Annotated in this window: 43 protein-coding genes and 2 tRNA genes (1 of these 45 running past the window's edge); 27 read left to right on the top strand and 18 right to left on the bottom strand. The window is 45.9% G+C overall.

The genetic code is table 11. The features are described from left to right. The 9 genes from mraY to JUB15_RS20130 form a co-directional block, all read left to right on the top strand. A protein-coding gene (mraY, locus tag JUB15_RS20170; protein ID WP_207514455.1) for a phospho-N-acetylmuramoyl-pentapeptide-transferase crosses the window boundary here: on the top strand, nucleotides 1-860 show its 3' portion. The gene continues 421 nt to the left of window position 1, outside the view; only the last 860 of its 1281 coding nucleotides appear in the window; its start codon lies beyond the left edge, outside the window; its stop codon occupies nucleotides 858-860. 218 nt (nucleotides 861-1078) lie between these two features. Further along, the gene (gene murD, locus JUB15_RS20165) at nucleotides 1079-2419 is read left to right on the top strand and encodes a UDP-N-acetylmuramoyl-L-alanine--D-glutamate ligase (RefSeq protein ID WP_207514454.1); all 1341 of its coding nucleotides are present in this window, start codon (nucleotides 1079-1081) and stop codon (nucleotides 2417-2419) included. 41 nt (nucleotides 2420-2460) lie between these two features. Next, complete coding sequence (locus JUB15_RS20160; RefSeq protein WP_207514453.1) at nucleotides 2461-3879, top strand: FtsW/RodA/SpoVE family cell cycle protein; 1419 nt, start codon at nucleotides 2461-2463, stop codon at nucleotides 3877-3879. Nucleotides 3880-3931: 52 nt separating this feature from the next. Continuing rightward, a complete protein-coding gene (murG, locus tag JUB15_RS20155) occupies nucleotides 3932-5077 on the top strand; it encodes an undecaprenyldiphospho-muramoylpentapeptide beta-N-acetylglucosaminyltransferase (RefSeq protein ID WP_207514452.1) in 1146 nt (381 codons plus the stop codon). 179 nt (nucleotides 5078-5256) lie between these two features. Further along, nucleotides 5257-6645 carry a UDP-N-acetylmuramate--L-alanine ligase gene (gene murC, locus JUB15_RS20150; RefSeq protein ID WP_207514451.1) on the top strand — a complete coding sequence of 463 codons (1389 nt, stop codon included), beginning with the start codon at nucleotides 5257-5259 and terminating at the stop codon, nucleotides 6643-6645. Between the two features lie 14 nt (nucleotides 6646-6659). Further along, the gene (locus JUB15_RS20145; protein WP_207514450.1) at nucleotides 6660-7433 is read left to right on the top strand and encodes a cell division protein FtsQ/DivIB; all 774 of its coding nucleotides are present in this window, start codon (nucleotides 6660-6662) and stop codon (nucleotides 7431-7433) included. Nucleotides 7434-7571: 138 nt separating this feature from the next. Continuing rightward, on the top strand, nucleotides 7572-8948 hold the full coding sequence (gene ftsA / locus JUB15_RS20140; protein ID WP_207514449.1) for a cell division protein FtsA: 1377 nt from the start codon (nucleotides 7572-7574) through the stop codon (nucleotides 8946-8948). 252 nt (nucleotides 8949-9200) lie between these two features. Beyond that, the gene (gene ftsZ, locus JUB15_RS20135; protein ID WP_207514448.1) at nucleotides 9201-11066 is read left to right on the top strand and encodes a cell division protein FtsZ; all 1866 of its coding nucleotides are present in this window, start codon (nucleotides 9201-9203) and stop codon (nucleotides 11064-11066) included. A 377-nt stretch (nucleotides 11067-11443) separates the two neighbouring features. Further along, nucleotides 11444-12370, top strand: coding sequence for a TIGR01777 family oxidoreductase (locus JUB15_RS20130; protein ID WP_207514447.1), 927 nt, complete (start codon nucleotides 11444-11446; stop codon nucleotides 12368-12370). A gap of 59 nt (nucleotides 12371-12429) precedes the next feature. Here JUB15_RS20130 and JUB15_RS20125 read toward each other — a convergent pair whose 3' ends face one another. Beyond that, nucleotides 12430-13086 carry a peptidase M10 gene (locus tag JUB15_RS20125; protein ID WP_207514446.1) on the bottom strand — a complete coding sequence of 219 codons (657 nt, stop codon included), beginning with the start codon at nucleotides 13084-13086 and terminating at the stop codon, nucleotides 12430-12432. A gap of 274 nt (nucleotides 13087-13360) precedes the next feature. Then, complete coding sequence (locus tag JUB15_RS20120) at nucleotides 13361-15742, bottom strand: 3-hydroxyacyl-CoA dehydrogenase/enoyl-CoA hydratase family protein (protein ID WP_207514445.1); 2382 nt, start codon at nucleotides 15740-15742, stop codon at nucleotides 13361-13363. Between the two features lie 151 nt (nucleotides 15743-15893). Here JUB15_RS20120 and JUB15_RS20115 point away from each other — a divergent pair, with 151 nt between their 5' ends. Beyond that, on the top strand, nucleotides 15894-17210 hold the full coding sequence (locus tag JUB15_RS20115; RefSeq protein ID WP_207514444.1) for a glycerate kinase type-2 family protein: 1317 nt from the start codon (nucleotides 15894-15896) through the stop codon (nucleotides 17208-17210). A gap of 80 nt (nucleotides 17211-17290) precedes the next feature. Here JUB15_RS20115 and JUB15_RS20110 read toward each other — a convergent pair whose 3' ends face one another. From JUB15_RS20110 to JUB15_RS28645, 3 genes are all read right to left on the bottom strand, one after another. Then, complete coding sequence (locus JUB15_RS20110; protein ID WP_207514443.1) at nucleotides 17291-18157, bottom strand: NAD(P)-dependent oxidoreductase; 867 nt, start codon at nucleotides 18155-18157, stop codon at nucleotides 17291-17293. Nucleotides 18158-18233: 76 nt separating this feature from the next. Beyond that, nucleotides 18234-20324 (bottom strand): methionine--tRNA ligase, encoded by a 2091-nt coding sequence (metG, locus tag JUB15_RS20105; protein ID WP_207514442.1) that lies wholly within the window; start codon nucleotides 20322-20324, stop codon nucleotides 18234-18236. Between the two features lie 163 nt (nucleotides 20325-20487). Beyond that, entirely contained in the window at nucleotides 20488-20613 is a 126-nt protein-coding gene (locus JUB15_RS28645; protein ID WP_255539656.1) for a hypothetical protein, read from the bottom strand. Between the two features lie 70 nt (nucleotides 20614-20683). Between JUB15_RS28645 and JUB15_RS20100 the strand changes: the two genes are divergently transcribed. The 4 genes from JUB15_RS20100 (at nucleotide 20684) to JUB15_RS20085 (ending at nucleotide 25834) form a co-directional block, all read left to right on the top strand. Beyond that, nucleotides 20684-21706, top strand: coding sequence for a S66 peptidase family protein (locus tag JUB15_RS20100; RefSeq protein WP_207514441.1), 1023 nt, complete (start codon nucleotides 20684-20686; stop codon nucleotides 21704-21706). Between the two features lie 61 nt (nucleotides 21707-21767). Continuing rightward, nucleotides 21768-22694, top strand: a complete 927-nt coding sequence (locus tag JUB15_RS20095; protein WP_207514440.1) for a S66 peptidase family protein — start codon at nucleotides 21768-21770, stop codon at nucleotides 22692-22694. A 365-nt stretch (nucleotides 22695-23059) separates the two neighbouring features. Continuing rightward, nucleotides 23060-24490 carry a UCP032817 domain-containing protein gene (locus JUB15_RS20090; protein ID WP_207514439.1) on the top strand — a complete coding sequence of 477 codons (1431 nt, stop codon included), beginning with the start codon at nucleotides 23060-23062 and terminating at the stop codon, nucleotides 24488-24490. Between the two features lie 408 nt (nucleotides 24491-24898). Further along, the gene (locus tag JUB15_RS20085; protein WP_207514438.1) at nucleotides 24899-25834 is read left to right on the top strand and encodes a hydrogen peroxide-inducible genes activator; all 936 of its coding nucleotides are present in this window, start codon (nucleotides 24899-24901) and stop codon (nucleotides 25832-25834) included. Between the two features lie 115 nt (nucleotides 25835-25949). Here JUB15_RS20085 and JUB15_RS20080 read toward each other — a convergent pair whose 3' ends face one another. The 3 genes from JUB15_RS20080 to JUB15_RS20070 all read right to left on the bottom strand — a co-directional run bounded on the left by JUB15_RS20080 (nucleotide 25950) and on the right by JUB15_RS20070 (nucleotide 30011). Next, on the bottom strand, nucleotides 25950-26756 hold the full coding sequence (locus JUB15_RS20080) for an alpha/beta hydrolase (RefSeq protein ID WP_207514437.1): 807 nt from the start codon (nucleotides 26754-26756) through the stop codon (nucleotides 25950-25952). A gap of 189 nt (nucleotides 26757-26945) precedes the next feature. Then, complete coding sequence (locus JUB15_RS20075) at nucleotides 26946-27734, bottom strand: alpha/beta hydrolase (RefSeq protein ID WP_207514436.1); 789 nt, start codon at nucleotides 27732-27734, stop codon at nucleotides 26946-26948. Nucleotides 27735-28019: 285 nt separating this feature from the next. Next, nucleotides 28020-30011 (bottom strand): KUP/HAK/KT family potassium transporter, encoded by a 1992-nt coding sequence (locus JUB15_RS20070; protein ID WP_207514435.1) that lies wholly within the window; start codon nucleotides 30009-30011, stop codon nucleotides 28020-28022. A 265-nt stretch (nucleotides 30012-30276) separates the two neighbouring features. Between JUB15_RS20070 and JUB15_RS20065 the strand changes: the two genes are divergently transcribed. From JUB15_RS20065 to JUB15_RS20045, 5 genes are all read left to right on the top strand, one after another. Then, on the top strand, nucleotides 30277-31827 hold the full coding sequence (locus JUB15_RS20065) for a hypothetical protein (protein ID WP_207514434.1): 1551 nt from the start codon (nucleotides 30277-30279) through the stop codon (nucleotides 31825-31827). 10 nt (nucleotides 31828-31837) lie between these two features. Further along, on the top strand, nucleotides 31838-32818 hold the full coding sequence (locus JUB15_RS20060; protein WP_207514433.1) for a hypothetical protein: 981 nt from the start codon (nucleotides 31838-31840) through the stop codon (nucleotides 32816-32818). Nucleotides 32819-32966: 148 nt separating this feature from the next. Then, the gene (purQ, locus tag JUB15_RS20055) at nucleotides 32967-33671 is read left to right on the top strand and encodes a phosphoribosylformylglycinamidine synthase subunit PurQ (RefSeq protein ID WP_207514432.1); all 705 of its coding nucleotides are present in this window, start codon (nucleotides 32967-32969) and stop codon (nucleotides 33669-33671) included. A gap of 69 nt (nucleotides 33672-33740) precedes the next feature. Next, the gene (locus JUB15_RS20050) at nucleotides 33741-34196 is read left to right on the top strand and encodes a protein-disulfide reductase DsbD domain-containing protein (RefSeq protein ID WP_207514431.1); all 456 of its coding nucleotides are present in this window, start codon (nucleotides 33741-33743) and stop codon (nucleotides 34194-34196) included. An 88-nt stretch (nucleotides 34197-34284) separates the two neighbouring features. After that, the gene (locus JUB15_RS20045; protein WP_207514430.1) at nucleotides 34285-36249 is read left to right on the top strand and encodes a protein-disulfide reductase DsbD family protein; all 1965 of its coding nucleotides are present in this window, start codon (nucleotides 34285-34287) and stop codon (nucleotides 36247-36249) included. A 21-nt stretch (nucleotides 36250-36270) separates the two neighbouring features. Here JUB15_RS20045 and JUB15_RS20040 read toward each other — a convergent pair whose 3' ends face one another. After that, the gene (locus JUB15_RS20040) at nucleotides 36271-36480 is read right to left on the bottom strand and encodes a hypothetical protein (protein WP_207514429.1); all 210 of its coding nucleotides are present in this window, start codon (nucleotides 36478-36480) and stop codon (nucleotides 36271-36273) included. Between the two features lie 745 nt (nucleotides 36481-37225). After that, complete coding sequence (locus JUB15_RS20035; protein ID WP_014223477.1) at nucleotides 37226-37807, bottom strand: RNA polymerase sigma factor; 582 nt, start codon at nucleotides 37805-37807, stop codon at nucleotides 37226-37228. A 263-nt stretch (nucleotides 37808-38070) separates the two neighbouring features. Between JUB15_RS20035 and uvrA the strand changes: the two genes are divergently transcribed. Further along, entirely contained in the window at nucleotides 38071-40884 is a 2814-nt protein-coding gene (uvrA, locus tag JUB15_RS20030) for an excinuclease ABC subunit UvrA (RefSeq protein ID WP_207514428.1), read from the top strand. Nucleotides 40885-41034: 150 nt separating this feature from the next. Here the strand turns inward: uvrA and JUB15_RS20025 are convergent, their stop codons facing one another. Continuing rightward, a complete protein-coding gene (locus JUB15_RS20025; RefSeq protein WP_207514427.1) occupies nucleotides 41035-41949 on the bottom strand; it encodes a T9SS type A sorting domain-containing protein in 915 nt (304 codons plus the stop codon). A gap of 496 nt (nucleotides 41950-42445) precedes the next feature. Here JUB15_RS20025 and JUB15_RS20020 point away from each other — a divergent pair, with 496 nt between their 5' ends. Beyond that, nucleotides 42446-42937: a hypothetical protein gene (locus JUB15_RS20020; RefSeq protein WP_207514426.1), complete on the top strand. Its 492-nt coding sequence runs from the start codon at nucleotides 42446-42448 to the stop codon at nucleotides 42935-42937. 107 nt (nucleotides 42938-43044) lie between these two features. On the opposite strand, the gene JUB15_RS20015 is transcribed toward JUB15_RS20020, so the two are convergent. Together JUB15_RS20015 and glyA are read right to left on the bottom strand one after the other, a co-directional pair. Then, nucleotides 43045-43470, bottom strand: coding sequence for a DUF4293 domain-containing protein (locus tag JUB15_RS20015; RefSeq protein ID WP_207514425.1), 426 nt, complete (start codon nucleotides 43468-43470; stop codon nucleotides 43045-43047). Nucleotides 43471-43695: 225 nt separating this feature from the next. Continuing rightward, the gene (glyA, locus tag JUB15_RS20010) at nucleotides 43696-44976 is read right to left on the bottom strand and encodes a serine hydroxymethyltransferase (RefSeq protein ID WP_207514424.1); all 1281 of its coding nucleotides are present in this window, start codon (nucleotides 44974-44976) and stop codon (nucleotides 43696-43698) included. 462 nt (nucleotides 44977-45438) lie between these two features. Between glyA and JUB15_RS20005 the strand changes: the two genes are divergently transcribed. Both JUB15_RS20005 and JUB15_RS20000 read left to right on the top strand, forming a co-directional pair. Then, nucleotides 45439-46437 (top strand): sugar phosphate nucleotidyltransferase, encoded by a 999-nt coding sequence (locus JUB15_RS20005; RefSeq protein ID WP_207514423.1) that lies wholly within the window; start codon nucleotides 45439-45441, stop codon nucleotides 46435-46437. Nucleotides 46438-46612: 175 nt separating this feature from the next. Further along, a complete protein-coding gene (locus tag JUB15_RS20000; protein ID WP_207514422.1) occupies nucleotides 46613-47026 on the top strand; it encodes a carboxypeptidase-like regulatory domain-containing protein in 414 nt (137 codons plus the stop codon). A gap of 424 nt (nucleotides 47027-47450) precedes the next feature. Here JUB15_RS20000 and JUB15_RS19995 read toward each other — a convergent pair whose 3' ends face one another. The 4 genes from JUB15_RS19995 to JUB15_RS19980 all read right to left on the bottom strand — a co-directional run bounded on the left by JUB15_RS19995 (nucleotide 47451) and on the right by JUB15_RS19980 (nucleotide 51400). Continuing rightward, nucleotides 47451-48347 carry a hypothetical protein gene (locus JUB15_RS19995; RefSeq protein WP_207514421.1) on the bottom strand — a complete coding sequence of 299 codons (897 nt, stop codon included), beginning with the start codon at nucleotides 48345-48347 and terminating at the stop codon, nucleotides 47451-47453. A gap of 106 nt (nucleotides 48348-48453) precedes the next feature. Then, a complete protein-coding gene (gene thpR / locus JUB15_RS19990; RefSeq protein ID WP_207514420.1) occupies nucleotides 48454-49047 on the bottom strand; it encodes an RNA 2',3'-cyclic phosphodiesterase in 594 nt (197 codons plus the stop codon). 94 nt (nucleotides 49048-49141) lie between these two features. Then, on the bottom strand, nucleotides 49142-50455 hold the full coding sequence (locus tag JUB15_RS19985) for an ABC transporter permease (protein WP_207514419.1): 1314 nt from the start codon (nucleotides 50453-50455) through the stop codon (nucleotides 49142-49144). A 12-nt stretch (nucleotides 50456-50467) separates the two neighbouring features. Next, nucleotides 50468-51400 carry an ABC transporter ATP-binding protein gene (locus tag JUB15_RS19980; protein ID WP_207514418.1) on the bottom strand — a complete coding sequence of 311 codons (933 nt, stop codon included), beginning with the start codon at nucleotides 51398-51400 and terminating at the stop codon, nucleotides 50468-50470. Between the two features lie 181 nt (nucleotides 51401-51581). Here JUB15_RS19980 and JUB15_RS19975 point away from each other — a divergent pair, with 181 nt between their 5' ends. Further along, nucleotides 51582-52577, top strand: a complete 996-nt coding sequence (locus tag JUB15_RS19975) for a zinc dependent phospholipase C family protein (protein ID WP_207514417.1) — start codon at nucleotides 51582-51584, stop codon at nucleotides 52575-52577. A gap of 239 nt (nucleotides 52578-52816) precedes the next feature. Here JUB15_RS19975 and JUB15_RS19970 read toward each other — a convergent pair whose 3' ends face one another. Further along, a complete protein-coding gene (locus tag JUB15_RS19970; RefSeq protein ID WP_207514416.1) occupies nucleotides 52817-54394 on the bottom strand; it encodes an NAD(P)/FAD-dependent oxidoreductase in 1578 nt (525 codons plus the stop codon). A 1057-nt stretch (nucleotides 54395-55451) separates the two neighbouring features. Here JUB15_RS19970 and dnaA point away from each other — a divergent pair. The 3 genes from dnaA to JUB15_RS19955 all read left to right on the top strand — a co-directional run bounded on the left by dnaA (nucleotide 55452) and on the right by JUB15_RS19955 (nucleotide 57446). Further along, nucleotides 55452-56885 carry a chromosomal replication initiator protein DnaA gene (gene dnaA, locus JUB15_RS19965; protein ID WP_207514415.1) on the top strand — a complete coding sequence of 478 codons (1434 nt, stop codon included), beginning with the start codon at nucleotides 55452-55454 and terminating at the stop codon, nucleotides 56883-56885. 315 nt (nucleotides 56886-57200) lie between these two features. After that, nucleotides 57201-57291: transfer RNA gene (locus JUB15_RS19960), tRNA-Ser, on the top strand. Nucleotides 57292-57372: 81 nt separating this feature from the next. After that, a tRNA-Pro gene (locus JUB15_RS19955) sits at nucleotides 57373-57446 on the top strand. Nucleotides 57447-57671: the final 225 nt, after the last annotated feature.

The raw sequence follows: 57671 nt of genomic DNA, 5'->3' as shown, positions 1-57671 counted from the left end.
AAGATGGCCTGGCCGGATGGTTTAAAATATTGGGACAGGTAGTACTGGGTTTTGTGGTAGCAGCAACGCTGTTGTTTAATAATAATACAAAAGTGTGGCGGGAATTTACGGGTGCTACGGCTCCAACTGAGACCAGTAACTACCGGGAAATAAATTTCGATGGTAAGGTGAAGAAGTTTGTGGTAGCAGATGAGCCTATTACTACCATTCCGTTCGTGAAATCGCATGAGTTCAACTATTCGAAGCTGTTGCCCGAAGGGCTGCGTTCATTGACATGGATCCTGTATGTGATCATTGTGATCCTGATCGTTACCGCAGTGTCGAACGGCGCCAATATCACCGATGGTATCGATGGGCTGGCCACGGGAACCAGTGCGCTCATTGGAGCGTGTTTGGGCATCTTTGCCTATGCGAGTGGTAATCTGCGCTTCGCAGAATATCTGAACATCATGTACATTCCTAACCTGGGTGAGTTGTCGATCTTCATAGGGGCGCTCATCGGGGCCTGTGTAGGATTTCTCTGGTACAATGCCTATCCCGCACAGGTGTTTATGGGAGACACGGGAAGTTTAACGCTGGGCGGTATCATAGCGGCACTGGCCATTATTGTGAGAAAAGAATTGCTGATACCTATATTCTGTGGTGTGTTCCTCGTTGAAAATCTTAGTGTGATATTACAGGTATCCTACTTTAAATACACGAAACGGAAATATGGGGAAGGAAAAAGGATCTTCCTGATGAGCCCGCTGCACCACCACTACCAGAAGCTGGGCTATCATGAGTCGAAGATCGTAACGAGGTTCTGGATCGTAACTATTCTGTGTGTAGTGTTTGCGATCGTAACACTGAAAATAAGATAAAGTGTAACCGGTTAGCCGGACCTTAACAATATTGTAAGCGGATTACTGAAAAACCACCACTCTGAATTTCCACTTAAGGAAAACCATCATAGTAGTAGGTTGAGTGTGGTACGACAGTAAGAATCTAAACTAGAGAAGAACCCCCTTAGTCCGAATATCCGAAAGTAAAAATATAACCGATCCCGATCGTATCGGGGCGTAATGGAGTTAGTAATTACATGAGTAAGCGATTGGTAATACTGGGAGCCGGCGAAAGCGGAGTGGGCACTGCCATCCTTGGCGTGCAAAAAGGGTATGATGTATTTGTATCGGACGGTGGAGCAATTAAGGAAAAATATCAGGAAGAGCTGAACAGGCATGGCATAACATGGGAAGCAAATCAGCATACCGAAGAAAAGATACTGAACGCCGATGAAGTGATGAAAAGTCCGGGTATACCTGAAAAGAATGAGCTGGTGAAAAAGATCAGGAAAAAAGGAATACCGGTGATCAGTGAAATAGAATTTGCATACCGCTACAAAGGCAACAGTAAGATCATTGGCATTACGGGCAGTAACGGAAAAACGACAACGACGTCGTTGATGTATCACATCTGTAAAACCGCGGGACTGGATTGTGCGCTGGTTGGCAATATCGGGTATTCATTTGCCAAACAAATAGCGGAAGATCCCAGGGAATTGTATGTGGCAGAGATCAGCAGTTTTCAGTTGGATGACATTCAAACGTTCAGGCCGGATATAGCTATACTCACCAATATCTCGGAAGACCATTTGGATCGATATGATTACCGGTTCGAAAATTATATACACAGTAAGTTCAGAATAGCTGAGAACCAAACAGCGCAGGACTATTTTATTTACTGTGCCGATGATCCGGTGACCATGCAGTATTTAGAGAAATATTCCATCAAATCTAACCCATTACCATTCAGTATGAGCAAAGAATTACCCCAGGGCGGTTTTATCAGGAACGGACAAATGACTGTAACTGTAGATGATGAGAAAATGCAGATGAATGTGAGTGACTTTACTTTAAAGGGCAAACACAACCAGAATAACACGATGGCAGCAGCATTAGGAGGCGTAACGATGGGCATCCGCAAGGAGAAGATCCGCGTAGCCGTTCAAACGTTTGAATCGCTGGCACACAGAATGGAGCCGGTGGCCACTGTACGCGGCGTTGAGTTCATCAACGACAGCAAAGCTACGAATGTGAACAGCACCTGGTTTGCGCTGGAAAGCATGGAGCGCCCTACCATTTTGATCCTGGGCGGTGTAGATAAAGGAAATGATTATTCTATCCTTTCTGAGCTGGTTCGTGAAAAAGTAAAAGCGATCGTTTGCCTGGGGGTTGATAATCGCAAGATCCATGATGCCTTTAAGAACGACGTACAATTGATCGTGAATACCAATAGTGCCGATGAGGCCGTAAAAGCTGCATTTCATTTTGCCACTCCGGGCGATACGGTATTGTTAAGTCCGGCCTGCGCCAGCTTCGATCTGTTCAAGAATTACGAAGATCGTGGCGACCAGTTCAAGCAGGCAGTGCGTGAGTTGTAAGCAGTTGGCAGTCGGACTCCAAGCGTGTTAATGAAACAAGAATGACGAACGCAAACAATATAGGTTTGTTAAGCAAGACCCGTGGCGACAAGGTCATCTGGGCTATCGTAGTGGTGTTGGCGCTGGTGTCGATGCTTGCGGTATATAGTTCCACCGGGTTACTGGCATATAAGTATAACCGCGGCAACACGGAAGTGTATCTGTTTAAACAGGTGATCTTTACGGCTGCCGGCCTGGCGATCATTTATTTTTCGCACCGGGTGAATTATACGCTGTATTCACGGGTCGCCCGCATTTTGTTCATGCTGTCGATCCCGTTATTGATCTACACCCTGTTCTTTGGATTGAAATTAAATGAAGGTAGCCGGTGGATACGGTTACCTATCATCAATTTAACATTCCAGACCTCCGACCTTGCCAAGCTGGCGCTCTTCATGTTCCTGAGCCGCCTGCTGAGTAAGAAACAGGAAGTGATCAAGGATTTCAAAAAAGGGTTTATTCCCGTGATCATGCCCGTGGCTATCATTTGCATCCTGATTGCCCCGGCTAACCTGTCCACTGCATTGCTGGTAGCTGCTACCAGCATGTTATTATTATTTATAGGAAGGGCAAGCGCCAAACATTTGCTGCTGACAGTAGGCGTGGCTGCCATACCGGTAGCTATACTGGTCATGATAGCGGTTGCCTTTTATGATAAAAAAGAAGAGAAGTGCTCAGAATTGCCATTCTTTCTGCAAGCCGGCCGTATACCTACCTGGGTAAGCCGCGTGCAGAACTTCATATATGATAGCAAACAGGTTGACAAAGATGAGAACTACCAGATAAACCAGGCGAAGATCGCCATTGCCAAAGGCGGTTTGCTGGGATTGGGACCCGGTAATAGTGAAACGCGGAATTTTTTGCCGCATCCGTATTCAGATTTCATTTTTGCGATCATCATTGAAGAGTATGGGCTGGCAGGAGGCGGTTTTATCTTATTTGTATACCTGGTCTTCCTGTTCAGGAGTATCAGAATATTTAAAAAATGCCCTTATGCTTTTGGGGCATTTCTGGCGTTGGGTTTAAGCTTTACACTGGTGATCCAGGCATTGATCAATATGGCCGTAACAGTGAACCTGTTCCCGGTAACCGGGGTTACGCTGCCGTTGGTAAGTATGGGAGGAAGTTCATTCCTGTTCACCTGTCTGGCAATTGGTATCATTCTGAGCGTAGCCCGGAACGTAGAACAACTGGAAGCACCGGCAGAAGCCAAAGCACCGGCTGCAGAAGGAAAAGAGAAGAAGAAAGCAGCCGACAAGCAGGAAGAGGAAGAAGAAGAGGAAGCAGAGGCAGAAAAACCCGTAAAAGCAAAAAAAGATAAAGCAGCAAAGAAGAAAGAAGCAGTAGAAACCACTGAGGAAAAAGCAGCAAAACTAGCTGCATTAAAACCGCTGCTGAGCGAAGGGAATCGAGAGAATTAATGTAGCGGACAGTGATGAAGAAGTAATAAAAGGTGCTAAAACAAAACGCACGATGAGCGACTCGCAAAATCAAATATCAGGTTCACAGCGCCCGTCCACCGGAGGGGTTAGAGGCCGCCGGATAATCATAGCGGGTGGAGGTACGGGCGGACATATTTTCCCCGCTGTGGCCATAGCAAATGCCCTGCGGAAGTTTGAACCAACCATTGAAATATTATTCGTTGGTGCCAAGGGAAAAATGGAAATGGAAAAAGTACCGCAGGCCGGGTACAAAATAGAAGGATTGGATATCGCAGGCTTTAACAGAAGTTCTTTGATCAAAAATATCGGGCTGCCACTCAAACTCCTCAAAAGTTTCTGGCAGGTGCGAAAGATTATCGGCACATTCAAACCCGATGCAGTGATTGGCGTGGGTGGTTATTCCAGTTTCCCGGTATTGCGGTATGCGCAAACCCAGGGCATTGCCACCTTTATTCATGAAGCCAATTCCTTCGCCGGTAAGGCGAACATGATGCTGGGCAAAAATGCCACTAAGATCTTTGTCGCCAGCGATGGTATGGAAAAATTCTTTCCGGCCAACAAGATCCTGGTCACCGGTAACCCGGTTCGGCAGAGCATTGTAAACAATACGATCAGCCGCAAGGAAGGGATCGAGTTCTTTGAATTGGATCCGGCAAAGAAAACGGTCTTTGTTACCGGTGGAAGTTTAGGCGCCAAAGGCATCAACGAAGCGATCGATGCCGGCATTGACCAGTTCACCAGGAATAACGTGCAGCTCATCTGGCAAACCGGTAAGCTGTATGCAGAAAAAGCCAGTGCGCGGGCGGTGGAGAACAGGAACATCTGGGCCAACAGTTTCATTATGCAGATGGAATATGCTTATGCTGCAGCAGATGTGGTGGTATCGAGGGCCGGCGCCATGTCGGTAGCAGAATTATGTGTGGCCAGAAAGCCGGTGGTATTTGTGCCATTCCCTTTTGCGGCAGAAGATCACCAGACCGCCAATGCGCAGAACCTGGTGAACAAACAAGCCGGTTTAATGATCAAAGACAGTGAGGCAAAAGAGAAATTGGTTCCAACAGTGATAGCCCTGGCAAGGGACGAACAGCAGCAGGATATGTTGAGGGAAAATATTGGGAAGCTGGCGATAACCGATGCAGATAATATTGTAGCTAAGGAGATACTTAGGTTGATATAATTGACGAGTTGACCAGTTGACGAGTTGACCAGTTGACGAGATGACAAGTTAACAAGTTGATAAGGTTGATATCGGTGATATAGGTAAGAGCAGTACGAGGCATGAGGTAAGAGAATTGAAGCGAGCCTGGGAATTGGAACCCATTCACCATTATCCATTGACCATTCACCATTCAAACAATGACTGACATAAAAGACATAAAGAAAGTTTATTTCATAGGTATTGGCGGGATCGGGATGAGTGCTTTAGCCCGGTATTTCAGGTTCCATGGAAAAGAGGTAAGTGGATACGATAAGACCGAAACACCCCTCACTAAACAATTGGTCAATGAAGGGATTCCGGTACACTATGATGATAACCTGGAGCTGGCGCCTAAAGATGCCGAACTGATCGTGTATACGCCGGCGGTGCCGAAAGGACATAGCGAATTAACGTATTACCAGCAGCATGACTACCCGTTGATGAAACGCAGTGAAGTGCTGGGCGCTATAACAAGAAGTTCTTTTAATATCTGTGTGGCCGGAACGCATGGCAAAACGACCATTACTACCATGGTAGCGCATATCCTGCGGCATAGCGAATATGGCTGCAATGCCTTCCTCGGTGGTATTGCCGTGAACTATAACAGCAATTACTGGAGTCATGAACGCGATACCTGTGTGGTGGAAGCTGATGAATACGATCGCAGTTTTTTGCGGTTAAGTCCCGATGTGGCTGTGATCAGTGCGATGGACCCTGATCACCTGGACATTTACGGTACCACCGCTGCCATGGAAGAAGCGTTCATTGAGTTTGCCGGGAAAATAAAACCGGGCGGTTTGCTGATCAGCAAATATGGTTTACCAAGAGGTAAAGACCTTAAAGCGCCGAACCATTTTACGTATCATTTGCAAAATACCCAGGCTGATATTTATGCCTGTAATATTCAAATGCAGCATGGTACTTATGTATTCGATGTGCAGGTGAAAGATGGGCGGTTAACCAATGTAGTGCTGAATATGGGCGGGTTACATAATATAGAGAACGTAATAGCAGCAATTGCTATTGCCCACCGCCTGGGAATAAGCGATGAGAAGATCAAAGCAGCCGTGGAGGCTTTCCGTGGGGTCAGGCGCCGGTTTGAATATGTGATCAAGGACAGGGCATTGACCTTTGTGGATGATTACGCGCATCATCCTGAAGAGTTACGGGCGTTGATTACCGGTGCGAAAGGCTTGTTTGGGAACATGAAGTGCACGGTGATCTTTCAACCGCACCTGTTCACCCGCACAAGAGACCTGGCCACCGAGTTTGCCGGGGTGCTTGACATGGCCGATGAAGTAGTGTTGTTGCCCATTTATCCGGCAAGGGAATTACCCATAGAAGGCGTCACAAGCTATACGATACTGGATAAAATGAAAAATGCGCATAAGCAGGTGTTGAGCAAGGAGCAATTATTGCAGTGGGTGAAAGGCAAAGCGGCCAGCGCATCAACAAAAGAAGATAAAGGTTGGTTATTGATCACAGCCGGCGCCGGGGATATAGATACGCTCGTGCTGCCGGTCAAACAGATCATTGAAACGAAATAAGCAGGTTTGAGTACATGAAAAAGAAACGCTCTATCAGGAAATTATTATTAGTGGGTTTCTGGCTGTGTGTAGCAGCCGGCACTATGGTATTGCTGGTAGCTGCAATGAATGCGCAGAACAACAAGACCTGCAAGGGCTATGCGATAAGCCTGAAAGGGAAGTCAGACCAATGGTTCCTTGACAAAAAAGATGTAACCGCCATACTGGTGAGCCAGGGCGGTGTCAAAGGAAAACCGATCAAAGAGTTTGACCTGCGTAAGATGGAGAACCAGTTGAAGAATAATGTGTGGGTTAAAGATGCAGAATTGTTCTTTGATAATAGCCGGGTATTGCAGGTGCGCATAGAAGAGCGCGTACCCGTAGCCAGGTTATTTACGGCTACAGGTAATAGCTTTTACATAGACAGCAGCGGCGAACGACTGCCGTTGTCAGACAAGTTTTCGGCCCGGTTGCCGGTATTCACCGGTTTCCCTTCGGAAAAGGATAAACTAAAAGGGGCCGATAGTGTATTGATCCGTGACATCGTTAACATTAGCAATTATTTATTGCATGATGATTTCTGGATGGCACAGGTTTCGCAAATCGATGTGCAGGCTGATCGCACATTTGAATTCATACCCGTGGTAGGCAACCATATCATTCAATTTGGTGATGGTACCGATTACGAGAAAAAGTTTAGGCGGTTGCTGTTGTTTTATCAGCAGGTGTTGAGCAAAACAGGCATGGACGTGTACCAGAAGCTGAACGTACGATACGCACGACAGGTGATAGGGGTGAAGCGAACGTAGGTATGTTATAATTAATAAGTATTAGAAAGATAATAAAGAGCGTGACGGGTTAGGAGATTGAAAGAGTTAACTGGTTAACTCGTTAACTGGTAAACTGGTCAACGACATCCCTATACAACAACTAAAAACAGGATAAGTATGCAACACGAACAACAACCCATTATTGTCGGACTGGATATCGGTACGACAAAAATTGCCGCGATTGCCGGCCGAAAGAACGAGTTCGGCAAACTGGAGATCATCGGTTTTGGCCGGGCGAACTCCAACGGTGTTAAGCACGGACAGGTGCTTAATATCGACGAAACCATCAAGGCCATTAGCATGGCGCTTGAAAACTGTTACGCTTCAAACCCCGGTCTGGAAATAAATGAAGTATATGTTGGTATTGCAGGACATCATATAAAAAGCCTGCAAACCCGTGGTGATATCGTTCGTCAGCAAACCGATGATGAAATATCACAGCGCGAGATCGATCAGCTGATCTCTGATCAGTATAAAACCTACATTCCGGCAGGTGATCAGATCATCGATGTAATACCCCAGGAGTTTACAGTTGATAATTTTCAAAATATTCCTAACCCAATTGGCTATGGTGGCGTGAAAATTGGTGCTAATTTCCACATCATCACCGGAGACAAGAATGCCATTCGCAATATCAACCGCGCAGTAGAGAAAAGTGGTTTAAAGACAAAGGACCTGGTGTTGCAACCGCTGGCATCTGCAGCAGCTGTAATGGGCACTGAAGATCTGGAAGCAGGCGTAGCGATTGTAGATATAGGTGGTGGTACAACCGACCTGGCCGTTTTCTATGAAGGTATTCTGAAACATACAGCGGTTATTCCTTTTGGTGGCGAGAATATCACCAATGATATCAAAACCGGTTTGGGTGTATTGAAGACCCAGGCTGAACAAATGAAAGTGCAGTTTGGCAGCGCCCTGGCCAATGAAGCGCGCAGCAATGCCTTCATTACCATTCCGGGTTTGCGTGGGATGCCGGCAAAAGAGATCAGTGTGAAGAACCTGGCCAACATCATCCAGGCCCGCATGAGCGAGATCATGGATTTTGTTACCTATCACCTGAAGCAGGTGGGTCTGGACAGCCGCATGCTCAATGGCGGAATCGTATTGACCGGTGGTGGTTCTCAATTGAAACACCTGATCCAGTTAACAGAATATGTTACCGGACTGAATGCGCGCATTGGTTTTCCCACCGAGCACCTGGCTGCCGGTCACATTGAAGAGCTGGCCCGCCCAACTTATTCAACCTGTATCGGTCTTATTTTGAAAGGCTACAGCGATTATGAAAATCATCGCAAGCAGTTCGAGAACCAGTTCCGGAAAATAGAGATCCCCGACAATCTGCGCAAGACAGCGCTGGTGGAAGAAGAGTTTATCGATGATGATGAACTGCATGCCGGAAAAGTAAGGAACCGTAAGGGCATTAAAGATTTCTGGGGCAAGTTCAAGGATGGGATTATCGAATTGTTCAAAGAAGAAGAGGATCACGCATTATAAAGGCACAAGGCTGAAGGCATAAGGCTCAAGGCCAACAATTAAGTAACAAGTAACAGGAATTGATAACAGACCACGTACATTCAACCTTTTGAAAAAGAAAATCCGGGGAATATGAAAAGAACCAGCATGGCATTGTCCGGTTGCGCGCGCAACACGAGGCATTGCAATGCAAATTGAAAACTAACCCGTTATTCTTAATCTGGTCTCAGCAGCGAGTGAGGGTAGGCTGGTGGGGCTGTTAAACAGTAAGCTATGATTCATTTTGATTTGCCAAAGGAAAAATCATCCATCATCAAAGTGATTGGTGTAGGTGGTGGCGGTAGCAATGCGGTTAACCACATGTACAGTCAGAATATTGAAGGTGTAAATTTTATTATCGCTAATACCGATGCACAGGCTATTTCGCAAAGCAACGTACCTAATAAAGTGCAGTTGGGTCCCCATCTCACGCAGGGATTGGGAGCCGGCGCAAACCCTGAGATCGGTAAACAGGCTACAGTAGAAAGCCTGGAAGAGATCAAGCGCATTCTGGAAGTAAATACCAAGATGGCGTTTATTACTGCCGGTATGGGTGGTGGTACCGGAACAGGTGGCGCGCCCATAATCGCCAAGATCTGTAAAGAGCTCGACATACTTACTGTTGGAATAGTCACTACACCTTTTTCATATGAGGGAAAGAAACGGCAATTGCAGGCGGAGTATGGTATCAAGGAATTAAAACAATCTGTTGATACATTGCTGGTGATCAGCAACGATAAGCTGCGTCACCAGTTCGGCAACCTGAAAATGAAAGAAGCGTTTGCCAAAGCAGATAATGTGTTGGCCACCGCTGCCAAATGTATTACCGATGTAATTAACAGTACCGGCCAGATCAACGTTGACTTTGCCGATGTATGCACCGTAATGCGTAACGGTGGTGTAGCCATCCTGGGTAGTGCGGCCTGCAGCGGCGAAGACCGTGCATTGCGTACTATTGAAGAAGCATTGAATTCACCATTGCTGAACGATAATGATATCCGTGGCGCGAAATGGATCCTTATCAATATCAATTCAGCCGAAGGCGATCATGAGTTCACGATGGATGAAGTAGAGATCATTCAAAACTATTTATTGAACCAGGCCGGGGAAGGTACCGATGTCATTCTCGGTATGGGCTACGATGAGTCCCTGGGCGATAAGCTGGGTATCACCCTTATTGCCACCGGCTTTGAACATAAAGACCCTTTTAAAAAGGAAGCCAAAAAGGTTGAACCGAAGAAAGACGAGAAGATCCTTTTGTCATTGACGCAGCAACAGGAGAAGCCTAAAAATGAGCAGCCGGTTGTTGAAAAGAAAGAGGAAACCGTTGAGCCTGTCATAAAACCCGAACTGGCGCCCAAGCTGGTAGACGCCGACACACCGCCGGTTAGCATGGAGTTTTATACGAAGGAGGAAACTGGTAAATCTCCTGTGGACAATACCGTGGATAAAAATGGCACGCCGGGAAAAATTGAATGGGTACTTTCGCAACCATCCAACCCCGGTGAGAATTCTGCTTCTGCCATGAAGCAGCAGCAACAACAGCAACAGCCCCAAAAGGCGCAACATAATTCTTCGGTGTCTGCAGCATCCGGAGGATACTTGGCCAAGCCCTCCAATATTTATGCAGAACCAAAAAAAGAGGAATCCAAACCAGAACACACCCCTGTGAAGGAACCTGTCAGAAATACCAGTGCAAACCCAATCCAGGAAGATGATCCTTCCAATGAACTGCACCTGGTATTCAAAGATGATATTCCAGCGGCGGATGCGCCTGGGGCCTACCATTCTCAACCCCCTGTTAGTAGCGGCCATATTTCTGCTGAGGACCTGGCAATGCTAGACGAAGCAGAAGAACAAAAACGCCGTGCAGCTGAACGAATACAGAAATTGCGCAACCTTTCGTTCAATATTAACGGAGCTGACCCTAACAACGAGTTTGAAACTGTGCCGGCATACATCCGCCGCAATTTGGAACTGTATAACACCATTTCAAGCGTAGAGAACTTTTACAGCAAGTATGAGGTAAAAGCCGACGAAAATAATAATGGCCAGATCTCTACGCTAAACACATTTTTAGACGGAAAGAAACCAGATTAATAATAGTTGTTTAGTATCCTGTCCCGCCCAGGTCCTACCTGTTTGTATTGAGAGTAAAGGTTCATTGAACAGGGGTACCGGGTTTTAAATCGATTGTTTTAACACAGCGATTGTTGTTTTTAGTTGTAATCCCCCCGACTAATCGGGGGGATTTGTTTTAGGCCGAACGCCAAAACCGCTTAACGCTAAACGCTAAAAGCTGAACACTTGCCTTTCATAAAGTGTGTGTGCTGCTTTAAATAGCAGTGATTGCCTTCAGCCTTCAGCTTTCAGCCTTGCGCCTTCAGCCCTCAGCCTTCAGCTTTCAGCCTTGCGCCTTCAGCCTTCAGCCTGGTAACCGGCAACCGGAAACCGGTAACAAACCCTAACTTTGCGCCATGGCAACCATTTTGATCACCGGTGGCACCGGTACCATAGGTAAATCCCTGACCAGGTTCTTAACCAATAAACAACATCAGGTAATAATACTCAGCCGCCACCACCGGACAGGCACAGGGGCTGTTTCCTATGCAGCCTGGGATCCCGCCAAACAAACCATTGATCTCGATGCCTTGCAAAAAGCCGATTATATCATTAACCTCGCCGGCGCCGGTGTGGCCGATAAACGCTGGTCAAAAAAACGTAAGGCCGAGATCGTAGACAGCCGCGTACAAAGCGCCGGCTTACTGGTAAAAGCTTTACAGGAGAATCCCAACAAAGTAAAAGCCGTGATCAGTATGGCTGGCATTGGCTGGTATGGCGATGATAAGAACAGAGCTCCCGGCCAGTCTTTCTTTCGGGAAGGTGACCCGGCCGATGAAGGATTTTTGGGCGACACCTGTGTTAAATGGGAAAATGCCATTAAACCGGTAACAGCCCTGAACAAACGCCTGGTGATCTTCCGTTGCGGTATGGTCTTAAGCAATGAGGGTGGCGCCCTCACCGAATTGAAAAAGCCCGTAAAAGCCGGCATTGCCCCCATCTTTGGCAGCGGCGACCAGGTGGTGAGCTGGATCCATATCGATGACCTTTGCCGCTTAATGTTATATGTTATGACCGATGAGCGGAAGCACGGGGAGTACAATTCGGTTGCACCCAATCCCGTAACCAACAAACAACTAATGCTTACACTGGCCCGCAAAATGAAAGGCAGCTTTTATATTCCCATTTATGTTCCTTCTTTTGTTTTGAAAATGATGATCGGGGAAGTAAGTATTGAACTATTGAAAAGTACGAAAGTGAGTGCTGAAAAGATCAGTAACAGTGGCTTCCAGTTCCAGTTTCCAACACTCGATGTGGCGCTCGATGACCTGATCAAAAAATAAATGGCAGATCGCCTCTCGGGAGTTTTCGTCACGGCCAACGGCCGAACCTTTTATATTGATCAGGTACGGGGTCTGTGCTTCTCATGATACAGGCTGGAAAAATCTCCCACTATCGCCTTTCCATTGGTAAAAAACAGTTTATGCAGTTTCAGGGCTTCCACATCACTTTGTAACACCCGCCGGTGGATCGGGTTCAGCGTGCCGCCATGACCAGGACCGGGCGCTGCATGCGGATCATACTGAAAAGGCGGATCCACTATTGTACCACGGGGATACATTATGCCGGGTGTTGACTGCCCCCTGATGTCGAGGTTCTCGGGATGGATCAATCCAAGGGTATGCCCATATTCATGGGCTGCGGTGGTAGAAGTTTGTAAGACGTTAGCCAGTTTGAAGTAACCGGTATTGCTGCCAATACCATCTACAAAAGAAATGTCGTCGCCGGGCGCAAACTCTTCAATACGAAAGAAATTAAAGCGGGGATTATCGTTGTACCAGACTTTTTCAGGATCAAGATCCGGTTCGTATATACCGTCAATGTCGAACAGTACCCTGTACCAGTTGCTGCCGATCCGGATGCTGGCCTGCGGTTCGTTCCAGTGTTGTTCAATATCATTGGCAATTTGCCACGACAGTTCTTTCGTGGCTGCTTCTCCGTAAAAGAAGAATACAGAGTGGATCACTAATTGGTTCGTATGTAATTCGGCTTCACCCATACAATCAAAAGGCAATAAACAATCGACAATCGACAATCGACAATCGGCAGTCGACAATCGTCAATCGTCAATCGTCAGTTGTGAATCGACAACCTTGATTACTCAAATATCAAATTATCCACTATCCTCACTTATTATCGTTAACGCTGTCAACTTAGAACTTAAAACTTTGAACTTAAAACTTTGAACTTAAAACTTAGAACTAAGAATAAATTTAAATAAAAAGGCGCAGCAGGAATGCTACGCCCCTATTTTCTCATGTGACTCCTTGTTATCAATTGCGGACAGGCTTTCCGCCTTTTAAAACACTTTGTATTCTTTCCAGGGTCTTCTTTTCACCACAGAGAGATAAGAAGGCTTCCCTTTCAAGATCGAGTACATATTGTTCTGAAACCAAAGTAGGTTCGCTTAGATCGCCGCCACACATTACATAGGCCAGTTTTTTGGCTACCACTACATCGTGATCGGTTGCATAGCCTGCGCGCCACATACCATTGATGCCGGCATATAAAGCGCCCAAAGCCGAACGGCCCAATACTTTGATGTCGTTACGTTGTATGGGTGTAACATAACCGCTGTCGAAAAGTTCGATCACGCTTTTTTTAGCTTCAGCGATCCGGCGGCCCTGGTTCAGCACCACTTCATCTTTTCCTTTGCGTAAGATGCCCAGTTCGAAACCTTCTGCTGCTGAAGTAGCCACTTTAGCTGTTGCTATAGTAAGAAAGCGGTTCTTGAGGGTGATGGTTTCCGGTTCGTCTTCGTGCATTTCATCTGCGGCGCGTAATACAAATTCTTTGGTGCCGCCACCGCCGGGTATCAGTCCAACCCCCAGTTCAACCAAACCAATATAGGTTTCGGCGGCTGCGCATATTTTATCGGAATGCAGGCTCAGTTCACAGGCGCCACCCAGCGTGAGCGCATGCGGCGCTACCACTACCGGAACGGAACTATAACGGGCCCGCATCATGGTGTTCTGAAAAAGGCGAACAGCCATGTCGAGCTCATCATATTCCTGCTCGATGGCCAGCATAAAGATCATGCCCACATTGGCGCCGGCACTGAAGTTGGCGCTGTCATTGGCAATGACCAGTCCCTTATATTTTTCTTCTGCTTTTGCAATTGATCGTTGAATGGCTTCCAGCACTTCGCCACCTATGCTTCCCATCTTGGTGTTCCACTCAAGGCCCAGCACGTCATCACCCAAATGGTACAACCGGCAGGCGCTGTTTTTCCATACGGTCTGGTTCTCAAAGTTTTTCATCACGATAAATGCATCACCACCCGGCAATGATCTATACGTCTTTGAGTTAACATCATAGTACAGCCGCTTGCCATTTTCAACTTTGTAAAAACTTTTTACGCCGGCTTCCAGCATTTCGGTTATCCATGGAGCTACTGAGTAACCGGCAGCTTTCATTTTTTGAACGGTGCTTTCCACCCCTAATACATCCCAGCTTTCGAAGGCGCCGATCTCCCAGCCAAAGCCGGCCATCATCGCGTCGTCGACCCGGTAGAGCTCGTCTGAAATTTTAGGAATGCGGTGTGAGATATAGGAGAACAGCCCGTAATGGAACTGGCGGTAGAACTCACCGGCTTTATCGGTGCCGGCACATAAAGCCTTTAGTCTTGTTGCAAGATCATCGATCGGTTTGGCCGTTTCTACCGTGGCAAATTTTGCTTTGGTACGGGGTTTATATTCAAAAGTTTTCAGGTCGAGTGAAAAGATCTCCTTTTCGCCTCCGGTTCCTTTTTTCTTTACAAAGAAGCCCTGCCCAGTTTTATCGCCCAACTGGTTATTGGTTACCATTTTTTCGAGCCAGGCGGGTATAACGAATGTATCGCGGTGCTCGTCGTTGGGACAGTTGTCATAAACGCCTTTGGCTACTTTCACCAGCGTATCGATGCCTACGACATCTGCGGTCCTGAAAGTGGCTGATTTAGGCCGGCCAATGATGGGACCGGTCAACGCATCTATTTCATCAACCGTCAATCCCATTTTTTCCACCAGGCCAAAGATGGCCATGATGCCATATACACCAATACGGTTGGCAATGAATGCCGGAGTGTCTTTACACAACACAGTGGTCTTACCCAGGTACAGGTCACCATACTGCATTAAGAAATCAACTACCGTTTGATCTGTATGTGGTGTGGGAATTATTTCAAGTAAGCGTAAATATCGCGGTGGGTTGAAAAAGTGAGTGCCGCAGAAATGTTTCCTGAAGTCTTCGCTTCTGCCTTCGGCCATCAGGTGAATTGGAATGCCTGAGGTGTTGGAAGTAATGAGACTGCCAGGTGTGCGGTACTTTTCTACTTCGGTAAATATCTGTTGTTTGATATCGAGCCGTTCTACAACCACTTCTATGATCCAGTCATAGCCGGCGATATCTTTCATATTATCAGTAAAGTTGCCGGTAGTGATCTTCTTCACCACATCCTTCGTATAAACAGGCGAAGGATTGCTTTTCAGCGCAGCCTGGAGGGCATCGTTTACCAGTTTATTGCGGGCGGCTTTGTTATCACTCTCAACAGCTTCTTTCGGAACCATGTCTAATAACAACACCTGTACCCCAATACCTGCAAAGTGGCAAGCAATACGGGAACCCATAACTCCACTTCCCAGTACAGCTACTTTTTTAATGATTCGTTTACTCATAAAAAAATAGTTAGCTAAACAACTATTTTCAAAGATAGGATAAAATCCGCACGTGCCAAGAGCTTTTTATAAATTAGCAGGTTAGCCGGTGGCAGGGGTGTATAGGAATTTAATATAAGTAACTGGCTATCCGCAAAAATTGACTAAAAAAATGCGTAACGATGCGCTCAAAATATTTTCTGCAGCTGTTCGGGCGGTACAACCCCGGTACCTATTGGCCAGGCATATACGATGGCAGCAGGACAAGCTGTTGTTAGGTGAACAGCTTTTTGCACAGGGTGATATAAATAAGGTATTTATTATAGGTGCCGGCAAAGCCAGTGCGGCCATGGCGCGCGAAGCAGAAATAGTGCTGGGCAGCCGGACCGATGACGGCGTTGTTGTCACAAAATATGGCCATGGGTTCACCTTAAACACCATTCGTTGTATAGAAGCGGGGCACCCGGTTCCGGATGAAAACAGTTTACTGGGCGGGCGGGAAATGATCCGCCTGGTAAAAAACGCTGGTGAAAAAGATGTGGTGATCGCCCTGATCAGCGGAGGCGCTTCGGCGCTGGTGGTCGATTGTCCGCCTGGTGTTTTATTACCGGAGCTGCAAATTGTATTTAAGCGTTTGCTGCAATGCGGGGCAACGATCGAGGAAATGAATACGGTTCGAAAACATTTGTCGGCCGGCATTAAGGGCGGACAACTCATGCGAACTGCCTGGCCTGCCACGGTGATCAATTTCATTTTAAGCGACGTAATCGGCGATCCGCTCGATAGTATTGCCAGCGGTCCCACCGTTGCCGACCGCAGTACGTTCGCCGATGCCTGGGATATTATTCGAAAATACCAGCTGGCGGAAAAGCTACCGGTAAGTATTATCCGCTGGTTACATTTGGGCCTGAACAAACAAATTCCGGAAACACCCAAACCCGGCGATCCCATATTTACCAAAAGCTTTAATTACCTCATTGGCACGAATCGCATTGCACTGGAAGCGGCGGCGGAAACCGCGCGGTCATTGCGCTACACGCCCGTTATTGTTACCGACGCCCTGAAAGGTGAGGCCCGCGAAAAAGCACAGGAACTGGTAGCGCAGGTACGGCAGTACGATGGCCCGCGCCCTGCCTGTTTGTTATTGGGCGGCGAAACCACGGTGACCGTTAACCACCCCGGAAAAGGCGGCCGTAACCAGGAGTTTGCGCTGGCTGCATTGATAGCATTGCAGCAGGCTTTTCCCGATAGTGAAAAATTGCCGGTGTTGCTCAGTGCGGGTACCGATGGTACGGATGGCCCCACCGATGCCGCCGGCGCAGTAGTAGATGCCGCCGTTATAAAGCAGGCCGCCCAACGGGTACTGACAGCTGAAGATTATCTAACGCGAAACGATTCCTGGAACTTCTTTCACCAGGCAGGCGGACATATCATTACAGGGCCTACTTTCACCAACGTGATGGATATTGTTGTGGTGTTGATCCCTTAAATCGAGGTGTGCCACATTTACTTTCGACGCTGCAGGGAAATGTGGCACACCTATTTTGTCTATTGCCTATTGTCTATTGCCTATTGATTCGCCGCCAGCGACACGGCGCTCCAGTCGAGCTCGGGATCTTTTTCTATGAGCTGTTGCATATGGTGCTTCAGCAGCAGGGCAAACGGCATGTTATTGTCAACTGCCGCAGCCTGTGAAAGTACCAGGTTAATATCTTTTAACCCCAATGGCATGTTGAAAGCCGCCGGTTTAAATTGCTGGTTTACGATAAAGTTACCGTAGTTCACATATATAGGTGAGTTGAAGAGCGTTTGGGTAAAGAATGACCACATCTTCTGCGTATCGATATTGCTTTTGGCAGCGAGTGAAACGCTTTCACCAATGGCTTCCAGGGCAGCAGCGATCATAAAATTACCGCAAAGCTTCACAGTATTGGCAGCCGTGATGGCATCGCCAAAATCCCATACACCTGCGCCGCCCGCATCTTTAAATAGTTGTTCGTATTGCTGGCGAACGGTGGCTTCGCCCGATACCACAAAGTTCAGCTTGCGGGCGCGGGCTGCTTCTGGACGGCCAAAGACCGGTGCTGCCAGGTAGTGTGAACCATGTTGTTGGTGTTGTTCTGACAATTCCGCAGCGGTAAGCGGCAGTATGGTGCTCATAGCGATGTGAACGCCTCCCGGCTGCATATTTTCTATCAGGCCATCGTCACCTTCGCAGATGCTTTTAAGGGCTTTGTCATCTGCGACCATGGTGATGATAACCGCACACTCCACCGCCAGCTCTTTCACCGTTGCCAGGGCTGTGGCGCCTTTGTCGGTCAATGCTTTTGTTTTGGAAGCAGTGCGATTGTAAACAAACAGCTGATGTCCTTTTTCCTGCAGGTTTTCGGCAATGGGTGTGCCCAGGTTGCCTAACCCGATAAATCCGATTTTCATGTTATACTATTAAAAGAAGTGCCCCACTGCTTTGCCATTGCGCAAAACAAGTGGGGCACAATGGTGAATAATCTATTTAACTCACTGAAGAGCCATTGTCAATAGCATCAACAGAATTAATGAAATGCAGTTTGCCTGCTTTATCTTCAGCCATCAGGATCATGCCATTACTTTCAATACCGCGCATTTTGCGGGGCGCCAGGTTGGCTACCACCACTACCTGTTTGCCGGTAATGTCTTCGGGTTTAAAATGTTCAGCAATGCCCGAAACAATGGTGCGCGTTTCAAAACCCAGATCAACCTGCAGCTTTAACAGCTTGTCGGCCTTGGGCACTTTCTCGGCTGCAACAATGGTGCCTACCCGAAGATCGAGTTTGGCAAAATCGTCGTATACGATCTGAGGCTTGATGTCTGACGTTTGAGGTTCGCCGCCTGTGTTTCCCGGCTTCAGACTTCCGGCTTCCGGCTTCACCAGTCCGGCTTTTAGTTTCGCGATCTGCGCATCGATCTCCTCATTCTCAATTTTTCTGAACAGCAATTCAGGGGCCCGTAAGCTATAACCAACACTCAGTAATTTTGTTTTACCCGCATTCTCCCATTCCAGCATTTTTTCCACCACTTTCATCAGGTGCAGCATTTTTTTGGCTGTATTGGGCAGGAATGGATTGATCATGATCGCCAGATTGGCGGTCAGCTGCAAACAAATGTGCAGACAGTTATCGATCAGTTTCTGGTTATCCGGATTTTCGGCCAGTGTTTTGGCAACGATCCAGGGCTCCTGTTCCTGCATATACTTGTTGCCTTTTCTCGACAGGTCGATCACTTCGAACAATGCATCGCGGAACTTGAAGTTGTCCAGGTGCTCTTCTACTTTTGTTTTGGTGATCGCAAATTCGGCCAGCAGGTTTTTGCCCGATTCATCGAGCACATCTGCATGTAAAGCCGGCACTTTGCCACCACACAGCTTGTGCATGAGCACAAAGGCGCGGTTCACAAAGTTTCCAAAGATGGAAACCAGCTCGCTGTTATTGCGGTCCTGAAAATCTTTCCAGGTAAAATCATTGTCCTTGGTTTCCGGCGCATTGCTGCACAGCACATACCGTAATACATCTTCGCAGCCCGGAAAATCTTTTATGTATTCATGCACCCATACGGCCCAGTTGCGGCTGGTAGATACTTTGTCTCCTTCAATGTTCAGGAATTCGTTGGCCGGCACATTATCGGGCAATACAAATCCACCATGCGCTTTCAACATCGCCGGGAAAATAATACAGTGAAAAACAATATTGTCTTTACCAATGAAGTGCACCAGTTTGGTGTCCTCCTTGCACCAGTAATCAGCCCATTGTTCGGTGAGTTCTTTGGTAGCGGAAATATAACCGATAGGGGCATCGAACCACACGTACAGCACCTTGCCTTCCGTATCGGGTAAAGGCACTTTCACGCCCCAGCTGCTGTCGCGCGTCATGGCGCGGCTTTGCAAACCACTGTCGAGCCAGCTTTTGCACTGCCCATATACGTTATTCTTCCATTCGGTATGGCCTTCCAGGAGCCAGCCCTTCAGCCATTCCTCGTAGTTCTGCAGCGGGAAGTACCAGTGTTTTGTTTTCCGCTTAACAGGCACGGCATCGCTCAGCGTACTGCGCGGGTTGATCAGTTGTTCAGGGCTCAGCGAAGAGCCGCATTTCTCGCACTGATCGCCATAGGCGTTGGGATTACCGCAAACGGGACAGGTACCGGTAATGTATCTGTCTGCCAGGAACGTATTTGTTTTTTCATCATAATACTGTTCGGTCTCTTTTTCTTCGAACAGGCCATCGTCGTACAGCTTTTTGAAAAAAGCAGCTGCCGTTTCGTGATGAATTTTATTGGAAGTGCGGGAATAGATATCGAAAGAAATCCCCATTTGATCAAAACTTTCTTTGATCAGGGCATGGTATTTATCTACAATTTGCTGTGGACTCACGCCTTCTTTCATGGCGCGGATGGTAATGGGAACTCCATGTTCATCACTGCCGCCAATAAATTTGATATCTCTTTTTTGCGCCCGTTGGTAACGCACGTAAATATCAGCCGGTAAATAGCAGCCTGCCAGGTGACCGATATGCACGGGACCATTGGCGTACGGCAGGGCCGCTGTGACTAAATAGCGCTTAAAATTGCTCATTTTGTTGATCGTCTTTGGTAATTCTAATCGTCGTCCCTTGCGACGCTCCCTTGTACTGCAAATCGCTGTGCAGCCAGGCGAATGCCGGAGGGTGAATTGCAAAAGTAACTATTCGGGGGCAAGGCATAAAATTGGTTACCGGGTGCCGGTTGCCAGTTCCGGGTTACCGGCTGAACATTACCTCGTTATTGATTGCTGCACCGCTTTTTTTGCGAATGGCCAACTGGTATAACACCCAAAGTACCAATGCAATTGCTACTAACAATGCTATTACGAAACGTGCTGCCATACGATAAAAGTACTTTGTTTATGTATGGGCTAAAAGAACTTTACGGTATATTTAAAAATTATATCAGTACATGAACCGTAAGCATTTTTTATCCTCGTTCCTGGTGGCCGGATTACCTTTTCCTGGTTTTAGTGCCCTGGTTAATAATGATGAGCGTGAGTCACCGGCGCCTATTCTGCCCCGCTATTTAAAACCCGGCGATACTATTGGTATTACCTGTCCCGCAGGTCATATTACCCTGCCCGAGATACAACCGGCCATGGTGCAAATGGTAGAGTGGGGCTTTAATATCAGGGTGGGTGATACCGTTGGCAAAAAGGACTGGACCTTCGGCGGCACCGATGAAGAACGCGCGAAGGATCTACAGCAGATGATCGACGATCCGAAAATAAAAGCCATTATGTGTGCGCGTGGCGGTTATGGAATTGTTCGCATTATTGATAAATTGGATCTCTCCAAACTGGTTGCCCGACCTAAATGGATCATTGGCTTTAGCGACATTACCGTCCTGCACTGCCACCTCAACCGGAATTATGGCATAGCTTCGATCCATTCTAAAATGTGCAACAGTTTTCCCGATGACTGGACTAAAGCCGAACCGATCCAGATCGAAACGATCCTTTCTATAAAACAGGCGCTAACGGGGCAAAAGATGACATATACCGCCCCGGTAAACCCCTTTAACAAACCAGGGAAAGCGGAAGGACCATTGGTTGGCGGCAACCTGAAACTGATAGAAACCCTGGCGGGCACGAGATCGGATCTTCGAACTACCAACAAAATACTGTTCGTAGAAGACACAGGTGAATACCTGTACAGCATCGATCGCATGTTCTGGAACCTGAAGCGCACCGGTAAGCTCGAAAAGCTGGCAGGTTTAATCGTGGGCGGGTTTAAAATAAAGCCCGATGATCCCGGCGAAGAGTTCGGCCGTACCGTGCAGGAAATTGTGCTGGAAAAAGTAAAGGAGTACAAGTATCCCGTTTGTTTCGATTTCCCCGTTGGCCATCAACGCAATAATTATGCTTTAAAATGTGGCGTTATTCACCGGCTCAACGTTACTAATGAAGAAGTAATACTCCGGGAAATATGATTGCTTAAATTTGAACATTGAATGTAATCATCAGGTATTTCGCATTACAAATAAAATGATAATGGTAAAAGTTCCTCCCTATTTGCAGCCAGGCCACACGATCGCATTGGTTTGTCCTTCGGGATTCATGGCAATAGAAAAAGCGCAAACATGCATTGATGTGCTGCAACAATGGGGATATAAAGTGAAAGTGGGCACAACGGTAGGCAGCCATTCTTCCAATTATTTTTCAGGCACCGATGAAGAACGGCTGATCAATTTTCAGCAGATCCTCGACGATGATGACGTGCATGCCGTATTATGTGCCCGCGGTGGTTATGGGTTAAGCCGGATCATTGATCATATCAGTTTTAAGAAATTCAAAAAACAACCCAAATGGGTGATCGGGTTTAGTGATATAACGGTGCTGCATTCGCATATTTATTCCAATTGCGGCGTTGCCACCCTGCATGCACCCATGGCTGCCGCATTCAATGACGGCGGTTATGCGAATGAGTTTGTAGGATCGTTGAAGCTGGCCCTGGAAGGAAAAAGATTAAGATATGAATGTCCGGGTCATACATTCAATAAGAAAGGCGAAGCCGTCGGTGAACTGGTGGGCGGTAACCTCGCGTTGCTGGCGCATTTGGTAGGTACGGCATCAGACATTAAAACAAAGGGAAGGATCCTGTTCATCGAAGATGTGGGTGAATACCTGTACAATGTAGATAGAATGATGCGGCAGCTGCAGCGCAGTGGTAAATTAAATAAACTGGCCGGACTGATCATCGGCGGTTTCAGTGATATGAAAGATACTGAGCGGCCTTTCGGCCAAAACGTGTATGAGATCATCCACGAGATCGTGAAGGAGTACGATTACCCCGTGAGTTTTGGTTTTCCCGTGAGCCATGAAAAGGAGAATTATGCCTTGAAGGTAGGCATGGGATACAGGTTGAAGGTAGGCAAGTCGAAAGTGGTGTTGGACGAGTATGTTGATGAGTTGGATTAGTAAGTTGACCAGTTGACCAGTTGGCCAGTTGACCAGTTAACCAGTTAATCCGTTGACCAGTTAACCCGTTGACCGGTTGATAGGGTTAATAAATTTAATACGGTTTATAGAGTTGATAATGTTGAATAGAGATGGGTGGTAATTATTGCCTATTGCCTTTTGCCCATTGTCTATTGTCCATTGTCTATTGCCAGTTGCCCTTTGCCTATTGTCTATTGCCCGTTGGTTCAGCGTTCCACAAACGTTCCATAACAGCGTTTCACATGCAAAGTGCAGGTTCCACACGGATTAATAATTTGGTAACACACGCTTGCTTGCCCGGTTGAATAACTCCGTTATAACTTTGTGTAACCAAAGACAGAAATATGAAAGTTGAAGAACACAGAAGCCTTTGGAGTGCAATTCAACAATTTCCCCTCGATGAACCCAATGCAGCAATCACCTTCTCACACAAATTAGCTGCAAAACAAAACTGGACAGCCTTCTACACAGAACGGGTCATCAATGAGTACCGGAAATTCCTCTTCTTATGTTGCATTTCTCCAAATGGCGCATCACCCTCACAGGCCGTAGATGAAGCCTGGCATTTACACCTCACTTACACGCGATCGTACTGGATCGATCTTTGCAAAAACACCCTCGGCAAAGATATCCATCACCATCCATCCCGGGGAGGGGATGAAGAAGACCACAAACACCGCGATTGGTATAAAGAAACGCTGCAATTATACCAATCGGTCTTTGAATCACCACCGCCAGATGATATCTGGCCGCCGCCGCAGGAACCGCAGATCCACCTTCCCGAACCAAACTGGGTCATACGAAATGAGATCATCGCTCTTGTTGTAATGTTGCTAACGCTCCCGCTCATTATCAGTGCTTCCCTCCATCACGTTTTATCTCCTTTTTCATTGAACGGTCCTCAATTCCTGGTTTTCTTTCCTTTATTCGCGGTTAGTTGTATTATTGGTTATGTACTCCTCCAAAACGAAAAAGGCCGCATACTGAGACAACTGGTTACCGAACATTTTCCTGTTGACGTTACTCCTTTCCAAATAGCACAGTTCCTCTTTGGAAAACACCGCGCTATTCAGGCAGGCATCGTAGACCTGCTGCGGCGCAACCTGATCGGACTATCAGCTGATAACCGGTTTATTGTTCATAAGAACTGGTACAATAAGCCAGCCAATGAACAGAACCCGTTAATCCAGGGATTTCTGAAAGAGCAGGAGGATAGCATCCATTATGAACGGATAGCTACAGAGTGGTATGATGAAGAAGCGATAAAACATCCTGCGCTGCAAAAGTTGTATCTCCTGGCTTATCACAAGGAGCACTTGGTGAAAAAATATCACCTGATGCTGTTACCATTTGTAATTATCATGATCAGGTTCTTTCAGGGAGCAGTGAATCATAAAGCGCTAGGTAATCTTTTCTTTGAATTGTGGGTCTTGCTCATCATCTCTGTAATTCTTACAAATTTCATGTCACGCAGGCGCATGGTGCTTGAGCAGGTGAAAAAACTGGCCGGAAGCTTACAGCAGGATGGAACGCTGTACAGCGATCAGGTGGTTTCCCTTTATTCCATCCATGGAAATGATTCCCTCACCTGGTTTGCCGAAGGAGCTGCACTTACGGCGATCTTTGCTCCTTACCCCGTGCTCAATCATGACAAACAATCAACCACCAATTCTTCCTGCAGTAGTTGCAGCAGCTGCACTGGTAGCGGCGGCGGTGATGGCGGCGGAGGCTGCGGTAGCGGATGCGGCGGTGGTTGTGGCGGGTGTGGCTCCTAGAGCCGGCACTGACCATTGACCATTGACCATTCACCATTGACCATTCACCATTGACCATTGACCATTGACCATTCACCATTCACCATTCACCATTCAACCCAAGCGGTAGTGATGTACATCAGAATAGGATATTATACAGCCCTTAACGCTTACAGGCGGCTGATGCCATCTACCACATGAGCGGGTCGCAAATGCAGGGTCACCACATTTGCAGAATAATATTACCGGGTATTTTGAATTTCCAAAAAACTATAAGCTACTCTTCTGCGGCCTTTCCCTGAACCCCCTTTTGAAACAGTTCTTATACCGGAATGCCGGATCGCTATTTAAACCGGTATCACAAAACTTCAATTATTTTGTTGATAAATCAAATTGATTAATTTTATAGAACTATAGACAAAACCTATTATGACATTTGTTCAACTCGAATACGTAGTGGCCGTAGACACTTACCGGCATTTTGCTACTGCCGCCGAACATTGTTTCGTTACCCAGCCTACCTTGAGCATGCAGGTGCAAAAGCTGGAAGAGGAATTAGGCGTTAAAATATTCGACCGCAGTAAACAGCCCGTAGTGCCTACTGAAATCGGAATTGAGATCATTGAGCAGGCGCGCCGCATTTTGTCGGAAAAAAATGTGATCAAAGAGCTGGTTCAAACCAAAAAGGGCATTTTGACCGGTGAATTGCGAATTGGCATTATTCCCACCCTGGCTCCTTATTTATTACCGCTGTTCATCCAGAGCTTCTATAAGAAATACCCGCATATAAAACTGGTAGTGCAGGAATTGATGACCGAATACATTGTCACCCGTTTGCGGGAAGGCCGCATCGATGTGGGTATCCTTGTTACGCCCCTGCAGGAGAACGGCATCAAGGAACATGTGCTGTTCTATGAGGAACTGCTGGCGTATGTTTCCCGCAAGAATGCTGCATATAAAAAGACGTATGTGCTGGCCCAGGACATTGATCCCGAAAAGTTATGGCTGATGGAAGAGGGGCATTGCTTCCGCTCGCAGATCGTAAACCTGTGTGAATTGCGCCGGGCCAGTGAATTGGGTTCCCATTTCGAATATGAAGCCGGCAGTATAGAAACCCTGCGGCGTATGGTTGAATTAAATGATGGCATCACTATTCTGCCAGAGCTCACCACCCTCGATATGACGGCCCGCCAGTTGCAACTCATCCGGCATTTTAAAAAGCCGGCTCCCATGCGGGAGGTGAGCATTGTGGTGCACCGCGATTTTGTAAAGAAACGCCTCATTGAAGCGCTGAAGGAAGAGATCATTGCGGCGATCCCCGATAAGATCAAGATGAACAAGGATCTTAACGTTGTTCCTATTTAAAGTAGGGACCGGGGACATAAAGACTGCGAGGTCCGGGGTCCGATGTCGGAAGTCGGAAATCCGAAATACAGGCTCTTCCGACTTCAGACGTCTGACTTCAGACCTCCGACTTCAGTTACCTTAGTAACGAATCCAACTTCTTATTATATTCCGGAAACGTAGGAATATCGTTATGCTTCGCACCTTCCAGCGTGATGTATTCATCCGTTGCGTTTAAATACGGCTTCAGCTTTTTCGAATTCCTGTAAGGAATGGTATAATCGCTGGTGCCATGAAAAATGACTATCGGATTCGTGACTTCTTTTACATACTGCCAGGTGGGCAATTTAAAATGGATCATTTTATTCAGCGGATAAATGGGCAGCCAGCTTCCGATAATAGAAGGAAAACTATAATATGGCGCTTCAAGGATCAGTGTTTTACAATCGCGAATGGTAGCCAGTTGTGCGGCGATGCCGGTACCCATTGATTTCCCATAAATAATAATGCTGTCTTTCGAATACTTCGCCTGTGCCAGTTTGTAAAACACCAGCGCCCAGTCATACAACCGCTGTTCGGTAAAATCTCCCGTGCTTTTGCCAAAACCCGGGTAATCGATCATCCACACTTCATAACCACGGCTGGTAAATGCAGGGGCTGCTTTGGCATACCGGGTAATATTTTGCTTATTGCCATGAAAATACAGCACTACGCCTTTGGCCTGCGGTTGAGTGGTGGGAAATTGAATGATATTGATGTTCGATTCCTTCGACCAGGGAATATTCACTTCTTTATACGGAAATGGAAAACTGTATTGTGATTGGGCCGTTACCGGTTGCGGATGGAACAGGAGTTTATCCTGACCGTAATAGATCGCAATGCCAATTAAACAATAGATCAATATAAAAAGCTTGAGCCAGCGGAATAGAACCTTCTTTTTCATAGAGCTCACAAGATAGGAAGGGTTTGTGGTTTGTGGTTTATGGTTTGTGGTTCATTTATTCGAAACCACCGCTAATTATGCGGCTCTCTAATTTTTCTAGCCGGTTAACCCCATAAATTAGCTGGTAAACCTTTGATCAGCCGGCTATAAAATCAGGCTAACTACAAACCACAACCCACAAACCATAAACTAGTATTTTAAGATGTCACGCACAAAATTATGGTACTCCGGAAAGGAGGGCAGGTTATTATGTCTTCCGCCTACAATGCGGATCAGCGTGATCTTGCGGGGATTGATCCTTTGCAGCCTTTCGCTGTGCCTGATAGGGATAAGCCGGTCCCGGGTGCCATGAATGATGTAGGTATGACAGTTTACATGGCGGATCCATTTGTCGGTGCGCAGGTGATAACGCAATACATACCGCACCGGCAGGATGGGCAGAAAGCGTTTTACCACGATGCGAAAATTATAATAAGGCGAATCGAGGATGAGATAGCGTGGTTTGTTTTCCGATGCAATGTACGCTGCAAAGCCGCTGCCGATGCTGCGTCCATATACGATGATGTGGTGTTCGGGGTATTTTCCGATCAAAACATTATAAACGAACTGCATGTCGTTCAGCATGTCTTTTTCGCTGCGTTTGCCGGTACTTTTGCCAAAGCCCCGGTAATCTACCAGCACTACATCGTAACCATAGCGGTAAAAATCACGCGCATACTTAGCCCAGCCTTTTATGCTGCGGGTGTTGCCATGAAAATAAAGGATCAGTCCTTTGGGATCGGGGCGGTAAAAGTGGAGTCCGTTAATGCGCACGCCCGGCGAAATATCAAAGAATAATTCATTGAAAGGGATGTCGTACCGGAACTGAAAATCGGCTGGCAGTTTTTCCGGTTTGAAAATAAACCAATCCTGTAGTATGTAGGCAAGAATACTTAATAGGAGCAAGCCTCCGATGATATAGTAGGCAATCGTGGGCAATTATAGAGTTTATGGTTTGTAGTTTGTGGTTTATGGTTCTTCTACCGCAAATCTCTGATAAATATTTCACCCCACCGAATGCTTAGGGTGGTTCATTCGTTCAAAACCACCTTCATTTATCCGGCACTCTATTTTCCCAGCCGGTTAAGCCAATCTAATAAATATTTCGCACGCTGAAGGTGCAGCTGGTTAGCAATAGTCGGACACGCATAAAATTAGGATAACCACAAACAACAAACCACAAACAACAAACCACAAACAACAAACCACAAACAACAAACCGTTCTAAAACTGGTTTTCCTCATTATCAAAGAAAACTCTTTTCAGGCTCAGGTTAGGTACCGGCGCAACAATGAGCGGGAATTTTTCGATGGTCACGTTGCTCACATCCAGTCCAAAGCCGCGCTCTTCTGACAAGCTGTATTCTTTTACCATGAAATACAGGCGCATGATCATTTTCTCGAAGAAGGGCAGCTCGATATCCTGGCTCAGGTATTTTTCCATTACGATGAACTGGAAGTCACCCACCACATTATTCCGTTCCAGGCTCTCGTAGCGGCTGGTAATATTCACCTCTTTATTGGCTACCAGGTCGGCCACTACTTTGCGGAACATCAGGTTGATCTTGGGCTCCATTCTGAAACCCAGTCTGAACTCGACCCTGATGATGTCGTTGGGAATAATATGCTCAACAGTGTACTCGCAGGTGTACGGATCGTCGAGGGTGTCAACGTGTACAAACCAATAGATATCGGCCCGTTTGGGCTTTTTATTCAGGATGGAATAAATGATCTTATGCTCAATTTCCTTGGGGTTATTGGCGCTGGTGAGATACACCAGGTGCGTCGCGTATTTGGGTACGGTTTTGTCGTTGCTCAATTCCTGGATCTGCGGAATGTAATGTTCTAACCGTACAAATTCCACATACCGGTTCTTGATCTTGCGGCTGCGGTACCAGATATACATCACAAAGAACAGTCCGCCGCCTACCAGCAGGGTCACAAAACCGCCGTGCGGGAATTTTTCGAGGTTGGCGAACAGGAACGACAGTTCAATGGTGAGATAGACGATCAGGAAGAGATAGATCCATATCGGTTTGGCCCGCCGCGATACCAGGAAGTTGGCAAACAGGATGGTGGTGGCGATCATACACATGGTAATGGCCAGTCCGTAAGCCGCCTCCATGCGGGAAGATTTTTGAAAGTATAATACGATGCCCACACAACCTACGAACAACAGCATGTTTATGCCGGGAATATACAGCTGGCCGCGTTCCTCGGTTGGGTAATTGATCTTGAGCTTGGGCCACAGGTTCAGCCGCATGGCTTCACTGATAAGTGTAAATGAGCCGCTGATCAGGGCCTGGCTGGCGATGATGGCGGCCGCGGTGGCGATCAAAATGCCCGGGATCACGAACCAGTGGGGCATGATCTTGTAGAAGGGGTTGAAACCCGCGCTGATCATGTCAGGCGTGATCACTTTGCCCGAATAGTTGGCGAGCAGGTAAGCGCCCTGCCCCAGGTAGTTTACGATGAGGCAGCTTTTTACAAAGATCCAGGAGTACCGGATATTGGCCCGGCCGCAGTGGCCCAGGTCAGAGTACAGGGCTTCGGCCCCCGTGGTACAGAGGAATACGGCGCCCAGGATCCAGAACCCTTTGGGGTATGAGGTTAACAGGTCTATAGCATAATAAGGGCTGAAAGCCTTGAAAATATGCAGGTCATCCATGAGGTGGGAGGCGCCCAGCACTGCCAGCATACAGAACCAGCAGAACATAATAGGCCCAAACATCTTACCGATGGAAGCAGTACCGAATTGCTGCAGAAAAAAGAGGACGCTGATAATGCCGATCACGATGTAAACGATGGTCGAGTCCTCAATGGTGCCCAGCCCCTGGATGTTGCGTAAACCCTCAATAGAGGAGGTTACGGAGATGGGCGGGGTGATCATACCGTCGGCCAGCAGGGCCGCACCGCCCAGCATGGCGGGTAATACAAGCCATCTTCGCTGCCGCCTTACCAGTGCGTACAACGAAAAGATCCCACCTTCACCGCGGTTGTCCGCTTTCAGGGTAAGAACTACGTATTTCAGGGTGGTTTGCAGGGTGAGTGTCCAGATTATGCAGGATAAAGAGCCCACAACTAATCTTTCATCTATTGTCCGGCCGCTGGTGATTGCGTTCAGAACATATAATGGGGATGTTCCTATATCTCCATAAATAATTCCTAACGCAATAAGTAAGGTGGCAGCGGTAACTTTATTGATTTGTTTGCCCACGGTAGTTCGCTTATCCCCGTTTATCAAAGGGTTTTTAATAAAAATAATAGAACCCCGGGTTATGAACCCGGGGCATCCGGTACAAAGTTATACGTAAAAAAATTAAATCTGCGCCGTTTTATATTTCTAATTGGTTCACACGACGAAATTTATGCACTTTTGGTTGCTACTGAATCAATAAAAAATGAATGCTTAAATTTATACCGAAAGTTTGGGCAGCCGTTTAACAATCAGTAATTTGGCATATAACATGCATTGCAGCTCCATGATGAAATTACGCAAAAATATCCTGCACCAGCTGCTGCTGGTAGTACTGTTGCAGGCCGTATTTCCATTTATAAGTACCGCCCAAAAGATCACCTATTCAGAAGCCGAACGGGAAGACGGACGTCGTACCGACTTTGAGATAATAGGAAAAGTAGGCAGCAACATCCTCATTTTTAAAAATAACCGCAACGACAACGCCATTAGTGTCTATAACAACGACATGAAACTGCTCGAACGGGTAAAACTCGATTACCTGGACGACCGTTGGATCAATGTAGACTTTGTACCGTATTCCAATCACGTCTGGATGGTATACCAGTTCCAGCGCCGGAGTATTGTGTATTGTATGGGCGTAAAGCTCGATCAGAATGCGAAGCGCATGAGCGACCCTGTTGAGCTGGATACTACCCGTATAGGCTGGGCCGCCAGTAACAAATTGTACACCACCATCTATAGCGACGATAAGCAAAAGATCATGGTGTTCAAGATCAATAACCGCAATCCCAAGAATTTCCTGTTCACCACCCTGCTGTTCAATGCCAATATGGAATTGCAGCACAAGCATCATATGAACATGCCTATGGAAGAACGGAACGATTATTTTACCGACTTCCTGGTAGATAATGAAGGGGATATGGTGTTTGGTAAGTTCCAGCGCAAGAACGGGAGCGATTATATCAGTAACCTGCAGCTGATCACCAAAAAAGGCGGCGAAGAGAAATTCAATGTACGCGACCTGCACCAGAAAGACGAACGGGTGCTGGATGAGGTAAAGATCAAGATCGACAATACGAACAGGCGATATTTATTCTCGGCCCTGTACTATAAACAAAAGCGGGGTAATGTAGAGGGGTTGTATACCGTAATCTGGGATAAGGCCGCCGATTCTGTGCTCAAAGAGACCATGCTGGCCTTCAATGACGATCTGCGCAAACAGGCCAAAGGGCCCGACGCCAACCTGCGGATCGCCTTCAATGACTATTTTATTAGTGATATTATCATAAAACGCGATGGCGGTTATTTATTAACTGCCGAATCTATGTACACTACATCGCGCGGTGGTACGTTTAATAGGTGGGATTATTTGTACTGGAACAATCCCTGGTCGTCGCCGCTTGATTATAGTTACTGGTCGCCCTATTATAGTCCGTGGCGGTCGCCCTGGAACCGGTATGGGGGCGCTGCAGCGACCCGGTACCATGCAGAAAACATCATGGTGCTGTCGTTCGATAAAGACGAAAACCTGCAGTGGAGCAATGTGATCTCAAAGACGCAGTTCGATGATGAAACGGATGCTTTGGTGTCGCATTCCCTGATGAATACCGGCGGAGAACTGCATTTTTTATTTAATGTGTATGAGCGCCGGACCCTGTTACTGAACGATCACAGCATTGGCCCCGATGGAAAGATCACCCGTCACCCAACGCTGAAGAACCTGGAAAGGGGGGTAGAATTTATGCCCCGGCTCGGTAAACAGATCAGCGCCAGCTCCATGGTTGTTCCCTGTCAATTAAGAAACTATCTTACTTTCGCCAAAATTGAATTTTAAATTCGTTTGAGTGACAGGACTATTCAAGCAAAAGACCTCCAGCAATATCCTGGTATTGCTGGTTTATGGTTTAATTCTGAAGTTTAACCGTTTTCTGCACCCTGCCGGCCCTTTGCAACAACCGGAAGACCATTTCCTATACAATTGGTTGATCGCATTTTTAAAGCCGCTGCAAATTGCACCGGTATTGTATGTGCTGATCGCTTTTTTACTGCTGTTCAGCCAGGCGCTTTTGTTCAACCGCATTTGTAACGACCAGAAATTACTGCCGCGGCCCAATTACCTGCCGGCCATGGCCCACATGCTTACCACCTCGCTGTTTGTAGAGTGGAACTATTTTTCGGCCCCCCTGCTCGCCAATACCTTTCTGATCTGGATCTTTTACCGCATGACCACTTTGCCCAATATTCAACGACCGGCGCCCGCCATTTTCAGTATTGGGGTACTCATAGGAATTGTAACGTTATTATACCGCCCCGCGATCGTATTTGTAGGGCTCATCCTGCTCGCCCTGTTCATTATGCGGCCTTTTCGCCTGCGCGAATGGGCGATCAACCTTCTGGGCATTACCATGCCGTATTATTTCCTGGCCCTGGTATTATACCTGGGTAATAAATGGGACTGGAACAAAATAAAGCCGGTGTTCAGCATCGGCCTGCCGGCCATCCCATCCTCCCTGATCACCACCGTGAGTATCAGTTTACTGATCATTCCATTCATGATCGGCGGGTATTATGTACAGGCCAACCTCAATAAGATGTATATTCATGTGCGCAAAAGCTGGAGCCTGCTGCTGTTATACCTGATCATGGCCATGCTCATCATTATGGCCGATGGGGGCAGCAATTATATCAGCTGGATGTTGTGCGCGGTGCCCATAACCGCTTTTCATGCCGCCATGTATTTTTATATCAATTCCCGCCGTTTACCCATGATCATTCACTGGATCTTATTTGGGTTTGCGATCTATCTTAACTATTGGCTTAACTGATTGATTTATAGTAATGTAAATATATTATGCCTTACAGGTTACATGTTGCAGGCTACAGGGAAAACCTGGTCTTGAGCCCTGTAACCTGTAACTTGCAACCTGTAACCCCAAACTATGTTATCTTTGCACCTCATTTAAATTCTCGCTAATGAAATTCGGTGTTGTAGTATTTCCGGGCTCCAATTGCGATCGCGACATGCAGGATGCCCTGCAAAATGATCTGAATCAGGAAGTCATCATGTTATGGCATAAAGATAAAGACCTTAGTATGTTTACTAAGGACGACTGTATCGTTCTGCCTGGTGGTTTCTCCTATGGCGATTATTTGCGTTGCGGAGCCATTTCCCGGTTTAGCCCTATGATGCAAAGTGTGATCGAATTCGCCAATAAAGGCGGTAAAGTGCTGGGCGTGTGCAATGGCTTTCAGGTATTATGTGAGTCGCATTTATTGCCAGGGGTATTATTACGCAATGCCAATCAGCAGTTTATTTGCAAGAACGTGCACCTCATAGGGGTAGGCGCCGACAGGCCATTGAAAATACCTATTGCGCATGGCGAAGGCAGATATTATGCTGATGACGCTACATTGGATAAGCTGGAAGCCAATAATCAGGTCATATACCGGTATTGCAATGAGCAGGGTGAAATAACCCCACAGGCCAACTGTAATGGCGCTGCTCGCAATATCGCGGGTATATGTAATGAAGCACGCAATGTATTCGGCATGATGCCGCACCCTGAAAGAGCTACTTCTGAAGCACTTGGCAATACGGATGGCCGCATTATATTACAATCACTGATCATGGGGGTAAATGCGGTTGTCACTGAAAAAGCCGCATTGGTAAATTTTTAGATAATTATTAAGATTATTTCTTAGACTTTTGAGACAGGTAAACTGTTTTAATAAGTAAACAAACTCAACATGAAGGTAACTCTGCTCTCCCTTTTGGTAACGTTGATCAGTGCTGTGTCGTTTGCGCAGTCCAGTACCCAGGTTAAATGGTCATTTTCTTCAAAGAAGATTGCCGATAAGACGTATGAGGTTCGGGTAAAAGCAACCGTTAATGGCGACTGGCATATATACTCTCAGAACGTAGGAGTAGATGGTCCTATTCCAACCGTATTCACATTTACCAAAAACCCGTTGTTGGTAGTGGATGGTAAAGTAAAAGAAGTAGGCAACCTGATCACGAAGAATGAAGAAGTATGGGGCGGAAAAGTGAACTATTACGAAAAAACTGTTGAGTTCATTCAAACAGTGAAGGTTAAGAGCGCTGCTAAAACCAATCTGGCCGGAAAAGTAGAATATATGGTTTGTAACGAAGAAAAATGTCTGCCTCCTTCCGAAACAACATTCTCAGTTGCTATAGGCGGTTAACAATTTGTGATGCAAATTATTAGATTATAAAAACGGGTTCTTGCTCAAAGAACTCGTTTGTTTTTTAAAATCAACCAGTATTCGCTTTATGAAACATTTTTTATGGAGTTTGATTGCGCTGTGCTGTATCAACTCCACTGTGGTTAAGGGCCAGGATCCAACTGCTTATAAATGGGAAGTATCCGGTAAAAAGATCCAGGATAAGGTCTACGAATTAACTTTTTCAACACCAGGAAATAACAAATGGCAATTATATGGCGCCAATGAATCCATCAGTGAGGTGCCTTCTGTAGAGATCGAACTTGCTGACTCTTCTATACAGGTTCATAAGCCATTTAAGGAATCAGGCAACAGCACATCATTTAAAAATCCTGTATTTGACAACGCCACTTTCAAAGTGTATGAAGGCCCTGCCTCCTTTACCGCAACGGTAACGTTCACCGGCGATGTTCCGGCGGTGCTGTTGGGTAAGTTCCGGTATACGTATGGCAAAGGCGATGAGTTTTACCCGCTGAATGAATATGCTTTTTCTGCACCGCTTGAAGGTGGTGTTGATGCAAGACCGGTGATCGATGTAGCCACATTCGACCTCAAAAATCCCGTTAATCCCTGCGGCGATGAAGATACCGGTGGCAAAAGCCTGGCCGGCATATTTTTCATTGGGATGCTGGGTGGCTTTATCGCATTGTTCACCCCTTGTGTGTTCCCGTTAATACCTCTGACCGTTTCTTTTTTTACCAAAAAATCGCAGGATAAAAAGAAAGGCATTGCCAACGCTACGGTTTATGGCTTATTTATTTTCCTTATCTATATTTTATTGAGCATTCCGTTCCATCTGGTGAGCGGTGTGAACCCCGAGATCCTTAACAATATCTCCACCAACGTTTGGCTGAACATCTTCTTCTTTCTCATTTTCGTATTCTTTGCCATTTCGTTTTTCGGGTATTTTGAAATAGGATTGCCCAGCGGACTGGCCAATAAAATTGATTCCCGGTCGGGCATGAGCAGCCTGGGCGGTATATTCTTTATGGCCTTAACCCTGGCCATTGTATCCTTCTCCTGTACAGGTCCAATTTTAGGTTCTTTACTGGCCGGCACGGCATCCGAAGGCGCCTGGCCATTAACGGCCGGACTGGCAGGGTTTGGGCTGGCGCTGGCCTTGCCATTTGCTTTGTTCGCCATGTTCCCCGGCTGGCTGCAATCATTACCAAAGTCAGGCGGCTGGTTAACCAGTGTAAAAGTGGTGCTCGGTTTCCTGGAGCTGGCCATGGCGGTGAAATTCTTATCGAATGCCGACCTGGTGAAGCAGTGGGGTTTCCTGAAAAGAGAAGTATTCATTGGGATATGGGTACTGGTTGGTATCCTGATCGTATTATACCTGTTGGGTAAGATCAGGTTCCCGCACGACAGCCCGGTGAAGAAATTAAGTAAGACCCGCATTGCATTCATTGTTGTCTTTTCTGCGGCCACCCTGTATTTTATACCCGGACTCACCAATACGCAAAGCGCCAATCTGAGTTTGATCAGCGGCTTTCCGCCACCGCTTTGTTATAGCGTGTATAAGAATCCCGTGAATTGTGAAAAAGGTATCGAGCCTTTACACAATGATTATAAAGAAGCACTGGCGCGGGCCAAAAAGGAAAACAAACCGGTATTGCTCGACTTTACAGGCTGGGCCTGTGTAAACTGCCGCCGGATGGAAGAGAATGTATGGCCCGATGAAAAGGTGAGCGCCCTGATAAAAGAGAAGTTCATCATTGTATCGTTGTATGTTGATGAACGCAGACCGCTGCCGGCCGCCCAGCAGTTTGAATACGACAATAAAAAAACGAATACGAAGAAAAATATCATTACCGTAGGCGACTTATGGGCCACATTCCAATCCGTGAACTTTGATGCAGTTGCCCAGCCGCAGTATGCCATTATCAGTCCGGATGAAAGGATACTCACTAAAACCAAGGGGTATACCCCCAGTGCCCGGGAATTTGCCCAGTGGCTGGAATGTGGGATTGATGCGTACAATAAAAAAGAGCAGCAAACGGCGGCTAAATAGGCATTGTAGCTGAAAATCTTTTTAGATAAACATCCCGTTCCGTTTACCGGGGCGGGATTCTTTATTTGCAGTCACTTTGGTGCTTTTTGTCAGTGCTTTTTGCAAATTCACTATTGCTTTTTTAAGAACCACGGGTTCATTTTTCACGATGGCATCTTCTCTGGTCGAATGCACCCATTCTTTTCTCAATTGGATATTTTCTTTTGACCGATCCACCACTTCTTTTTTCAAATTGACTGCTGCTTTTGTGGGATTGACCGCTTCATTTATCAGATTGACTGCTGCTTTTACGGAATTTACCGGCCGTTTGACTGAATTGATGCGACCATTTTTCAAGTTTGATGCCCGGTTGGTGAAATAGGGTGGGGCTTTTGCTTACTTTAATAACCAGTTGATCAAATTGTGCTGCCAGTTTGCTGAATGATGCGGACAGTTTGCTCAATGGGTTACCATATTCAGCAAATGAGCAGGGTAAAACGAAAAAAGAGTGATTACATTCAACACATGAGGAAGAGCATTCGCTGAAAGTACTATTGAAAACTGCTCATGAGAGATACAATTCGCAAAAATGGTTACTGATATTCATAAAAGACGAATAGGATCCGGGAAAAGTGTTATTGAATGCTGCAAAAGCATCATAGGATTGGCTTAATGACGACGCAGATCAGGCAAATGAACAGGAAATTGGCCGTTTTTGATTGTAAAAGGCTGGAGATCAGATTATAATTCTATATAAAAAGAAAACACCCCGCTCAGCCTGAGGGGGGTGTTTAATTAGGCGTCATTCTGTTCCAGCCTTCCGGCAAGCAAGCAATTCAGAAAATGGGCCCGGATGGAGGGCCAGAATGACAATATTTTTTACTTTGTTGTTTTCTGGTGTCAAATCTAAGCAGCTTATCCGTTCCCTTTTTCAGATGTGCTGTTAAATTTTTGCAATGATATAAAATCACAACTGAAGTACCCAAAGTAAAAAGGCCTACAAAGCGATCTTTTTCTGTAACATCATTTTGCGCAGGTTGATCAGGCCATAACGCATTCTGCCCAAAGCGGTGTTAATGCTGCAATTGGTCAGGGCTGCGATCTCTTTAAAGCTCAGATCGGCATAATGACGTAGAATGATCACTTCGCGTTGATCATCTGGTAACAGGTCCAACATCTGACGAACGCGGTCATAACTCTGACGCTTCATCATTTTTTGGTCTGCACCGTCTTCTGTGAAATTAATCACTTCAAATATATCCCTGTCGTCGCTGGTTTTGATAGCAGGGGTACGTTTTACTTTCCGGAAGTGATCAACACACAGGTTGTGGGCAATACGCATTGCCCAGGGAAGGAACTTACCTTCCTCGGTGTACCTGCCTCCACGAATGGTGTCGATGATCTTGATCAGCACATCCTGGAAAATATCTTCGGCGAGATATTTGTCCTTAACAAGAAATAAAATGGAAGTGTACATTTTTTCCTTGTGGCGAAGGATGAGGGTTTCAAGAGCATACAAGTCTCCATCCTGAAAGTCCTGGATTAATTCATGATCGGTCTTTTTACGTAGTGAACTCATAAACTTCTACGGTTTTTTGAAGGTGATAGGATATTAATTAAAATGGATTTTTATTATTGATTGGCTTTTCTGAGTAGAAGTGATTGCGCGATAGGCGGTGTGTTTAGTTTTCGATTTATTGTACAAATTACCAACTAAAGATAGAGAACTTTTCGAAATAAGCAAACTTTAAGCAATTTTTAGATTTTTTTACCCAATAACCGTTAAGGAAACTATTTAAAAATATCCTCAAACAAAACAATAAATTTGTTGTCTTTTAAATTATGGCAGTATCAACAAAGGCTAACACGGTAGCAAACCCGGTGCTAAAGGGGTCAGATAATATATACATAAAGGGGGCACGGGTTCATAACCTGAAGAATATCTCGGTTGAAATTCCGCGTAATAAATTCATCGTGGTCACGGGTGTGTCGGGTTCAGGCAAATCTTCTCTTACCATAGATACATTATTCGCCGAAGGGCAGCGCCGGTACGCAGAAAGCCTTAGTGCTTATGCGAGACAATTCATGGCCCGCATGGTAAAACCCGATGTGGATTTTATCAAGGGTTTATGCCCGGCTATTGCGATAGAGCAAAAGGTAATAACCCGTACCCCACGCTCAACCGTGGGTAGTATGACGGAAATTTACGATTACCTGCGGCTGTTATTCGCCCGTACGGGCAAAACCATTTCCCCCATTTCGGGCCGCGAAGTAAAAAAAGACGATATCAACGATGTAATAGAGGCTATCGCTAACCGCCCCGCCGGCGATAAGGTGCTTATTCTTATTCCCTTCAAACAGCATAAGAACCGCAAACCGCTGGAAGAGCTGAATATCCTGATGCAAAAAGGCTTTTCCCGCTTATACAATGGCGAGATACTTCGTATTGAAGAACTTATAGATACCGCCAACGAAAAAGGCGCTGGTCCTGAACTCAGCGGTGATACCTATGTGTTGGTTGACCGGCTGGTGGTAAAGGCTTTTGACGAAGACGACCGGCATCGGATGGCCGATTCTATCGGCACCGCTTTTTATGAAGGCGAAGGTGAATTAATGCTGGAAGTGAACGGCACCATCAAACTCCAATTCAGCAACCGCTTCGAGCTCGACGGTATGCAGTTTGAAGAACCGGTGCCTAATCTTTTCTCATTTAATAACCCGTTTGGCGCCTGCCCTACCTGTGAGGGCTTCAGCCAGGTGCTGGGTATTGATGAAGACCTGGTGATTCCCGATAAACGGTTAAGCGTATATGAAGGCGCCGTTGCGCCCTGGAAAGGGGAGAAGCTCGGGGCCTGGAAAGACCAGTTCATCCGGGGCGCCCGCAAGTTTGATTTTCCCGTTCATAAAGCCATCATTGATCTTACCAAAGAACAATATAAAGTACTTTGGGAAGGCAATGCATTTGTGAACGGCATCAACGACTTTTTTAAGGAAGTAGAACAGAACCTCTATAAAGTACAGTACCGGGTATTGTTATCCCGCTACCGGGGCCGAACCCAATGTCCTGACTGTAACGGGTATCGTTTACGCAAAGAGGCATTGTATGTGAAGGTGGGCGGCAAACATATTGGCGAGCTGTGTGAAATGCCGGTTAAAGACCTGGCGGTATGGTTTGCTGAACTGCAATTAAGCGAATACGACGCCCAGGTAGGTAAACGGATCTTGATCGAGATCAATCACCGCCTGAAAACCCTGCTCGATGTGGGCCTGGGATATTTAACGCTCAACCGCCTGGCCAATTCATTGAGTGGTGGCGAAAGCCAGCGTATTCAATTAACACGCTCCCTGGGCAGCAATCTCACCAATTCACTATATATACTCGACGAACCGTCAATCGGTTTGCACTCGCGCGATACCGAAAGACTGATCAGGGTATTGAAAGAGCTGCGCGACCTGGGCAATACCGTGGTTGTCGTTGAGCACGATGAAATGATGATGCGCGAAGCCGATTATATCATCGATATGGGACCCCTGGCCTCACACCTGGGGGGCGAAGTGGTAGCCCAGGGTGATTATGACGCTATTATTAAGAACGATAAAAGCCTTACAGGTAAGTACCTGCGTGGCGATCTGAAAATTGAAGCACCCCGTACCGTTCGTAAATGGACGCGTTCAGTAAGTATTGAAGGCGCGCGGCAGAACAATCTCAAAAATGTAGATGCCACCTTCCCGCTGAACCTGTTGTGTGTGGTAAGCGGAGTGAGCGGCAGCGGGAAAACAACACTGGTAAAACAGATCCTGTACCCGGCATTGAAGAAGCTGAAAGGGGAACCGGTTGATAAGACCGGCTTGCATAAAGCCATTACCGGTGATATAGATTATATTTCACAAATAGAAATGGTTGACCAGAATCCCATCGGTAAATCATCGCGCAGTAACCCGGTAACTTATATAAAAGCCTGGGATGAAGTACGTGACCTGTATGCCAAACAACCATTGAGCAAAATACGCGGCTTTCAACCCAAGCATTTTTCGTTTAATGTAGACGGTGGCCGTTGCGATACCTGTAAAGGTGAAGGTGAACAGATCGTTGAAATGCAGTTCCTGGCCGATGTGCATCTTACCTGCGAAGTATGTGGCGGTAAGAAGTTCAAGGAAGAAGTGCTGGAGGTCACCTACAAAGAAAAAAACGTGTATGATGTGCTGGAAATGAGTGTAGATGAAGCACTGGAATTCTTTAAGGACGAAAAAGACATTATCAATAAGATCAAACCTCTAAGCGATGTGGGGCTGGGCTATGTAAAACTCGGACAGTCATCAGATACCCTGTCGGGTGGTGAAGCGCAACGTGTGAAACTGGCTTCTTTCCTCGGCAAGGGACGCGGCCAGGGGCATATCCTGTTCATCTTTGATGAGCCCACTACCGGTTTGCATTTTCATGATATTAAAAAACTGCTCACTTCTTTCAATGCATTGATCGAGCAGGGCCATTCCATATTAGTGATAGAGCACAATACCGATGTTATTAAAAGCGCCGACTGGATCATTGACCTTGGTCCGGAAGCAGGTGATGGCGGCGGACAGATCGTATATGCCGGTGTGCCGGAGGGTTTAAAGAAGGTGAAGGAAAGTTATACCGGGAAGTTCCTGAGTTAATTAGTTATTCAGTTAATAAGAAAGGGTGGGCTACTTCATGAAGTAGCCCACCCTTTTCTTTTTTATTTATTTATCCCCCTGGCATTGGAACATTCGTATATCATCGCCAATTGCCCAATGTATGCTCCCCTTTAGGGGGCTGGGGGTAGATTAATTCTTCATCAGTTTCAGGATCTGCTCCTGGTCTGCCTTATTCCTGAATTTCAGGAAGTACATGCCTTTAGGGGCATTCTCATCCAGTGCGATGGCGTTAGCGCCTACGATGCGGAACCTGATCTGTTGGCCGGAAACATTGAACACCCTGATATTGCCGGATGTGAGGTCAGCAGAAGTGGCGCCGATCAGTTGTATTTCGCTGGTGAAAGGATTCGGGAATACTTTGGTAATGATGCCTGAGCCTTTTTTGCTGTTTACATAAACCACTTTGGAAAGCTCTGATTTGCCATCAATATCGATCATATTTAAACGATACCAGTAAGAGCCATTGGCTGGCAGCGGATCTTTAAAAGAATATTTAATAGCATCCAAAGAAGTTCCGGCAGCAGTTACCTTACCTACAGTAACAAAGTTTTTGCCATCAGCGCTTCTTTGCACTTCATATTGGAAGCTGTTTTCTTCAAGAGAAGAAGTCCATGCGAGGGTCGCTTCTGTTTCAGTGCTCAACCGGCCATTGAAAGAAGACAATTTAATGGGCAATGCGCCGCCGGCAATGGGTGTGAAAGTACATTCTCTAAGCTCAGTACCTACATAAAAGTCCACCTCAACGCGTTGGATACCCTGGCAACCGTATGAAATGGAAATGGAGGTAGAGGAAGCAGGGAGCGGGGTAGAAGGATTACCATTAATATCCGGAATAGGTAAACCGTTTCCACCGATCAGGGTCACAGCACCAATCGTTCCTGGTTCACCCGCAGGTAAATTACCTAAGAATACTTTACAAAAACTAGGCGAAGTGGGCATGTTAAAATACTGACCAACAGCAAGCGGGCAATCCGGATCGGGTTGAGCCATGGTTGCTGCCGTATAGGCCACTAAAGACATGATCAAGAGGTAAAACTTTTTCATACATACATTTATTTGGTTCTGAAAATAAAATTGCCTTTACCGCTGTTTGAAAAAAACATACGGATTACGGTTAGCGAACTACTCTGTGTAGGATCGCATGGGCTTTAAACAGGAGCTGGAAAACTTTGGGAGTGATCAAAAACCTATATCAGTGGGATTTAAAAGGATATGGATTAAAATCAATGTGATTCAAACAGGGAAAATGCAACAGGTAGGAAATTCTAACAGATATTGGAAATAGACTACGTCAGGGGAAAAAACCAATAAATGGTTTATACGAATAGTTTTGTCTCTTAATATTCAATAGGGGGTGGATACGGAGTCGAAGGTAATAAAAATACTGAGATTTCAAAATCATTTACAAGATTAAATTGTGATAGTGAAGACCTTGCCGGTTATACGAAGCTGGTTGACCATCTTGCTGCGCCTTTGCGGTCTTTTAACACAAATAAAGCATTTGCTATACTTACTTTGCACAAATCTTATAGCAGGTTGAATGTATAAATTTATAATTTCTTTATTACTGATAATCATTACTACCAGGGCGATATCACAATCGATAGGGGTTCCCCGCCTCATCGATATGCTCGACTGGAACACTACACGAATTGATACTACTTTAAAGGCAGATGGTTACCTGTTGATGCAAAAAGATGTAGACTCTACCAGTTCGTTGTACCAGTATTCCTGGTTCGATAAACTGCAGGATGGCCGCGCCGTAGTGCGTTCTTTTATGTTTATGGATGCAACAGCAAGGGGTTTTAAGAGCAGGCTGATCACCTATCGCACCTATAATAAAGAGGAGTACCAGCAGATCGCTGCCTGGCTGCTGGCCAACAACTATCATATGACCGAAAAGTACGACTTCAGGGAAGCACAGCATACCATCTACAGTAATGGCAGGTTCAGCATCAGAGTAAAAGTGATCACTACGCAGCTAAAGGATGGCAAGAAGTTTATTGCTTATGAGCTTGAGTTGGGCAAATAAATACAAGTTATTCAGTTCATAAGTTATTCAGTTCACTAAGTTAATAACTGAGGAACTCAATAACTGAATAACTTAAAAACTAAGGAACTGAGTAACGAGTATGCGTACTATCTTAACCGGTCAAGACTTTTAACCAGTTTCTCGTCCCTCCGAATGCCTCTTATGGCAAAGAATAAAAGTATGGGAATGAAGATGGCAAAAATGGCGGTGAGATCGAACTTGCCTTCGTTCTGTACAAACTTTTTTGTTTCTGAAAAGAACAGTACGAGGTTGATGATCGATACTAACAGGGTCACCAGCACGAGGCGTAACTGCGTCTTCCGGTTCTTGTATAAGAAGATGGCTATGATGGAAGCAATGCCTACACCCGCCGTTAAGATCAGCAGCAGCAAATTGCTTTGCGCGGTTAACGAAGCAAAGGTCTTCTGCTGATTTTCCCCAATGATATTGCCGCTGTAAAAAGAAAACTTCAAACTGCAGAACGCAGCAGCGGCAGCCAGTAATAACCAAACGGATTGTAGACGTTGGATCATGTGTTATGGTTTGTGAGTAGTGATGGTGAACGTTAATGAAATTGAGTTTAGAATGATGTTCAGGTTTTTGGTTGTAATTGTTACCGGTTACCAGTCACCGGTTGCCGGGCCAACATGCCGGTTAATTACCTGCATATTGCGTACCTGGAAACTGGTAACCTGTAACCGGCAACTCTTTGCAAATAACGTTCAGCTACGAATATTGAGCAATCAGAATTGATGCTCTTATCCTAATTCCGGATACAACGGGAACTGTTGCATAAAGGCATGCACATCGTGCTTTACGGCATTGATGGTGGCCTCATTGTCAGTATCCATTAACATTTTATCGATCATGTTTACCACGGTTTCCATATGCGATTCCTTCATACCTCTGGTGGTGATGGCAGGAACGCCTACCCGGATACCACTGGTAACGAATGGGCTCTTGTCATCGAAAGGCACCGCATTTTTATTAAGCGTGATATGCGCTTTATCGAGCGTTTCCTGCGCTTTTTTACCGGTAAGATTCTTGTTACGCAGGTCGATCAGCATTAAATGATTGTCGGTACCGTTGCTGATGAGGTTATAGCCGCGTTTTACAAAAGCAGCAGCCATAGCCTGCGCATTTTTAATGATCTGCTCACCGTAGGTTTTGAACTCATCGGTAAGGATCTCACCAAAAGCAACAGCTTTGGCAGCGATAACATGCTCCAGCGGACCACCCTGCATACCAGGGAAAACGGCCAGGTCGAGCAGGGCGCTCATGGGGCGGATATTTCCTTTGGGGTCTTTAATGCCCAGCGGGTTGTCGAAATCATGACGAAGCATGATGATACCGCCGCGGGGACCACGCAGGGTTTTATGGGTAGTGGAAGTTACGATATGACAATGATCAAAAGGATCGTTTAGCAGGCCTTTAGCAATTAAACCGGCGGGGTGGGCGATATCAGCCATAACCAGGGCGCCGATGGAGTCGGCGACTGCCCGGATGCGCTTATAATCCCAGTCGCGGCTGTAAGCAGAAGCACCGCAAATGATCATTTTGGGTTTCTCTTTTTTGGCAATGGCTTCCAGCTGATCATAATCGACCAGACCGGTTTCTTTAACAACGCCGTACGATAAAGCCTGGTAGTTCTTGCCACTGAAATTGGCCGGACTGCCATGGGTGAGATGGCCGCCCATGCTCAGGTCGAGCCCCAGGATCTTGTCGCCGGGTTTTAAGCAGGCTAAAAATACGGCAACGTTGGCCTGAGCGCCTGCATGGGGTTGTACGTTGGCCCAGCTGGCATTGAAGATCTTTTTCAGGCGGTCGATGGCCAGTGATTCAATTTCATCCACCACTTCACAACCACCATAATAGCGTTTGCCGGGATAGCCTTCAGCATATTTATTGGTAGGTACAGAGCCCATGGCCTGCATTACCTGGTAGGAAGTAAAATTTTCGGAAGCAATGAGTTCTATTCCATTTCTTTGACGTTCAAGTTCTTTATTAAGAAGGTCAAAAACAAGCGTATCTTTTTGCATGGCGCAAAAATAAGTTACAAGTTCCAAGTTACAAGTTCCAAGTTGCAAGTTTCTCCAAAGCAGGCCTCACTTGCGAGGCAGCAGGTTGTGTAGAGCCGTATACGTAAACCCGGAACGTGAAACTTGTACCTGTAACGCTCACTTTCAAGGTAACTGGCACCCGGTACCCGGTAACCGGTAACTGGTACCCGGTAACTGGTAACCGGTACCCGGTACCCGGTAACCGGTAACCGGTAACCGGTACCCGGTACCTGGTAACTGGTAACTGGTACCCGGTAACCGGTTTTCCAACTAACAAACGCTGGTAAAATTTTTTTTACTATTTTCACGGCTTTGAAAACAAACCACTTGTTTTTCAGGAAATAATCAGTGCTTTGTGGGTTCGATAGAAGAAAGAGGCGGCAATAAATAAGCCTGGCTGTTTTCCCGGCCCCGTCGGGATGAAGAACAAATATTTTTCAAATGAAAGCAATTATTCCCGTAGCTGGAGCAGGTACAAAACTGCGACCGCATACGTACACGCAACCAAAGGCACTAATACCCCTGGCCGGTAAAACCATACTCAGCATCATTGTTGACCAGTTACGCGAAGCAGGCATCAATGAATTTGTTTTTATTGTTGGTTATCTGGGCGATAAAATACAGGACTACGTTAAAGAGAAATATCCCGAACTGAAAGCCTGGTTCGTAACCCAGAGCGAACGCCACGGTATTGGCCATGCCATTCAATTGACCAAAGACATAGTAGCTGATGATGAAATATTCATCGTACTGGGCGATACCATCTGCGAATATGACGTAAAAGAACTGCTCGATATGCCCTGCTCGGCTTTGGGCGTTAAACGGGTGGATGATCCCCGCGATTTCGGTGTGGTAGAATTGGGCGAAGATGGATTCATTAACCGGGTGGTGGAAAAACCACAGATCCCCAAATCGAATATGGCGCTGGTGGGCATTTACCGCATTAAAGAAACATCCTTCCTGTTCAACTGCCTTGAAAGTAATATCCGCAACCAGGTCATGAGCCGGGGCGAGTTCAGCATCACCGATGCCCTGGAATGTATGATACAGCATGGCGCCAGGTTTCAGCCCTTCAAAGTGCAGAACTGGTTCGATTGTGGAAAGAAAGATACCTTGCTGGAATCGAACGCCACTTTGCTAAAAAAGTTTGGCGGCGTCATTAGCCCCGATCACAATTTTGAAAATACCATCATTATTCCTCCGGTCAGCGTTGCAGAAGGCTGTGATATCAAAAATTCTATAATTGGTCCTAACGTTACCATAGGCGAAAAGACCACGATCAGTTATTCAATAATTAAAGATTCTATTATTGGTTCATTTGCAGACCTCTACGATATTGTATTAACGAATTCTCTCATCGGAAGCGATACCGAAGTAAAAGGTGAGAGCCGCAGTTTGAATATCGGCGACAATACAGAGATCGACCTGGGTGAATCGTGAGTAAATTTTTCGGGAGCAAAAGCAGACTTAACTGGGTAAAATCTTTATAATTTAAGTACCTTCAGGGTAGGAATGCAACATTATGTACGTGCGTTGTGTCTTTGTAATTGGTCCCGTTTGAAAACTAATGGCAGCTGATGTTTGGTTTTGCCAACCTTTTAAACACTAATTTTTTATGAGAGGTAAAAAGACTTACCTGTTGCTTGCAGCGTTACTGCCTCTTGCATTGTTAGCCAAAGCTAATGGCGATAACGGTCATCGTAAATCGACAGAGCCGGTATTACAGGGATGCGTAGCGGATGCCTGTACCAAAAAACCTTTACAAGGGGTAACCGTTTCTATTTCCACATCGAAAGGACAGGAAAAGAGAGAGTTCACCACCGATGCAGCGGGCAATTTCAAAGTGCCGCAAATGCCGGTTGGCGAAGTGATCATTGTGCTGGAAAAGAAAGGATATAAAACCACCCGCCGCGAAGGGATCATTATCAAAGAAGGTGTTTCCCTCAAAATGAATTTCGATATTACGAACATGCGCCCCGACGATGAAAGCGATGTATTTCATCCTTTCATGCGAATGATGGAAGGCTGATCCATAGGTTGAAATAACTATAATAAAGAGACCGCTTCTTTTGAAGGGGTCTTTTTTTTAGGGTTACCGGTTACGGGTACCGGTTACCGGGTGCCGGGGCTCAGGTTACAGGTTACAAGGGTTTCAGGTTATCCAGGAAGGCTAAAGGCTGAAAGCTGAAGGCTAAAGGCAGAAGGCTGAAGGCGGAAGGCTGAAGGTTAAAGGCGGAAGGCTAAAAGCCAAGCTCCAACACGGCTATTAAAGCTGCACATTCAATTCAAGCGGAGCAAGCGTTACGCATTTAGCGTTAGGCGTTCAGCGGTTTTAGCGTTCGGCCTTAAGCGTTAGGCCTTAAGCGGTTTTTGGCATTCAGCGTAAAAAAGGCCGGACTGAGAACAGCCCCGCCTTATGAGAAAATCACTAGTCTAATGCGTATCCGAAAGATCTAATGATCAATTTTCATTTGACCTTCTTGTTTTTTAATGGCTATAGTCTTCTGCCTGAAATACTTTTTGTATTTGTCAGTAATCTCCTGCGGTTGTTTTTTATCATTGATGAACAGATCGCCGTTTTTGTATTCGATCGTGTAATCTTCTTTAGTGCTTAATAAGCCGGCAGCTTCCATGTCGTAGATCATTTCCTGGTAGCCTTTCATGTCGGTTTTAGCTTTGTCAATTTCCATTTTGGCCTTATCCATTTCCTTACTGAAATCGAATTGCTGCTTTTTCAATTCGCCCTTGACTTTGGCTATTTCTTTCCTGGCATTTTCGAGTTCTTTCTTCACTTCATCCCTGTTAAAAGCCTGGGCTTTTTTCAATTCTTCCTTCCACTCTTCTTTTTTCAGGGCTTCCTGAACGTGCTTTTGGGCTTTCTCGAGTTCATGCCGGAGCTCTTCTTTGTCAATTTTCTTTACTTCATCCAGTGATCTTTCAATGCTGCGTTGTATTTCGGCGAAATCGATCTTTGCCAGCGATTCCTGTACCTGGCGATTGATCTTTTCATAATCAATGCTCTTCGTGGCCATGTCTATTTGTTCCTGGATCTTATCGAAGTTTATTCTGCTGATCGATTCTTCTGCCATGCGGGAAACCTCATTCCAGTCTTTTTCTTTCATCTTTTCCAGCTGTTCCTGGGCTTTGTCCAATTGACGTAGTTCTTTATCAAGGTCACGGTCATCGGTTTCGCGGGTAACTTTATTTCTTTTAGGGATGGTATCGTTGGTGTTGTCGGCCATGGTCAAATATGGTTGCTGGTTGCCGCTAAAAGCTTCCAGGGTTACAACAGTAGCCACAGCGAGCAGGGCCAGGGCGCCCCAGCGGATAAGTGGTGGATTCAATTTCATGGTGTTAAGTTTATAGTTTCTATTTACGACGTCCTTCGTATAAAAATACGATACATTTCGTAATTTGTTGCATGAGGGCATTCCTTTTTTTAAGCGGTCTCTTTTTTTAACGTTTATTCAGCGGAAAGGCATTGGCAACTTCCCAGGCCTGTCCGTTATGCCGGAGCAGGCAAACGGCATTGGCTGTGAACGCTACTTCATACGACCGCTGTTGAAAGTATTGCCAGGCCAGGGGGAAATCTTCTTTTTGCAGATCACGGTTGGCGATCGTAACGTGTGGGTGATAGGGGCGGTCTTCTTTTTTAATGGGAAAGCCGGTGTTAAGAAGAAAAGCTTCCAGGCGCGCCTGTAAATCGCTTAAATGGGTATTGGGTTGAACATGTACATAGATTACCCGCGGTTTAAAAGCCGCAAAGTCCTTTAAGTAAATGGGGAAAGAGGACTGTTCTTGCGTGAACTCCAGTATTCCTTCCTCCAATTCGTGGTGCAGGGTGGTGGGCATATTAAAGGGCGGAATAAGCGTTATATGCGCCGGTGATTTCAGCGCCACCCTGCACCCGAACTGTTGCAGCATATAGTGTTTCCATTCCAGTACCTGCTGGTTGATCTCTTCCGGTGTTACTATGGCGATAAAATAAAGCATGGTGAATGGTGAGTGGTGAATGGCTCGCGACAATTGAAACTGATAACAGATTTGCAAAGCCTCAAATTTTTGCCGATTGCCATGCCATTGCCATTTCCTTTTGCTTCCGTGCGCTAGCCCATTAGCACATTGGCAAATTAGCACATTGCCTTTACTGTTTCCGGAACGCCCATCGGAGCATTTCCTTCCACGTTACTTTCTTGCCATACATCAGGATGCCGGTACGATAAATTTTGGCAGTAAGCCAGGCAAAGAATATAATGCTGATCACCAGTAATAACATGGAAATGATCAACTCGCTCAGGGGAACGTCGTACATGATGCGGCCCACCATGACCACAGGCGATGTGAGCGGGAATATACTGCCAAAGACCACCAGCGGGCTGCCCGGTTCTGCAACCGCCTTCGTCATGATCACAAACCCCAGCACGATCGGCATCATTACCGGGAATACCATCGATTGTGCTTCATTCTGATCATCGCTTACGACACTGCCAATGGCGGCAAACATAGAGGCATATAACAGGTAGCCGCCGAGAAAATAAAAAATAAAACAAAAACTGATCATTCCCCAGGGAACAGAATTAATACCGGCGCGGAATGCGGCCAGTTTATCAGTATTATCAGCCACGGCAGCTGCGCCCGGCGCTGCCTGCGGCAAAGCGCTCATATCGAATGAAGGGATGAAGGCCGACAGGATCATCTGCAAACCAAGGATCAGTACGATCCAGATGGCAAACTGGGTTAAACCTACTGCGCCAATGCCAATGATCTTTCCCATCATCAATTGAAAAGGTTTCACCGAGCTTACCATTACTTCAGCAATGCGGTTTATCTTTTCTTCCATTACGCCCCGCATTACCATCGTACCATAAATGAGCATGATAATGTAAATGAGCATGCCGCAGCTGAAAGCTACGATCGATGAAACCAGGGCCACGCCTTTCTTCTCCTCTTTTCCATTTAGGATCTTGTTATCAATGGATACATTTGATTTTATTGAGCGGTATTGCTCCCGCGTAATATTGGCCGATTGCAGTCTTCTTAACTCTATGGCATTATCGATCATGCGCTCGATCTTGTTTTTCTGGCTAACGGCTACGGGTGACTGGCTGTAGAGTTGAATATTGTTAACGGGCTGCGTAATATCGATGGGCGGAATGTATAAAAAGTAATCATAGCCCAGGCTTTTGTACTTTACTTTCAGTGAATCGGGCTGCTGACCGGTAATGAACACATACTCGGACGCGTCGCTCTTGGATTTTTCCATACCGGAGCTGAGCAGGCCGGCTTCGTCGATCACCGCTATTTTATTTTTTTCGTGTCCGCCGCTGGCGCCAATGGCGATCATGATGGCATAGAAGACCACAATGAGAATGGGCACGCCAATGGTAGTGAACAGAAAAGATTTTTTCTTCACCCGAACCAGGTATTCGCGTTGTATAATGAGTAAGATCTTGTTCATTTCAATATCGTATTAAGCTGATGCAATTTGGAATTGACGGGCAAGTGGAGTGCCTTCTACCAATTTTATAAAGATATCGCTGAGCGAAGGCAGCATTTCATGAAAGGAGTTGATGCCGATCTGTTGCTGCAGGAAATGATTCAGCACATCATTGGGTTTGTATCCTTCTTTGATCCTCAGGAGCAGCTGATGGCCTTTTTGCTGAATGACCTCGAAAGCTTCGCTTTGATGGTTGCCAGGGTTGCTATCGAGACCGATGGAAAAAATGTTCTCCTTGAATTGTTGTTTAACGCTGTTCACTGAGCCATCGAGGATCTTTTGTCCTTTATTGACGAGAATGATGTGATCGCATATTTCTTCTACCTGCTCCATGCGGTGCGTACTGAAAATAATACTGCTGCCGTTTTGGGCCAGCTTGTAAATTTCATCTTTGATGAGATTGCTGTTAACGGGATCGAGGCCGCTGAATGGTTCATCGAGAATGATGAGTTTGGGATCGTTCAGTACGGTGGTCACAAACTGCAATTTTTGCTGCATGCCTTTGCTCAGGTCTTCAACTTTTTTGTTCCACCAGCTTTGCATTTCAAATTTTATGAACCAGTGTTTTACCCGTTCCAGCGCGGTTGCCTTGCTGAGCCCTTTTAATTGCGCCAGGTAAATGGCCTGATCGCCGATCTTCATTTTTTTGTACAGTCCTTTTTCTTCGGGCATATAGCCTATATAAGCAACATCTTTATCGGGGTTGAACGGTTGTCCATTGAAGATGATCTCGCCATCGTCTGGAAACAGGATGCCGGTGATCATTCTGATAAGGGTGGTTTTACCGGCGCCGTTAGGACCCAGTAAGCCGAAAATGCTGCCGGGGGCCAGCGAAAAACTGATATCATCTACCGCTTTTTGCGAAGTATAATACTTTTTCAGATGTTTAACTTCCAGTCGGTTCATAGCATGTTAGCTTTTTTAATGAAATGTGGGCGTAAGGTGTGCCACACTTTCCCCGGCGTCGTAAAAATAAGCCTGACACACTTATCACAAAAGGTAATGAAACCGTTAATTAGTAGCAAAAAAAACAGATTTATTACAGCGGCATATTTTATTTGTGCAACTTCGCCGCAAAATATACTCTATGAAAAGGGGGATCGCAATAAGCGGTTTACTGTTGACAGTTATCCTTTGCAGCAGTTGGGGTTTCCTCGCGCATCGTACCATTCATCAACTGGCGGTATACGAGCTGCCACCATCGATGCGGTATTTTTTTCATCGTAATATGAACGAGGTGGTTAAAAGATCGGTACGCGCCGATGAGCGCAGGAGTGAAGATAAGGAGGAAGCGCCCCGCCACTTTATTGACCTCGAGTTATACGGCGACTCGGCTGCCTGGAAGATGCCGAGGACATGGGCGGCGGCCGTAAAAAAATATGGGAAAGACAGTTTGTCTCATGCCGGCTATTTGCCTTATCATGTAATTGCCATAAAAGAAAAGCTGACGGCAGCTTTCCGCAGTGGTAATAAAGACAGTATACTTTTTTATGCAACTGATCTGGGACATTATATAAGTGATGCACATGTGCCATTGCATACTACTGAGAATTACGATGGCCAGCTCACCGGTCAAAAAGGGCTGCACAGTTTATGGGAATCTACGATCCCCGAAATTGACATCCGGCAATACGATCTGCGCAGCCGTCATAAAGCCCGTTACCTGAAACATCCCGACAGGGTTATCTGGAGCACCATCAGGCAATCGCATAAATTATTACAGGACGTATTTGCCGCAGAGAAAGCGGCGACAAAAGCGTTCACTGAAAAGGAAAAGTACCGGGTGCAAATACGGAATGGAAAAGAGTATAAAAGTTATACTGCTGCCTTTGCAAAAGCGTATAGTGCGCGTTTAGGCAATACCATCAATAAACAATTGATACGATCTGCCAACCTGGTGGCCGACTTCTGGTACACCAGCTGGGTAGATGCCGGTTGTCCGAACCTGAATAAGGGCTTGCTTACACCACAGCGGCAGCAGGAAAGGGAAGAGCTGAGATCGGAGATGGAAGCATTCAAAAAGAACAAACTCATAGAAAAGAAATTGTTAATAGCAAGGCAGGCCAATGACAGGGAAGAGTAGGGGATCACGGCTGATAAGTTGATCAGTTAAACTAATTAACTTGTTTGCCCTATGTAAGTAGTCATTACGAATTCCACAATTTGGAAATTTCCATTCCCCAGAATGCGAATAATTCCCCATTAACAAACGCACATGAAGCGCAATTGATCGGGCGCATAAAACGCAAAAAGCAGCAGCGCGTAAATAACGCAAAAAGCGAAAGTGTTATGTGTACACTTTTTTAGCTTGAGGCATCTGCGTTACGTGTTCACAAGTAATCGTTCGGCATTGGTGGCAACGCGTTCTCCATCCATAGCGGCGCTCACGATGCCCCCTGCATAACCGGCCCCTTCCCCGCAGGGGAAAAGTCCTTTTATTTGCGGGTGTTGGGTTGTTTCCGGATCGCGGGGAATACGAACAGGCGAAGATGTCCTGGATTCGGTAGCAACCAGTACAGCTTCATTGGTAAAATAACCTTTCATTTTTTTACCGAATTCAATAAATGCCTTTTGCAGGGAAGCAGTAACAAAAGCAGGTAATACCTCGTTAAGGGCAGCGCTGTTGATGCCGGGTAAATAAGAGCAGTCGGGTAAATTAGCGGATATTTTTTGTTGGGTAAAATCAACCATGCGCTGAGCCGGTGCTACGAATTTACCACCGCCATATTGAAAGGCTTTCCGTTCGACCGCCTGTTGAAAATACATGCCCGATAAAGGCGAGTTATTCTTTTGAAAATTTACAAAATCTTTTACCTCAACAGCGGTTACGATCCCGGAGTTCGCAAAGGGATTATTCCGTTTGGAAGGCGACCAGCCATTTACCACCAACTCGCCGTCACTGGTAGCCGCAGGCGCAATGATTCCACCAGGGCACATACAAAAGGAGAAAACGCCGCGTTCATTCACTTGTTGGACGAGGCTATAAGAGGCAGGCGGCAGAAATTCATTCCTGGCCTGCCCTGCGGGACAATGATATTGAATGCTGTCGATTATACTTTGCGGATGCTCTACACGAACGCCCAGCGCAAAAGGCTTGGCTTCGATAATGATTTTTTTGCTATGTAGTAATTCAAAAATATCCCTGGCCGAATGACCGGTAGCCAGAATGACAGCATCAGCCATAAAGGAATCCCCGCTGGCAGTCTTCACGCCATAAATGACATTGTTGCGGATGAGTAGGTCGGTAACTTTTTGTTCAAACAAAAAATCACCACCACAAGACAATATTTGTTCTCTTATGGCGGTAATAATTTCAGGAAGTTTATTAGTGCCAATATGAGGGTGCGCTTCATAGAGGATTTTTTCATGAGCGCCGAATTGCACCAGGATGTTTAATATGCGTTCTACATCACCGCGTTTGGTGCTGCGGGTATATAATTTACCATCGCTATATGTACCGGCGCCGCCTTCACCAAAGCAGTAATTGCTCTCCGGGTTTACAATACCCTGTTTATTGAGTGCAGCAAGATCTCTGCGACGAGAGCGCACATCCTTGCCTCTTTCGAGCAGCACAGGTTTAATGCCTTGTTCAATAAGCTTTAGTGCAGCAAACAAACCTGCGGGGCCTGCTCCTATGATCACTACCCGGTGCGCAGCTTTAGCGACATCCTGCAGTACTATTTTTTTGACGTTGCGCTCGATGAATGGTTCATTAACAAAAACAAGGATGGTGAGCATGATCCAGGGCTGGCGTCCTCTGGCATCGATGGAGCGTTTAAGGACCTGGTAGCCAGTGATGGCGGCGGTTTTGACACCTATCGTGCGCGCTGCATATTGTTGTACGATCGATTCTATACTGGCTTCTGAAGGAAGCAGCTTCAATGTAATTTGCTGTTGCATAGTGTTAGGTAGTTAACCTAAAAATTATTGGCAGCACAAAGGTACTAACTACGATTCACAAAAACGTTCCACGATTAACAGTAAGAAAATGTAATTCGTCCCCTTGGTATAGACAGCTTGCTAAAGTAGTGTACGCTGTTTAGCGTTTTGTAATCATAAACTGACACAGTTTTAACAGGTAATTGGATTGTTTGATGTAATTATTTATAAATGAATCGACTTGTATTACACACTTACATTAGAAGAGTGTTAAATTATACCAGTATGTGTTATTGACTTTCATAAAATACCTGAATACCTTGAGTCGTTAAAATTTTACTTACGACTGTTAACCCGTAAGGGTGTATTTATGGCTAATGTGGTAAAATGATAATCTATAACTTTGTTTCAGTTAATGCTATGTTGACATTTGTTTTATTATTTTGATCTTGAAATAAAAAAAACTGGATTTATATTTTCTGCGTTTCAAAATATTTGTACCTTCAATAGCATCCAATAAATAATATGAAGAAAGACTTTTTTAATACTACTGCGTTGTTATCTTTCTTCGATTGCATTCCCTGCGAAACCAACACAATAAAATCCGTTCGATGTAAACCAGGCGCTTCTCGGTCGGCAGGCCCGCTCAAAAAAAAAGTTTCCCGGGCGTATAATAAAATAAAGAGTGTTGCTAATAATGGTACTGACGCAAAATTACGTAGCGTAGTTAACCAGATGGTGAGTGAAAGGTATGCTGCTTTCTGCGTGCTGCTATTTGTATTAGCGAGTGCTCACAGATTGTAAACAGTAACAGAATTTGCGCATAATAATTGCATTGGATTGTTACCTGATGGGAATTATTTTGACAGTAAAAAATAAAATAAATTAATTAGTCAGTCAGAGTGTAGAATTGTCAAAAACTAGTGAATAAAAAATTTTTTTTTCAGTGAAAAAATTTGATATTCGTCGCCCTTTTTAAGTTTCTGAGATTCCCCAACATTCCTGTGAAGTTGACACTAGTGCGCAATAAAAGATGAATACGAACTTAACTCAACATAAAAAAACTGCTTCTAGTATAATGGCTAAGACGTCCGAAAAAGTTTGGAGTAATTGTTTGGAAATAATAAAGGATATTGTTGAGTGGCAACATTTCAAAACCTGGTTTGAGCCTATTAAACCAGTTGAGTTGAGAGACAATATACTTATCATTCAGGTTCCGAGTCAATTCTTTTATGAGTACCTGGAAGAGCATTATGTTAATTTGTTGGCAAAAACATTAAGAAGAGTATTAGGTAAGGACGCCAGATTAGAATACCGGATCATGGTTGATAGTGGCAATCATAATAACAAACCGCTCACTATGGATGTTCCTACACACGGCTACAAAACATTTTCAAGTAATGAGATGGATTTTCCCCTCATTATAAACAATCCGGTTAAGAATCCGTTTGTAATACCGGGTTTGAAAAAAATGCAGATTGATCCGCAGCTCAATCCCATTTATACATTTGAAAGTTTTGTTGAGGGCGATTGTAATCGCGTGGCTCGCCGTGCAGGAAAGACGGTTGCTGAAAAACCAGGCGCCAGTTCATTCAATCCATTGGTAATATATGGAGGTGTAGGTTTGGGTAAAACCCATCTTGCCCAGGGCATCGGTAATGAAACAAAGAGATTACATCCGAACAAAGTTGTATTGTATGTAAGCTCTGAAAAATTCATTAACCAGTTCCAGGATCATAGCCGTAATAATGCGATCAATGACTTTATACATTTTTATCAATTGATAGATGTACTGATCATTGATGATGTGCAGTTCTTTAACCGGGCTGAAAAGTCGCAGGATGCTTTTTTTGCCATCTTCAATCATTTGCATCAAAGCGGCAAGCAATTGATCTTAACGTCAGACAAGCCACCCAAAGACCTGGAAGGGGTTCAGGAAAGGTTGTTGAGCCGTTTCCGCTGGGGGCTGAGTGCCGATCTGCAGGTTCCCGACTATGAGACCCGCATTGAAATACTGGAGCGGAAGATGAAGAACGACGGGTTGGAAATGCCCAGGGAAGTAGTTAAGTATCTGGCTTATAATATCAATAGTAATGTGCGGGAGTTAGAGGGCGCGCTGATCTCATTATTGGCACAATCTTCGCTTAATAAGCGGGAAATTGACCTAGACTTGGCAAAAAGAGTCCTCCGTAATTTCGTGAAAACTAGCAGCAAGGAGATCACCATCGAAACCATACAGAAAATGGTATGCGAATATTTCGATGTGCCTTATGATAAATTGCTGCAGAAAACCCGCAAGCGTGAAATCGTTCAGGCCCGGCAAATTACTATGTACCTGGCCAAGGCGTTCACGAAAAACTCATTAAAAACCATCGGTGAACACTTCGGTGGCCGTGACCATACCACCGTGATCCATTCCTGCCAAACAGTAAAAGATCTGATGGATACCGATAGCACCTTCCGTGAGAGTGTAATGGAGTTACAGCAGAAGGTTCAGTTAGCCGCCATGTAAATATGACCTGATTTAAAAATATAGTCCCTCCGATGTATCGGGGGGATTTTTGTTTTTGGGGTCGATTGGCCGTGCAGCAGCGGTCCAGTGATTTACGAGCGTACCCGGGAGATGTTTTGCGGCCGGTGTAAAGAGGTTACAAGATTAGAATTACTTTTGAATGGCAGCATAAAGCGCTGAAACCAGGCGTCGGCGCTGGTTTCAGCCCGTCGGGCAGGCTTTTCCGGAAAAAAGACGAAAAACAATCTGAATTTTTAGCTATGTAATTGATTTTTATTTGGGAATTTACTCTTAATTTTGCCGTCCCGCCGAAAAGGAGAGGTGCCTGAGTGGCCGAAAGGGCCGGTTTGCTAAACCGTTGTACGAGCTTAAACTTGTACCGAGGGTTCGAATCCCTCCCTCTCCGCTGAGAAGATCCGCCGTGGCAAGTGCAAAGGCGGATATTTTTTACCTCGATCTGGTAGTTGGCAACAACTGAAAAGATCATCGGGAGGTAGTTCAGCCCGGTAGAATACGTGGTTTGGGACCACGGGGTCGCAGGTTCGAATCCTGTCCTCCCGACAAAAACAAACAAGGCAGCAGAAATGCTGCCTTGTTTGTTTTTGTCACTATGTGAATGCAGTCAGGCTGGATTGGGATCAGGTTGAAAAGTTGGGGGATTTAGGGATCAGGTTGAAAAGTTGGGGGATTTAGGAGAAAAAGTAGTTGTTTTGCAGCCAAATAAAACGGACAAGAAACATTGGAAAAGGACCAGGAAAAACAATTGTTAGGCTATTTTTTACCGGA

Source organism: Longitalea luteola (assembly GCF_017356035.1).
Lineage (GTDB): Bacteria > Bacteroidota > Bacteroidia > Chitinophagales > Chitinophagaceae > Niastella > Niastella luteola.
Note: the sequence above shows the minus strand (reverse complement) of the source record. Positions and strands in the feature narration are given on the sequence as shown.

What these genes read in the sequence shown, in the direction of transcription:
- JUB15_RS20045 (WP_207514430.1), top strand. Translation starts at nt 34,285, where the DNA reads ATGAAACATTTTTTATGGAGTTTGATTGCGCTGTGCTGTATCAACTCC.
- JUB15_RS20110 (WP_207514443.1), bottom strand. Translation starts at nt 18,157, where the DNA reads ATGAAAATCGGATTTATCGGGTTAGGCAACCTGGGCACACCCATTGCC.
- JUB15_RS20130 (WP_207514447.1), top strand. Translation starts at nt 11,444, where the DNA reads ATGGCAACCATTTTGATCACCGGTGGCACCGGTACCATAGGTAAATCC.
- JUB15_RS28645 (WP_255539656.1), bottom strand. Translation starts at nt 20,613, where the DNA reads ATGGCAGCACGTTTCGTAATAGCATTGTTAGTAGCAATTGCATTGGTA.
- murD (WP_207514454.1), top strand. Translation starts at nt 1,079, where the DNA reads ATGAGTAAGCGATTGGTAATACTGGGAGCCGGCGAAAGCGGAGTGGGC.
- JUB15_RS20005 (WP_207514423.1), top strand. Translation starts at nt 45,439, where the DNA reads ATGAAAGCAATTATTCCCGTAGCTGGAGCAGGTACAAAACTGCGACCG.
- JUB15_RS20115 (WP_207514444.1), top strand. Translation starts at nt 15,894, where the DNA reads ATGCGTAACGATGCGCTCAAAATATTTTCTGCAGCTGTTCGGGCGGTA.
- JUB15_RS19980 (WP_207514418.1), bottom strand. Translation starts at nt 51,400, where the DNA reads ATGAACCGACTGGAAGTTAAACATCTGAAAAAGTATTATACTTCGCAA.
- JUB15_RS19970 (WP_207514416.1), bottom strand. Translation starts at nt 54,394, where the DNA reads ATGCAACAGCAAATTACATTGAAGCTGCTTCCTTCAGAAGCCAGTATA.
- JUB15_RS20050 (WP_207514431.1), top strand. Translation starts at nt 33,741, where the DNA reads ATGAAGGTAACTCTGCTCTCCCTTTTGGTAACGTTGATCAGTGCTGTG.
- dnaA (WP_207514415.1), top strand. Translation starts at nt 55,452, where the DNA reads ATGGCTAAGACGTCCGAAAAAGTTTGGAGTAATTGTTTGGAAATAATA.
- JUB15_RS19995 (WP_207514421.1), bottom strand. Translation starts at nt 48,347, where the DNA reads ATGAAATTGAATCCACCACTTATCCGCTGGGGCGCCCTGGCCCTGCTC.
- JUB15_RS20035 (WP_014223477.1), bottom strand. Translation starts at nt 37,807, where the DNA reads ATGAGTTCACTACGTAAAAAGACCGATCATGAATTAATCCAGGACTTT.
- ftsZ (WP_207514448.1), top strand. Translation starts at nt 9,201, where the DNA reads ATGATTCATTTTGATTTGCCAAAGGAAAAATCATCCATCATCAAAGTG.
- metG (WP_207514442.1), bottom strand. Translation starts at nt 20,324, where the DNA reads ATGAGCAATTTTAAGCGCTATTTAGTCACAGCGGCCCTGCCGTACGCC.
- JUB15_RS20025 (WP_207514427.1), bottom strand. Translation starts at nt 41,949, where the DNA reads ATGAAAAAGTTTTACCTCTTGATCATGTCTTTAGTGGCCTATACGGCA.
- ftsA (WP_207514449.1), top strand. Translation starts at nt 7,572, where the DNA reads ATGCAACACGAACAACAACCCATTATTGTCGGACTGGATATCGGTACG.
- JUB15_RS20080 (WP_207514437.1), bottom strand. Translation starts at nt 26,756, where the DNA reads ATGAAAAAGAAGGTTCTATTCCGCTGGCTCAAGCTTTTTATATTGATC.
- JUB15_RS20120 (WP_207514445.1), bottom strand. Translation starts at nt 15,742, where the DNA reads ATGAGTAAACGAATCATTAAAAAAGTAGCTGTACTGGGAAGTGGAGTT.
- JUB15_RS20000 (WP_207514422.1), top strand. Translation starts at nt 46,613, where the DNA reads ATGAGAGGTAAAAAGACTTACCTGTTGCTTGCAGCGTTACTGCCTCTT.
- JUB15_RS20160 (WP_207514453.1), top strand. Translation starts at nt 2,461, where the DNA reads ATGACGAACGCAAACAATATAGGTTTGTTAAGCAAGACCCGTGGCGAC.
- JUB15_RS20015 (WP_207514425.1), bottom strand. Translation starts at nt 43,470, where the DNA reads ATGATCCAACGTCTACAATCCGTTTGGTTATTACTGGCTGCCGCTGCT.
- murC (WP_207514451.1), top strand. Translation starts at nt 5,257, where the DNA reads ATGACTGACATAAAAGACATAAAGAAAGTTTATTTCATAGGTATTGGC.
- JUB15_RS19975 (WP_207514417.1), top strand. Translation starts at nt 51,582, where the DNA reads ATGAAAAGGGGGATCGCAATAAGCGGTTTACTGTTGACAGTTATCCTT.
- JUB15_RS20095 (WP_207514440.1), top strand. Translation starts at nt 21,768, where the DNA reads ATGGTAAAAGTTCCTCCCTATTTGCAGCCAGGCCACACGATCGCATTG.
- JUB15_RS20100 (WP_207514441.1), top strand. Translation starts at nt 20,684, where the DNA reads ATGAACCGTAAGCATTTTTTATCCTCGTTCCTGGTGGCCGGATTACCT.
- murG (WP_207514452.1), top strand. Translation starts at nt 3,932, where the DNA reads ATGAGCGACTCGCAAAATCAAATATCAGGTTCACAGCGCCCGTCCACC.
- JUB15_RS20145 (WP_207514450.1), top strand. Translation starts at nt 6,660, where the DNA reads ATGAAAAAGAAACGCTCTATCAGGAAATTATTATTAGTGGGTTTCTGG.
- JUB15_RS20090 (WP_207514439.1), top strand. Translation starts at nt 23,060, where the DNA reads ATGAAAGTTGAAGAACACAGAAGCCTTTGGAGTGCAATTCAACAATTT.
- JUB15_RS20020 (WP_207514426.1), top strand. Translation starts at nt 42,446, where the DNA reads ATGTATAAATTTATAATTTCTTTATTACTGATAATCATTACTACCAGG.
- JUB15_RS20125 (WP_207514446.1), bottom strand. Translation starts at nt 13,086, where the DNA reads ATGGGTGAAGCCGAATTACATACGAACCAATTAGTGATCCACTCTGTA.
- purQ (WP_207514432.1), top strand. Translation starts at nt 32,967, where the DNA reads ATGAAATTCGGTGTTGTAGTATTTCCGGGCTCCAATTGCGATCGCGAC.
- JUB15_RS19985 (WP_207514419.1), bottom strand. Translation starts at nt 50,455, where the DNA reads ATGAACAAGATCTTACTCATTATACAACGCGAATACCTGGTTCGGGTG.
- glyA (WP_207514424.1), bottom strand. Translation starts at nt 44,976, where the DNA reads ATGCAAAAAGATACGCTTGTTTTTGACCTTCTTAATAAAGAACTTGAA.
- uvrA (WP_207514428.1), top strand. Translation starts at nt 38,071, where the DNA reads ATGGCAGTATCAACAAAGGCTAACACGGTAGCAAACCCGGTGCTAAAG.
- JUB15_RS20085 (WP_207514438.1), top strand. Translation starts at nt 24,899, where the DNA reads ATGACATTTGTTCAACTCGAATACGTAGTGGCCGTAGACACTTACCGG.
- JUB15_RS20065 (WP_207514434.1), top strand. Translation starts at nt 30,277, where the DNA reads ATGATGAAATTACGCAAAAATATCCTGCACCAGCTGCTGCTGGTAGTA.